The organism is Brevundimonas sediminis (genome assembly GCF_048799765.1).
Taxonomy (GTDB): Bacteria; Pseudomonadota; Alphaproteobacteria; order Caulobacterales; family Caulobacteraceae; genus Brevundimonas.
Map to the genome: position 1 here is coordinate 55828 of NZ_JBLYQK010000003.1, position 54255 is coordinate 110082.

Annotated in this window: 60 protein-coding genes (2 of these 60 cut by a window edge); 33 read left to right on the plus strand and 27 right to left on the minus strand. The window is 67.0% G+C overall.

The features are described from left to right. Positions 1–633: the 3' portion of an SDR family NAD(P)-dependent oxidoreductase gene (locus ACLQ7T_RS02900; RefSeq protein ID WP_420478053.1), read on the plus strand. The gene continues 117 nt to the left of window position 1, outside the view; the window shows 633 of its 750 coding nt (coding positions 118–750); its start codon lies beyond the left edge, outside the window; its stop codon occupies positions 631–633. A gap of 63 nt (positions 634–696) precedes the next feature. On the opposite strand, the gene ACLQ7T_RS02905 is transcribed toward ACLQ7T_RS02900, so the two are convergent. After that, positions 697–1323, minus strand: coding sequence for a 3D domain-containing protein (locus ACLQ7T_RS02905; RefSeq protein ID WP_420478054.1), 627 nt, complete (start codon positions 1321–1323; stop codon positions 697–699). A 219-nt stretch (positions 1324–1542) separates the two neighbouring features. Here ACLQ7T_RS02905 and ACLQ7T_RS02910 point away from each other — a divergent pair, with 219 nt between their 5' ends. After that, the gene (locus ACLQ7T_RS02910; protein WP_420478165.1) at positions 1543–2127 is read left to right on the plus strand and encodes a glutathione S-transferase family protein; all 585 of its coding nucleotides are present in this window, start codon (positions 1543–1545) and stop codon (positions 2125–2127) included. A 6-nt stretch (positions 2128–2133) separates the two neighbouring features. Here ACLQ7T_RS02910 and ACLQ7T_RS02915 read toward each other — a convergent pair whose 3' ends face one another. Continuing rightward, positions 2134–3156, minus strand: a complete 1023-nt coding sequence (locus ACLQ7T_RS02915) for a M28 family metallopeptidase (RefSeq protein WP_420478055.1) — start codon at positions 3154–3156, stop codon at positions 2134–2136. Between the two features lie 134 nt (positions 3157–3290). Between ACLQ7T_RS02915 and ACLQ7T_RS02920 the strand changes: the two genes are divergently transcribed. The 4 genes from ACLQ7T_RS02920 (at position 3291) to ACLQ7T_RS02935 (ending at position 6240) form a co-directional block, all read left to right on the plus strand. Continuing rightward, positions 3291–4319, plus strand: a complete 1029-nt coding sequence (locus ACLQ7T_RS02920; RefSeq protein WP_420478056.1) for a S1/P1 Nuclease — start codon at positions 3291–3293, stop codon at positions 4317–4319. 42 nt (positions 4320–4361) lie between these two features. Further along, positions 4362–5135: an RNA methyltransferase gene (locus ACLQ7T_RS02925; RefSeq protein ID WP_420478057.1), complete on the plus strand. Its 774-nt coding sequence runs from the start codon at positions 4362–4364 to the stop codon at positions 5133–5135. Beyond that, positions 5132–5455 carry a YnfA family protein gene (locus ACLQ7T_RS02930; RefSeq protein WP_420478058.1) on the plus strand — a complete coding sequence of 108 codons (324 nt, stop codon included), beginning with the start codon at positions 5132–5134 and terminating at the stop codon, positions 5453–5455. Before ACLQ7T_RS02925 ends, ACLQ7T_RS02930 begins: the two co-directional genes overlap by 4 nt. A 212-nt stretch (positions 5456–5667) precedes the next feature. Then, positions 5668–6240, plus strand: a complete 573-nt coding sequence (locus ACLQ7T_RS02935) for a manganese efflux pump MntP (protein WP_420478059.1) — start codon at positions 5668–5670, stop codon at positions 6238–6240. Here the strand turns inward: ACLQ7T_RS02935 and ACLQ7T_RS02940 are convergent. Next, positions 6237–6947: an NAD-dependent deacylase gene (locus ACLQ7T_RS02940; RefSeq protein ID WP_420478060.1), complete on the minus strand. Its 711-nt coding sequence runs from the start codon at positions 6945–6947 to the stop codon at positions 6237–6239. The two genes, ACLQ7T_RS02935 and ACLQ7T_RS02940, sit on opposite strands and share 4 nt — an antisense overlap. Further along, on the minus strand, positions 6944–7846 hold the full coding sequence (locus ACLQ7T_RS02945) for a LysR family transcriptional regulator (protein WP_420478061.1): 903 nt from the start codon (positions 7844–7846) through the stop codon (positions 6944–6946). Before ACLQ7T_RS02945 ends, ACLQ7T_RS02940 begins: the two co-directional genes overlap by 4 nt. A gap of 164 nt (positions 7847–8010) precedes the next feature. On the opposite strand from ACLQ7T_RS02945, the gene ACLQ7T_RS02950 reads away from it, so the two are divergent. The 4 genes from ACLQ7T_RS02950 (at position 8011) to ACLQ7T_RS02965 (ending at position 10634) form a co-directional block, all read left to right on the plus strand. Beyond that, entirely contained in the window at positions 8011–9117 is a 1107-nt protein-coding gene (locus ACLQ7T_RS02950) for an S-(hydroxymethyl)glutathione dehydrogenase/class III alcohol dehydrogenase (RefSeq protein WP_420478062.1), read from the plus strand. A 64-nt stretch (positions 9118–9181) separates the two neighbouring features. Then, the gene (locus tag ACLQ7T_RS02955) at positions 9182–9565 is read left to right on the plus strand and encodes a VOC family protein (RefSeq protein WP_420470880.1); all 384 of its coding nucleotides are present in this window, start codon (positions 9182–9184) and stop codon (positions 9563–9565) included. A gap of 8 nt (positions 9566–9573) precedes the next feature. Next, positions 9574–10407: an S-formylglutathione hydrolase gene (fghA, locus tag ACLQ7T_RS02960; protein ID WP_420478063.1), complete on the plus strand. Its 834-nt coding sequence runs from the start codon at positions 9574–9576 to the stop codon at positions 10405–10407. 2 nt (positions 10408–10409) lie between these two features. Continuing rightward, on the plus strand, positions 10410–10634 hold the full coding sequence (locus ACLQ7T_RS02965) for a hypothetical protein (protein ID WP_420470878.1): 225 nt from the start codon (positions 10410–10412) through the stop codon (positions 10632–10634). Here the strand turns inward: ACLQ7T_RS02965 and ACLQ7T_RS02970 are convergent. After that, on the minus strand, positions 10631–10966 hold the full coding sequence (locus ACLQ7T_RS02970; protein ID WP_420478064.1) for a hypothetical protein: 336 nt from the start codon (positions 10964–10966) through the stop codon (positions 10631–10633). The two genes, ACLQ7T_RS02965 and ACLQ7T_RS02970, sit on opposite strands and share 4 nt — an antisense overlap. Positions 10967–11128: 162 nt before the next feature. Here ACLQ7T_RS02970 and ACLQ7T_RS02975 point away from each other — a divergent pair, with 162 nt between their 5' ends. The 8 genes from ACLQ7T_RS02975 (at position 11129) to ACLQ7T_RS03010 (ending at position 19397) form a co-directional block, all read left to right on the plus strand. Then, positions 11129–11740, plus strand: coding sequence for a superoxide dismutase (locus ACLQ7T_RS02975; RefSeq protein WP_141625962.1), 612 nt, complete (start codon positions 11129–11131; stop codon positions 11738–11740). Positions 11741–11857: 117 nt separating this feature from the next. Continuing rightward, the gene (locus tag ACLQ7T_RS02980; RefSeq protein ID WP_420478065.1) at positions 11858–13432 is read left to right on the plus strand and encodes a GH39 family glycosyl hydrolase; all 1575 of its coding nucleotides are present in this window, start codon (positions 11858–11860) and stop codon (positions 13430–13432) included. 1 nt (position 13433) lies between these two features. Continuing rightward, positions 13434–14948 carry an alpha-N-arabinofuranosidase gene (locus tag ACLQ7T_RS02985; protein ID WP_420478066.1) on the plus strand — a complete coding sequence of 505 codons (1515 nt, stop codon included), beginning with the start codon at positions 13434–13436 and terminating at the stop codon, positions 14946–14948. 105 nt (positions 14949–15053) lie between these two features. Further along, entirely contained in the window at positions 15054–17393 is a 2340-nt protein-coding gene (locus ACLQ7T_RS02990) for a bifunctional diguanylate cyclase/phosphodiesterase (protein WP_420478067.1), read from the plus strand. Between the two features lie 174 nt (positions 17394–17567). Further along, entirely contained in the window at positions 17568–18185 is a 618-nt protein-coding gene (gene rpsD, locus ACLQ7T_RS02995) for a 30S ribosomal protein S4 (protein WP_141625964.1), read from the plus strand. 149 nt (positions 18186–18334) lie between these two features. Then, positions 18335–18721, plus strand: a complete 387-nt coding sequence (locus ACLQ7T_RS03000) for a hypothetical protein (RefSeq protein ID WP_420478068.1) — start codon at positions 18335–18337, stop codon at positions 18719–18721. Positions 18722–18879: 158 nt separating this feature from the next. Then, the gene (locus ACLQ7T_RS03005; RefSeq protein WP_420478069.1) at positions 18880–19008 is read left to right on the plus strand and encodes a hypothetical protein; all 129 of its coding nucleotides are present in this window, start codon (positions 18880–18882) and stop codon (positions 19006–19008) included. Further along, a complete protein-coding gene (locus ACLQ7T_RS03010) occupies positions 19005–19397 on the plus strand; it encodes a hypothetical protein (protein WP_420478070.1) in 393 nt (130 codons plus the stop codon). The genes ACLQ7T_RS03005 and ACLQ7T_RS03010 overlap by 4 nt, the downstream gene beginning before the upstream one ends. Before the next feature lie 39 nt (positions 19398–19436). Here the strand turns inward: ACLQ7T_RS03010 and ACLQ7T_RS03015 are convergent, their stop codons facing one another. The 9 genes from ACLQ7T_RS03015 to sfsA all read right to left on the minus strand — a co-directional run bounded on the left by ACLQ7T_RS03015 (position 19437) and on the right by sfsA (position 25422). Then, on the minus strand, positions 19437–19865 hold the full coding sequence (locus ACLQ7T_RS03015; protein WP_420478071.1) for an acyl-CoA thioesterase: 429 nt from the start codon (positions 19863–19865) through the stop codon (positions 19437–19439). After that, positions 19865–20218, minus strand: a complete 354-nt coding sequence (gene grxD / locus ACLQ7T_RS03020) for a Grx4 family monothiol glutaredoxin (protein WP_420478072.1) — start codon at positions 20216–20218, stop codon at positions 19865–19867. Before grxD ends, ACLQ7T_RS03015 begins: the two co-directional genes overlap by 1 nt. Positions 20219–20331: 113 nt before the next feature. Beyond that, on the minus strand, positions 20332–21255 hold the full coding sequence (locus ACLQ7T_RS03025) for an aldo-keto reductase family protein (protein WP_420478073.1): 924 nt from the start codon (positions 21253–21255) through the stop codon (positions 20332–20334). 3 nt (positions 21256–21258) lie between these two features. Next, a complete protein-coding gene (locus tag ACLQ7T_RS03030) occupies positions 21259–21498 on the minus strand; it encodes a BolA family protein (protein WP_420478074.1) in 240 nt (79 codons plus the stop codon). Positions 21499–21555: 57 nt separating this feature from the next. After that, complete coding sequence (locus ACLQ7T_RS03035) at positions 21556–22074, minus strand: GNAT family N-acetyltransferase (RefSeq protein ID WP_420478075.1); 519 nt, start codon at positions 22072–22074, stop codon at positions 21556–21558. Then, on the minus strand, positions 22071–23063 hold the full coding sequence (locus ACLQ7T_RS03040) for a glycosylasparaginase (RefSeq protein WP_420478076.1): 993 nt from the start codon (positions 23061–23063) through the stop codon (positions 22071–22073). Before ACLQ7T_RS03040 ends, ACLQ7T_RS03035 begins: the two co-directional genes overlap by 4 nt. A gap of 28 nt (positions 23064–23091) precedes the next feature. After that, a complete protein-coding gene (gene radC, locus ACLQ7T_RS03045) occupies positions 23092–23820 on the minus strand; it encodes a RadC family protein (protein ID WP_420478077.1) in 729 nt (242 codons plus the stop codon). A gap of 29 nt (positions 23821–23849) precedes the next feature. Continuing rightward, entirely contained in the window at positions 23850–24674 is an 825-nt protein-coding gene (map, locus tag ACLQ7T_RS03050) for a type I methionyl aminopeptidase (RefSeq protein WP_420478078.1), read from the minus strand. A gap of 31 nt (positions 24675–24705) precedes the next feature. Further along, positions 24706–25422 carry a DNA/RNA nuclease SfsA gene (sfsA, locus tag ACLQ7T_RS03055; protein ID WP_420478079.1) on the minus strand — a complete coding sequence of 239 codons (717 nt, stop codon included), beginning with the start codon at positions 25420–25422 and terminating at the stop codon, positions 24706–24708. A gap of 23 nt (positions 25423–25445) precedes the next feature. On the opposite strand from sfsA, the gene ACLQ7T_RS03060 reads away from it, so the two are divergent. Together ACLQ7T_RS03060 and ACLQ7T_RS03065 are read left to right on the plus strand one after the other, a co-directional pair. Continuing rightward, entirely contained in the window at positions 25446–26240 is a 795-nt protein-coding gene (locus ACLQ7T_RS03060; RefSeq protein ID WP_420478080.1) for a competence/damage-inducible protein A, read from the plus strand. A 38-nt stretch (positions 26241–26278) separates the two neighbouring features. After that, positions 26279–26641 carry a hypothetical protein gene (locus tag ACLQ7T_RS03065; RefSeq protein ID WP_420478081.1) on the plus strand — a complete coding sequence of 121 codons (363 nt, stop codon included), beginning with the start codon at positions 26279–26281 and terminating at the stop codon, positions 26639–26641. On the opposite strand, the gene ACLQ7T_RS03070 is transcribed toward ACLQ7T_RS03065, so the two are convergent. The 4 genes from ACLQ7T_RS03070 to ACLQ7T_RS03085 form a co-directional block, all read right to left on the minus strand. Beyond that, a complete protein-coding gene (locus ACLQ7T_RS03070; protein WP_420478082.1) occupies positions 26638–27744 on the minus strand; it encodes an endo-1,4-beta-xylanase in 1107 nt (368 codons plus the stop codon). The genes ACLQ7T_RS03065 and ACLQ7T_RS03070 overlap by 4 nt on opposite strands. Continuing rightward, on the minus strand, positions 27734–28144 hold the full coding sequence (locus tag ACLQ7T_RS03075; RefSeq protein WP_420470860.1) for a flagellar export protein FliJ: 411 nt from the start codon (positions 28142–28144) through the stop codon (positions 27734–27736). The genes ACLQ7T_RS03070 and ACLQ7T_RS03075 overlap by 11 nt, the downstream gene beginning before the upstream one ends. A 13-nt stretch (positions 28145–28157) precedes the next feature. After that, positions 28158–29504 (minus strand): flagellar protein export ATPase FliI, encoded by a 1347-nt coding sequence (gene fliI, locus ACLQ7T_RS03080; RefSeq protein WP_420478083.1) that lies wholly within the window; start codon positions 29502–29504, stop codon positions 28158–28160. Between the two features lie 63 nt (positions 29505–29567). Further along, complete coding sequence (locus ACLQ7T_RS03085; protein WP_420478084.1) at positions 29568–30491, minus strand: EamA family transporter; 924 nt, start codon at positions 30489–30491, stop codon at positions 29568–29570. Between the two features lie 83 nt (positions 30492–30574). Between ACLQ7T_RS03085 and ACLQ7T_RS03090 the strand changes: the two genes are divergently transcribed. Continuing rightward, positions 30575–31081, plus strand: a complete 507-nt coding sequence (locus ACLQ7T_RS03090; RefSeq protein ID WP_420478085.1) for an Lrp/AsnC family transcriptional regulator — start codon at positions 30575–30577, stop codon at positions 31079–31081. Positions 31082–31213: 132 nt separating this feature from the next. Further along, on the plus strand, positions 31214–32725 hold the full coding sequence (locus ACLQ7T_RS03095) for a methyl-accepting chemotaxis protein (protein ID WP_420478086.1): 1512 nt from the start codon (positions 31214–31216) through the stop codon (positions 32723–32725). A gap of 12 nt (positions 32726–32737) precedes the next feature. On the opposite strand, the gene ACLQ7T_RS03100 is transcribed toward ACLQ7T_RS03095, so the two are convergent. Beyond that, a complete protein-coding gene (locus tag ACLQ7T_RS03100; protein WP_420478087.1) occupies positions 32738–35662 on the minus strand; it encodes an ATP-binding protein in 2925 nt (974 codons plus the stop codon). Positions 35663–35877: 215 nt separating this feature from the next. On the opposite strand from ACLQ7T_RS03100, the gene cysK reads away from it, so the two are divergent. From cysK to ACLQ7T_RS03115, 3 genes are all read left to right on the plus strand, one after another. After that, positions 35878–36858, plus strand: coding sequence for a cysteine synthase A (cysK, locus tag ACLQ7T_RS03105; protein WP_420478088.1), 981 nt, complete (start codon positions 35878–35880; stop codon positions 36856–36858). A gap of 45 nt (positions 36859–36903) precedes the next feature. Then, complete coding sequence (locus tag ACLQ7T_RS03110) at positions 36904–38121, plus strand: DUF2336 domain-containing protein (RefSeq protein WP_420478089.1); 1218 nt, start codon at positions 36904–36906, stop codon at positions 38119–38121. Positions 38122–38263: 142 nt separating this feature from the next. Further along, positions 38264–38692 carry a Ros/MucR family transcriptional regulator gene (locus ACLQ7T_RS03115; RefSeq protein WP_420470852.1) on the plus strand — a complete coding sequence of 143 codons (429 nt, stop codon included), beginning with the start codon at positions 38264–38266 and terminating at the stop codon, positions 38690–38692. Between the two features lie 77 nt (positions 38693–38769). On the opposite strand, the gene ACLQ7T_RS03120 is transcribed toward ACLQ7T_RS03115, so the two are convergent. From ACLQ7T_RS03120 to ACLQ7T_RS03150, 7 genes are all read right to left on the minus strand, one after another. After that, entirely contained in the window at positions 38770–39864 is a 1095-nt protein-coding gene (locus tag ACLQ7T_RS03120) for a DUF2336 domain-containing protein (protein ID WP_420478090.1), read from the minus strand. After that, positions 39861–40175: a hypothetical protein gene (locus ACLQ7T_RS03125; protein WP_420478091.1), complete on the minus strand. Its 315-nt coding sequence runs from the start codon at positions 40173–40175 to the stop codon at positions 39861–39863. Before ACLQ7T_RS03125 ends, ACLQ7T_RS03120 begins: the two co-directional genes overlap by 4 nt. A gap of 560 nt (positions 40176–40735) precedes the next feature. Next, on the minus strand, positions 40736–41329 hold the full coding sequence (locus ACLQ7T_RS03130) for an ABC transporter permease (RefSeq protein ID WP_420478092.1): 594 nt from the start codon (positions 41327–41329) through the stop codon (positions 40736–40738). Between the two features lie 155 nt (positions 41330–41484). Next, positions 41485–42240, minus strand: coding sequence for an ABC transporter ATP-binding protein (locus tag ACLQ7T_RS03135; RefSeq protein WP_420478093.1), 756 nt, complete (start codon positions 42238–42240; stop codon positions 41485–41487). Then, a complete protein-coding gene (locus tag ACLQ7T_RS03140) occupies positions 42233–43285 on the minus strand; it encodes an ABC transporter substrate-binding protein (protein ID WP_420478094.1) in 1053 nt (350 codons plus the stop codon). Before ACLQ7T_RS03140 ends, ACLQ7T_RS03135 begins: the two co-directional genes overlap by 8 nt. A 637-nt stretch (positions 43286–43922) precedes the next feature. Continuing rightward, entirely contained in the window at positions 43923–44906 is a 984-nt protein-coding gene (locus ACLQ7T_RS03145) for an alpha/beta hydrolase (RefSeq protein WP_420478095.1), read from the minus strand. A gap of 53 nt (positions 44907–44959) precedes the next feature. Further along, complete coding sequence (locus ACLQ7T_RS03150; RefSeq protein ID WP_420478096.1) at positions 44960–46777, minus strand: ABC-F family ATP-binding cassette domain-containing protein; 1818 nt, start codon at positions 46775–46777, stop codon at positions 44960–44962. A 72-nt stretch (positions 46778–46849) separates the two neighbouring features. Here ACLQ7T_RS03150 and ACLQ7T_RS03155 point away from each other — a divergent pair, with 72 nt between their 5' ends. The 8 genes from ACLQ7T_RS03155 to ACLQ7T_RS03190 all read left to right on the plus strand — a co-directional run bounded on the left by ACLQ7T_RS03155 (position 46850) and on the right by ACLQ7T_RS03190 (position 53510). Next, the gene (locus ACLQ7T_RS03155) at positions 46850–47428 is read left to right on the plus strand and encodes a TetR/AcrR family transcriptional regulator (protein ID WP_420478097.1); all 579 of its coding nucleotides are present in this window, start codon (positions 46850–46852) and stop codon (positions 47426–47428) included. Beyond that, positions 47425–47763 carry a DMT family transporter gene (locus ACLQ7T_RS03160; protein ID WP_420478098.1) on the plus strand — a complete coding sequence of 113 codons (339 nt, stop codon included), beginning with the start codon at positions 47425–47427 and terminating at the stop codon, positions 47761–47763. The genes ACLQ7T_RS03155 and ACLQ7T_RS03160 overlap by 4 nt, the downstream gene beginning before the upstream one ends. Before the next feature lie 38 nt (positions 47764–47801). Beyond that, positions 47802–48257 (plus strand): YcgN family cysteine cluster protein, encoded by a 456-nt coding sequence (locus ACLQ7T_RS03165; RefSeq protein WP_420478099.1) that lies wholly within the window; start codon positions 47802–47804, stop codon positions 48255–48257. A gap of 191 nt (positions 48258–48448) precedes the next feature. After that, positions 48449–49090, plus strand: a complete 642-nt coding sequence (locus tag ACLQ7T_RS03170) for a GTA baseplate fiber-binding domain-containing protein (protein ID WP_420478100.1) — start codon at positions 48449–48451, stop codon at positions 49088–49090. An 89-nt stretch (positions 49091–49179) separates the two neighbouring features. After that, the gene (locus ACLQ7T_RS03175; RefSeq protein ID WP_420478101.1) at positions 49180–50097 is read left to right on the plus strand and encodes a DnaJ C-terminal domain-containing protein; all 918 of its coding nucleotides are present in this window, start codon (positions 49180–49182) and stop codon (positions 50095–50097) included. Positions 50098–50100: 3 nt separating this feature from the next. Then, positions 50101–51264, plus strand: a complete 1164-nt coding sequence (locus ACLQ7T_RS03180) for a phosphoserine transaminase (protein WP_420478102.1) — start codon at positions 50101–50103, stop codon at positions 51262–51264. Positions 51265–51335: 71 nt separating this feature from the next. After that, entirely contained in the window at positions 51336–52631 is a 1296-nt protein-coding gene (locus ACLQ7T_RS03185) for an adenylosuccinate synthase (protein WP_420478103.1), read from the plus strand. 72 nt (positions 52632–52703) lie between these two features. Beyond that, positions 52704–53510: a response regulator gene (locus ACLQ7T_RS03190; protein ID WP_420478104.1), complete on the plus strand. Its 807-nt coding sequence runs from the start codon at positions 52704–52706 to the stop codon at positions 53508–53510. Positions 53511–53552: 42 nt separating this feature from the next. Here ACLQ7T_RS03190 and rpoH read toward each other — a convergent pair whose 3' ends face one another. Then, a protein-coding gene (gene rpoH, locus ACLQ7T_RS03195; RefSeq protein ID WP_420470822.1) for an RNA polymerase sigma factor RpoH crosses the window boundary here: on the minus strand, positions 53553–54255 show its 3' portion. Its footprint extends 185 nt past the window's final position; only the last 703 of its 888 coding nucleotides appear in the window; its start codon lies off the right edge, out of view; its stop codon occupies positions 53553–53555.

Here is a 54255-nt window from a genome sequence, read left to right on the forward strand (position 1 = left end):
GAGGGCGCCGGGGCGGTGGCGACCGAAGTTCAGGCGCTGGGCGTCAAGGCCTTCGCCTACAAGGTCGATGTGTCCAAGGCCGAGCAGATCGAGGCCTTGGTCGATTTCGCGGTCGAGAAGCTGGGCACGCTGAACGGCATGTTCAACAACGCCGGGATCGGGCTGGTGAAGCCGTTCCTGGAGATGGACCCGGCCTCGTATCTGAAGGTCATCGAGGTCGATCAGCACAGCGTCTATTACGGCCTGTACTACGGCGCGAAGAAGATGGTGGAACTGGGCGCCAAGGGTACGTTCGTGAACACAGCCTCGATCTATGGCTCGATCGCCGCGCGGGGCAGCTTCAACTACAACGCCGCCAAGGCGGCCGTGGTGTCCATGAGCCGGTCGGGTGCGCTCGAACTGGCCGAGCACGGCATCCGGGTTGTCGGCGTCGCGCCGGGCTTCATCGACACGCCGATCCTGGGGGAAGATGACAGCGTGAAGGCGCCGCTGGCCGCGCAACACATGCACAACCGTCTGATCCAGCCTGAAAAGGTGGCCAGTGTGGTGGCCTTCCTGTTCACCGACGCCGCCTCCGCCATCAACGGAGCCACGGTGCCGGTGGATGACGGCTTCCTGGCCTTCAAGGTCTGAGCAAAGAAAAACCCCGGCTCCTGAGAGCCGGGGTTTGATGTCTTGTGGGTTGTCGCTCGCGACCTAGTTCGCGACGCCCGTGGCGCGCGGCGCGGCGGCGGCCATCAGCGGCGCATTGCGGCTGGGGGTGTCGTCCCAGTCCGGCGGGCAGCCGTCGAAGCGCCCGGCGTCTGCGATCGTCAGGGTGCGCATGTTCAGGCGCATGGCCTGCCGCATCGAACCGCGGCCGTGGCCGGTGTACAGATCGACCTTCTGTCCCTTGATGGCGCCGCCGGTGTCGGAGGCGTACCAGTAGCCGTCGTGGACGGTGCCATCGGCCAGACGCAGCCCGACCGTCTCGCGGATAAACAGGACGCTGCGGCGGGGGATGTAGCGCGGATCGACCGCGACCGTGCGCATGGCGACCGGACGGCAGCCGAGGCTGTCGTTGCCCGTCGCGCCGCCGCCACCCGCATGATACAGGCGCGCCGAGGCGCTCCAGCGGGCGTCGCCGTCCATCAGGGCCTGTTGTTCAGAGGTCAGTTCGACCACAGCGCCGTCATTGGAACCTTCGTCCGTCAGACCGGTTTGCTCCGAGCCCCACGACTGCGCCGAAGCCGCTTCGTAGGTGACCGGTTCACCGATGACGCCCGCCTGCGCGGGGAAGGTGATCGCCCAGATGAGGGCGACTGCGGCGGTGGCGCCGAACATGAGCAGGCTCGCGGAATCACCGGCCCCGTACGCGTCCGGCGAGCGGCTTTTCGTTTCCAATTGTGTCAAAAGGCGGGCCTGACAAATCTGCTGCGACCACCTGTCCGGATGAGCGGTGGATAAGCAGGGCTTCTGCATGGTCAAGCGGAGCTGCGGTTGGCTGGCGCTGACAAGTCTGTAAGCTGTATTCGCAGATCAACAACTCTTTGCTGGCACGAGATGCTTACTGTCTACGGAGATATTCGTTCGGGCAACTGTTTGAAGGTCAAGTGGTTGCTCGACTGGCTGGGGCGTGATTATCATTGGATCGAAACCGATGTCACATCGGGTGTGACGCGATCTCCACAGTTTTTGGCCCTGAACCCCGCCGGACAGACGCCGACGATTGTATTGGAGGACGGACGGCCGCTGGCGCAGTCCAACGCCATACTTGTCCACATGGGCGAGGGGACGGGCCTGATACCGATGGACGGCTATGACCGGGCCAGGATGTTCGAATGGCTTTTCTGGGAGCAGTACAGCCATGAGCCCTGCATCGCCGTGGTACGTTTCCAGCGCGCCATCGCCGGGCGGGCGGCGGAGGACATCGATCCCCGGCTGATCGAGAAGGGTTATGCGGCGCTGGCGCGTATGGAGGCCGGGCTGGCGGGGCGCGACTGGCTGGCGGGTGAAGCGGTGTCGCTGGCCGATCTGGCGCTGGTGGCCTACACCCGCGTGGCGCATGAGGGCGATTTCGACCTGACCGCCTGTCCGAAGGTCAGGGCCTGGGTGGGGCGGGTCGAACAGGCGTTCGGCATCCGCTAGCCGCTGCTACTGCGGCTGCCGCGGAACAGGTCGGCCGCCCTCAACCCATTCCGGCCTGAAGTCACCCGTCGCCATCCAGCGGATCGGCTCGACCAGCGACTGGATCGCCCGGGTCATGAAGGGGAAGTCCAAGTTTTCGATCGTATCGTCGGCGGTGTGGTAGTTCGGGATCGTGGCCCAGCCGGAGATGGTGTGGGCGACCACGCCCTGCAGGGCCAGTTGGTAGTTGTCCGACCGCTCGAAGAAATGCTGGTCCGGATAGATGTCGGGCGCGATCAGGGCGCCGCGGTCCTTCAGCGTCGGGCCGAAGTTGGAGCGCTCGAAGCCGGTCATCATCATGATACCGTCGGGCATGTTGGGATCCTGCTGGCCGATCATCTCGATCTCGAGATTGGCGACGATGCTGCTGATCGGCACCGGAGGGTTGCGGGCGAACCACAGGGAGCCGAGCAGGCCCATCTCCTCCGCGCCGTAGCAGACGAACAGGATGGAGCGTTTCGGCTGCTCGCCCGCCGCGAGGGTGCGGGCCAGCTCCAGCACGGCGGCGACGCCCGAGGCGTCGTCATTGGCGCCGTGCATGATGACGCCGTCGCGGACGCCCAGATGGTCGAGGTGGGCCGAGATCATCAGCACGCCGGCCTCGGGGTCCGAGCCCTGCAGCCAGCCGATGGCGTTGGTGGTGATCCGGTCGGCGCCTTCGGGCGAGACCACGTCCCAACGCGCGCGGCGGCCCGGGGCGGTCGGTTCGCGACGGACGACGCCGGCGGTCTGGAGATAGCCGGTCATTCCGGGCGCGGGCTTAAGGCCGTATTCGGCGAACCGGGCGGCGACATAGGCGGCGGCGACCGCCTCGTCCGGGGTGGCGCTGCCGCGACCGCGCAGGGCGTCGCCCGCCAGGAAGGCCTCGTGCGCCTCGATGCGGGCCTGCTCGACCGGCAGGTGGCGGGGCGCCGGGGCGGCGGTCTGGGCCTGGACGGAGGAGGCGAGGGCCGTGGCAGCCACGGCGATGAGCAGGGAACGTTTGAACACGGGACACCTCCTGAACGGGACGCGCAGGGTTAGGGGTCTCGCGCCGATCCGGTCAAGCTGTGACGAAGACTCCGCTGGACCTGACGCCGAGGCCCATTTAACCCGCTGAGCCTCCACTGTCCGGATCCTGTCCCATGAAGCGTTTCGCCCTCGCCGCCGCCGCCGTCTGCGTGGTGGCCGCCGTCGCCGTCCCTGCCGCCGTTCAGGCCTGGGGCAATACCGGACACCGGCTGATCGGCGTCGCCGCCGTGCGGGGCCTGCCGGAAGAGATGCCGGCCTTCCTGCGGACGCCCGCCGCCGCCGCCGATGTCGGCGAACTGGCCCGCGAGCCGGATCGCTGGAAGGGCGGCGGTCAGCCCCACGACCGCGAACGGGACACGGCCCACTTCGTCGATCTGGATGACAACGGCTTCGTCTTCAATGCTTCGGGCCCGTCGGTGGACGCCCTGCCGCGCCTGAAGTCGGAGTATGACGCGGCCCTGACCCGCGCGGGTCTGGATGTCGATGATGCGGGCTATCTGCCCTATGCGATCTGGGACGCCTACCAGAACCTGGTGCGGGACTTCGCCTACTGGCGGGTGCTGAACGCCCAGGAAGCGCGTGAAACCGACGAGATGAAGAAAGCCTGGTATCGGGTGGACCGGGAGCGCCGCGAGGCCCTGATCCTGCGCGACATGGGGGTGCTGGGCCACTACATCGGCGACGGCTCGCAACCGCACCACACGACCATCCACTACAACGGCTGGGACCGGAACACGCCGAATCCGGAAGGCTTCACGACCTCGCGTCAGACCCACGGCATGTTCGAGGGCGCCTTCACCGCCCGTGTCGCCCGTCTGGACGCCATCGAGGCGGCCATGGCCGCGCCGCAGCTGGACGGTTTCGACCTGCGCGCCCGCGTGCCGGCGTACCTGCGCCAGACCCTGTCGCAGGTGACGCCTTTCTACCGTCTGGAGAAGGCCGGTGGCTTCGCGGACGGCGACCGTCGCGGCGCTGAGTTCACCATTGCCCGTCTGGCGGCGGGGGCCTCGGAACTGCGGGACTTCTACATCCTGGCCTGGCGCGACTCGGCTGACGACAACATCGGCTGGCCTGCCGTGAAGGTGGCCGAGGTCGAGGCCGGGACGGCCGATCCCTGGCTGGCGATGCACGGCGAGGACTGATCTCGTCTTTCGCTGACTGATCGGGAGGGGTAGGGACGGGCCATGTCCGACCTGACTCCTCCTGTCGTCATCCTCGATCGTTCCCAGCTGGCCGACAATATCGGCGCTGTTGCGCGGGTGATGGCCAATTTCGGCCTGTCCGAGCTGCGCCTCGTCAGCCCGCGCGACGGCTGGCCGCAGGACCGCGCCTGGGCGACGGCGTCGGGCGCCGACTGGGTGCTGGACGGGGTGAAGGTGTTCGACACCGTGGCGGAGGCCATCGCCGACCTGAACACCGTCTTCTCGACCACCGCCCGCCCGCGCGAGACCCGGATGCCGGTGCGCACCCCGCGCGAGTCCGCCCGCATCCTGTACGACGACACCGCCTCGGGTCTGAAGACCGGCCTGCTGTTCGGCGGCGAGCGCGCCGGGCTGGAGACGACCGACATCGCCCTGACCAGCGGCATCACCACCATTCCCATCGACCCCAGGCACCATTCGCTGAACCTGGCGCAGGCGGTGGCGATCAACGCCTATGAGTGGCGGACCCTGATCCTCGACGCCCCGCCGCCGCGCTTCCGCGATCAGGCGCCGCCAGCCTCCAATGATCTGCTGGTCGGGATGTACGAGCATCTGGAGAACGAGCTGGAGGCCGGCGGGTTCTTCTATCCGCCGGAGAAGAAGCGCTCGATGAGCCAGAACCTGCGCGTCATGCTGGGCCGCGCGGCTTTCAGCGAGCAGGAGGTCGCGACCTTCCGGGGCGTGATCCACGCCCTGTCGAAGGGGCGCGGACGCCTGCTGGCCAAGATGGCGGCGAAGACGGACGGCGGCGAGTGAAGCTGCTGCTTGTCTATCCGCTGGCGGCGCTGGCGGAGATCGCGGGCTGTTTCGCCTTCTGGGCCTGGTTGAAGCTGGACCGGTCGCCGTGGTGGCTGGTTCCCGGCGCAGCCTGCCTGATCGCCTTTGCCTGGCTGCTGACCCTGGTGCCGACCGATGCGGCGGGGCGGGCCTTCGCGGCCTATGGCGGGGTCTATATCTGCGCCTCCCTGATCTGGATGGCGCTGGTGGAGAAGAGCCCGCCGGACCGCTGGGATATGATCGGCGGCGCGGTGTGTCTGATCGGCGCAGGCGTGATCCTTTTCGGCCCGCGCGGTTGATCCGCGGGGGCGTCTCCTGTAGACGCCGCCCCGTTGGGGAGTAGCCGCCGGCGCCCATTCAAAGGCCGGGTTCGCGTCAACATACTCGTGGCTTCAGGGCCCGTGGCGCGATCAGCGGACCTCGTGTCCGCCTGGCGAGACCAGCGTGCCTTGCGCGTCCCTGTCGGCGGGAGCGTGAGCGCGCTGTCTCATGCGTCCGGCGGATTCTGTTCATGACCCCTCTCTCTATCGCCGTGCTGTCCGTCAGCATGTCCACCGACGCCTTCGCGGCCGCGGTCGGCCGTGGCGCGGCGCACCGGCCCCCTGTCGCCACCGCCGTGCGCAACGGTCTGGTCTTCGGCGTGATCGAGGCCATCACGCCTCTGATCGGCTGGGGGCTGGGCATGATCGCCGCCGGGCTGGTCGAGCAGGTCGACCACTGGATCGCCTTCGGCCTGCTGGGCGCGGTCGGGGCCAAGATGCTGTGGGAAGCGTTCCAGCCGGTCGATGAGGATGACGACGGTTCGCGCGCCGCCCGCAACGGCGCACTGGCCCTGATCGCCACCGCCATCGGCACCAGCATCGATGCGGCCGCGGTCGGCGTCGGACTGGCCTTCATCGGGGCGAACATCTGGGTGATCGCCCTGTCGATCGGCTTCACCACCTTCGTCTTCACCACCATCGGCATGCTGATCGGCAAGGCCGTCGGCGCCCGCTTCGGCAAGATCGCCGAGTTCCTGGGCGGCGTGGCGCTGATTGTGATCGGCGCCTCGATCTTGGCCGAGCACATGGGGTGGCTGGGCTAACCCTTCAGCAGCCTGTCCACAAAGGCGGGCACGGTCTCGGTGGCCGGGCCGTAGATGACCTCGTCGAACCGGCGCGAGCCCTGCGTCGGTTCGAGATTGATCTCCACGGTCCGGGCCCGGGCGCGGCGGGCGTCCTGCACGAAGCCCGCCGCCGGATAGACCGCGCCCGAGGTGCCGATGGAGACGAACAGGTCGGCGTTGGCGATCGCCGCGTCGATCAAGGGCATGTCCAGCGGCATCTCGCCGAACCAGACGATGTGCGGGCGCAACCAGCCGTCGGGGCTGAACGGGCTGTCGTGGCGCGGGTCCAGATCGCCGTGGCAGTCGATGACCCGGCCCGTAGCGGTGCAGTGCGCCTTCAGCAGTTCGCCGTGCATGTGGATCAACTGGAAGCCCGGCGCGGGCGGGACCAGCGCATGGGCGCGGTCGTGCAGGTCGTCGACGTTCTGGGTGACCAGCAGGAAGTCGCCCTCCCACCGCGCGGCCAGTTCGGCCAAGGCGTGGTGGGCCAGGTTGGGCTCGACCTCGGCCAGCAGGCGGCGGCGGCGGTTGTAGAAGTCCTGCACGAGAGCCGGATCGGCCGCGAAGCCCTCGGGCGTGGCGACCTCCTCGATCCGGTGGCCCTCCCACAGCCCGTCGCTGGCCCGGAAGGTCGGCACGCCGCTCTCGGCCGAAATGCCGGCGCCGGTGAGGATGACGAGGTTCATGGCTGGGCCTCGGGGAGGGTGGTCGATGTCGCCAGACTTTCCCGAAGATGGTCGATCATCAAGCGGACCTTGGGCGGCGCATGGCGGCGGTGAGGATAGACGGCCCAGACGCCTTCGTCGGGCGGGCGGTGGTCGGGGAGCAGGGCGACGAGGGCGCCGGTGCGCAGCGGTTCGGTGACGTAGAAGTCCGGCAACTGGCACAGGCCGAGCCCCTGAAGGGCTGCATCCAGAACCGCCGCGCCGGAGTTGCAGCGCCAGCGGCCTTGCGGACGCAGGGTGGTCTCGCGGCCGCCTTCGGTGAAACGCCAGTGCTCGGATGAACCGGTCAGCAGGTCGTGGGCCGGGAGCTCGGACAGGGCGCGGGGCGCGCCCCGACGGGCGAGGTAGTCCGGGCTGGCGCAGAGGATCAGGCGGCGGGAGGCCAGCTTGCGCGCGATCAGGCGGGAGTCCGTCAGGTGGCCGAAGCGGACGGCCAGATCGTAGCCGTCGCCGACGAGGTCGCGCAGGCGGTTGTCGAGATCCAGCTCGATGGATAGTTCGGGATGGGCGCGGGCGAAGCGGTTGACGGCGGGAGCGACGAAGCGCTCGCCGTAGGACACCGAACAGGTCATCCGCAGCAGGCCGCGCGGGGCGCTGTCGTCCGGCTGGACGGCGGCCAGGGCCTCATCCCGCTCGTCGATCAGGCGGCGGCAGCGGTCAAGGAAGTCGCGTCCCGCGTCGGTCAGTTCGACCCGGCGGGTGGTGCGGTTCAGCAGGCGGGTCTGCAGCCGGTCCTCCAGTTTCGCGATCTCGCGGCTGACGGCGGAGGTGGACAGGCCGAGGCGTTTGGCGGCGGCCGAGAAGCTGGCCTGCTCCGCCACGGCGGTGAATTCGTCGATCCCGTCCCAGCGACTGCTCATGCGGAAGATGCAGCATGATTGTCCCGTATTGGCAATAATGTTTTGCGTTTGTCGCCGTTTCGTCTCTGCGCGCTCAGGCCTAGAAGGGCGGCACAGATCAGTTTCCCCTCAAGCAGCGCGCCGCCGCGCGGCAAGCGATAGGGGCCTCCGGAGGACCTTGGATCATGAAAACCCGCGCCGCCGTCGCCTTCGAGGCCAAACGTCCGCTTGAGATCGTCGAGGTCGATCTGGAAGGCCCGCGCGCCGGCGAAGTGCTGGTCGAGATCAAGGCCACCGGCATCTGCCACACCGACGCCTATACGCTGGACGGTCTGGACTCCGAGGGCATCTTCCCGAGCATCCTGGGCCATGAGGGCGCGGGCGTGGTGGTGGAAGTCGGGCCGGGCGTGACCTCTGTCGAGGTCGGCGATCACGTGATCCCGCTGTACACGCCGGAGTGCCGCCAGTGTAAGTCGTGCCTCAGCCGCAAGACCAACCTGTGCACCTCGATCCGGGGCACGCAGGGGAAGGGGCTGATGCCCGACGGCACCTCGCGCTTCAGCTACAAGGGGCAGGCCATCGCCCACTACATGGGCTGCTCGACCTTCTCGAACTACACCGTCCTGCCCGAGATCGCCCTGGCCAAGATCCGCAAGGACGCGCCCTTCGACAAGGCCTGCTACGTCGGCTGCGGCGTGACCACGGGCGTCGGCGCGGTGGTCAACTCGGCCAAGGTCGAGCCGGGCGCCAATGCGGTGGTCTTCGGTCTGGGCGGCATCGGCCTGAATGTCATCCAGGGCCTGAAGATGGTCGGCGCCGACATGATCATCGGTGTGGACATCAACGGCGACAAGGAAGAGTGGGGCCGTCGCTTCGGCATGACCCACTTCGTCAATCCGAAGAACGTCAGCGATGTGGTCGCCCATCTGGTCGAGCTGACCGGCGGCGGCGCGGACTACACCTTCGACTGCACCGGCAACACCGTGGTCATGCGTCAGGCGCTGGAAGCCTGCCACCGCGGCTGGGGCGAGAGCATCATCATCGGCGTGGCCGAGGCGGGCAAGGAGATCGCCACCCGGCCGTTCCAGCTGGTCACCGGCCGCGTCTGGAAGGGCTCGGCCTTCGGCGGCGCCCGCGGCCGCACCGACACGCCGAAGATCGTCGACTGGTACATGGACGGGAAGATCGAAATCGACCCGATGATCACCCACACCTTCGGTCTGGAAGACATCAACAAGGCCTTCGACCTGATGCACGAGGGCAAGAGCATCCGGTCGGTGGTGGTGTTCTGACCCAAGAGGGTTGCTGAAAGCAACGGACCTGTGCGAGATCAGGTCACCTTGAGGGAGGAAGCACATGTTCACACACATCACCGTCGGCGCGAATGACATCGAGGCGTCGCGGAAATTCTATGATGCGGCGCTCGGCGCCCTGGGCATCGGCCCGGGGCAACCGGACGGCATGGGCCGCTACTGGTGGCGGACCGAGCGGGGCGCGTTCGCGGTCGGCAAGCCCATCGACGGCGACCCGGCCTGCCACGCCAACGGCGGCACCATCGGCTTCGGCGCGCGTGATGCGGAAGCGGTGAAGGCCTTCCACGACGCCGGCGTCGAGGCGGGCGGCACGTCGATCGAGGACCCGCCCGGCGAGCGCAAGGGCCCGTTCGGCGCCTTGTACCTGTCCTATCTGCGCGATCCGTCGGGCAACAAGATCTGCGCCCTGCACCGCCCGAAGACCTGAGAGACCGAATGGAAACGACGAAGACCCACACCGTCCACGGCGGCACGCTGCGCTATCTGAAACACGACAGCGCGGTGACCGGCACGCCGATGACCCTGTCGGTCTTCGTCCCCGGCGGCGAAGGGCCGTTCCCGGTGCTGATCTGGCTGTCGGGCCTGACCTGCACCGAGGACAATTTCACCACCAAGGCCGGAGCCTATGCCGCCGCCGCCGCGCATGGGGTGATCATCGTGGCCCCCGACACCTCGCCGCGGGGCGAGGGCGTCGCCGACGATCCCGCCTATGACCTCGGTCAGGGCGCGGGCTTCTATGTGGATGCGACCCGGACGCCCTGGGCCCCGCACTTCCGCATGGAGAGCTATGTCACGGGTGAGCTGATCGATCTGATCGACCGCGAGTTCCCGACCACCAGGGTCTGCTCCATCTCGGGCCATTCGATGGGCGGGCACGGGGCGCTGACCCTGGCCCTGCGCCATCCGGACCTGTTCCGCTCGGTCTCGGCCTTCGCGCCGATCAGTTCGCCGACCCGCTGCCCGTGGGGCGAGAAGGCGTTCACCGCCTATCTGGGCGAGGACCGGACGGCGTGGGCGAACCACGATGCGGCCCTGCTGCTCGAGGGCGGCGCAGCCAGGGGCGTCTATGACGACATCCTGGTCGATCAGGGCGACGCGGACAGCTTCCTTGTGGAGCAACTCAAGCCGGAACTGCTGATCGCGGCGGGCGAGGCGAGTGGTCAGAAGGTGACGGTGCGGATGCAGCCGGGCTATGATCATTCGTACTTCTTCATGGCCAGCTTTATCGCCGACCATGTCGCCTTCCACGCCGCCCGCCTGAAAGCCTGACCATGAGTGACGACCGGTACGACGCGATGTTCGCGGCCCTGTGCAGCGAGGTCGGTTTCTGCCTGCATGACAAGGGTCAGAAGCGGGTGATCGCGGCCCTGCCGGAAGGGCTGGACGCGGCGACCAAGGTCGCCTTCGCGGCGGCGGGCGTGGACTACCTCAACGCGCTGGGCGACCACCGCCGGGCGGTGCGCGACTGCATGAAGGCGAACCTGCCGAAGGCCTAGCCCTTTGGTCCGCGCCGGTGGTCCCTGTCCCGGCGATCGTCACGATCACGCCGGCCATGATCCCGATCCCTGTGCCGGCCATGGTCGCGGTCGGGGGCGACATAGACCGGTGTGACATAGACCGGCTGGTTGACGGCATAGGCGGGGACACAGTGCTGTCGCACGATGCCGTAGGAGTCGGTGTACCAGGTGCAGACCGGCTCGTTGGCGAGGTCGTAGGCGGCCTGGTCCAGCCCCTGCGCCACCGCGTCCCAGAAGGCAGGGTCGCTGCTGCAGCCGGACAAGCCGAGACCCGTTGCGCCGATCAGGCAAAGCCGTTTGAAGCCCCGCATCGTCCTGTCTCCCTCTCCAAGCTTGACGGGACTTACTGTCATGCAGCCTTTGAGGGGCCGCAACGTTCAAAACCTGACAAAAACCGCCCGCCGAGCCTTTGGCGGAGCGTCCGGAAGCCCTACATCCGGTCCAGAATCAAACCGCCTGACAGGAGTCTCTCCATGGCCTTCACCCTTCCGCCCCTGCCGTACGCCTACGACGCCCTGGAGCCGGCGATCGACAAGGAGACGATGACCTTCCACCACGACAAGCATCACCAGACCTACGTCGACAACCTGAACAAGGCCGTGGACGCCGACGCCTCGCTGCAGGGCAAGTCGCTGGAGGAGCTGTTCGCGACCATGTCGAAGCTGCCGAAGGCTGTCCGCAACAACGGCGGCGGTCACTGGAACCACAGCCTGTTCTGGGAACTGCTCGCGCCGCAGGGCCAGACCGGCGAACCGTCGGCTGAACTGGCCGCCAAGATCGACGCCGAACTGGGCGGTCTGGACAAGTTCAAGGCTGACTTCGACGCCGCCGGCGCCGGTCAATTCGGCTCGGGCTGGGCCTGGTTGATCCTCCAGGACGGCAAGCTGAAGGTCACCTCGACGCCGAACCAGGACAACCCGCTGATGGATGTGGCCGACGAGAAGGGCGCGGTCCTGCTGGCCGCCGACGTGTGGGAGCACGCCTATTACCTGAAGTATCAGAACCGCCGGGTCGACTACCTGAAGGCCTTCTGGTCGGTGGTGAACTGGAACAAGGTCAACGAACTGTACGAAGCCGCCAAGTAAGGCCGGTCCGACAGTCGGAACCCCGGAAAGGCGCCGTAGCGATGCGGCGCCTTTCTTGTGTTTGTGATTGTTAGCGCTAACATCGCTCCCAACGAACAAATCGCCGGGGAGCGAGACATGGGAAGCTGGGCGAAGCACGTGGGGCGTGCGGCGGCGGTGGCCGTTTGCGGACTTCTGCTGACGGGCGGGGCGGCGTCTGCGCAGAGCCGGACCATTCTGGCCGATGCGGGCGCCGAAAGCCGTCCGCGCGACCGGATGGCGGACTTCTCTGTCGGCGCCGACTATCCGGCCGTGACCGGGCGCGAGGATGCGCTGGCCCAGTTGCGGATCGCGCGCGAGGAACTGGGTTTCCGCTACATCCGCTTCCACGCCATCTTCCATGACGACATGGGCGTTTATCGCGAGGTGGACGGTCGGCCGGTCTACGACTTCAGCAAGGTCGACGCCCTGTACGACCGCTTCCTGTCGATGGGGATCAAGCCGTTCGTGGAACTGGGCTTCACTCCGCACGACATGCGGACGTCGGACCAGACGATCTTCTACTGGAAGGGCAATACCTCCCATCCGCAGCCGGAGAAGTGGGACGCCCTGGTCGACGCCTTCGTACGCCACCTGATCGCGCGCTACGGCGTGGAGGAGGTGCGGACCTGGTTCTTCGAGGTCTGGAATGAACCCAACCTGGACGGCTTCTGGGAGCGGGCCGATCAGGCGGCCTATTTCGACCTGTATGTGCGCACGGCGCGGGTGATCAAGGCGATCGATCCGGCCCTGCCCGTCGGCGGTCCGTCCACGGCGGGTGCGGCCTGGGTGCCGGAGTTGCTGGCCTATGCGCGAGTCCATGACGCGCCGGTCGATTTCGTGACCACCCATACCTACGGCGTGGACGGCGGCTTTCTTGATGAAAACGGGGAGGGCGACAACAAGCTGTCGCCGAACCCGGAGGCGGTGATCGGTGACGTCCGGAAGGTCCGAGCGCAGATCGAGGCCTCGGCGACACCGGGACTGCCGCTGTATTTCACCGAGTGGAGCACCAGCTACAACCCGCGTGACCCGGTGCACGACAGCCATCTGAGCGCCTCCTACATCCTGAGCCGGCTCAAGCCGCTGGAAGGCGTGGCGCAGGGGATGAGCTACTGGACCTACTCCGACCTGTTCGAGGAGCCCGGGCCTCAAACCCGGCCTTTCGACGGAGGGTTCGGGCTGATGACCCCGCAGGGCGTCCGCAAGCCATCGTGGTTCGCCTACAAATATCTTGCCCGGCTGGGCGACCGCGAGTTGGCCAACACCGACGCGCAGAGCATTGTGACGCTGGATGACGGCGTGCTGCAGGTTCTGGCCTGGCACTATGAAGCGCCGGATCAGCCGGTGAGCAACCGTCCCTACTTCCGCGCTGTCCAGCCCGCTCGGGAACTGGAGCCGTTGGTCATCGAGGCGCGGGGTCTGGCGGCGGGCGCCTATCGGGTCGAGATCCGTCGCGTCGGTTTCCGCAGCAACGACGCCTACACCGCCTATCTGGAGATGGGGCGGCCCGAAGCCCTGTCCGGGGCGCAACTGGCGCATCTTCAGGCCCTGACCGGCGATACCCCGGAGGTGAGGGCCGTGACCGTCGGGGCGGATGGACTGGCGCGTCTCGAACTGCCCATGAGGGCCTATGATGTCGTGTTGGCCGAGTTCGCGCCGACGGGGCGTTGACATGAGAGTTCGGTCTCTCGCCGCCCTCGTCGTCGCCGTTTCGCTTGTGGGGACGACGGCCGCCGCCGACGTGCGCGGCGTGGTGCGGCTGGATCAGCCCGGCGCGACGGTGAATCCGGACGTGTACGGCCAGTTCATGGAGCAGTTGGGCAGCGGAATCACCGGCGGGGTCTGGGTCGGCGAAAGCTCGGAGATCGCGAACACGCGCGGCTTCCGCAATGATGTGATCGACGCCCTCAAAGCACTGGAGGTTCCGGTCGTGCGCTGGCCGGGCGGTTGTTACGCGGACATCTACCACTGGCGGAACGGGATCGGCGCGCGGTCTGCCCGGCCGGTGACCCTGAACCGGTGGTGGGGCGGCAGTCCCGAGGACAACGCCTTCGGAACCCATGAATTCTTCGATTTCGCAGAACTGATCGGCGCGAAAACCTATCTCAGCCTCAACATGGGAAGCGGGACGCCCGCGGAGGCGGCGGACTGGGTTGAGTACATCACTTCGGACGGTGACTCGACGCTGGCCCAGGAGCGTCGGGCGAATGGTCGGTCCCGGCCGTGGAAGATCGACTACCTGGGGCTGGGCAATGAGCCTTGGGGCTGTGGCGGGCGCATGCGGGCCAGCTACTATACGGACCTGATGCGGCAGTACGCCGGGTTCGTGGCTGCGCCCGGCACAGTAACTGTCGCGGCGGGCCCCAACGCCGAGGACTACGAGTGGACCCGGACCCTGATGCGGGACGGCAGGGACAGTTTCGACCAGTTGTCGCTGCACTATTATACGCTGCCAACCGGCGACTGGGCGCGCAAGGGTGCGGCCGTGGGGTTCAATACGACCGAATGGCGGTCCACTTTCGACCAGGCCTATCGGATCGAGGAAATGATCCGGGCCCATGACGCGATCATGGATGAATACGATCCCGAGGGACGGATCGGGCTGGCGATTGATGAGTGGGGGGCCTGGTATGATCCGACGCCCGGGACGACCGCAGGTCACCTGCAGCAGCAGAACTCGCTGAGGGACGCCCTGCTCGCGGCGGTTCATTTCAATATTTTCCACCGGCACGCTGACCGGGTGAGGATGACCAACGTCGCCCAGATGGTGAACGTGCTGCAGGCGCTCATCCTGACCGACGGGCCGCGCATGACACTGACGCCGACCTATCACGCCTTCATGCTGTACAAGCCGTTTCGCAATGCGACCGTCGTGCCGGTCGAACTCGAGGGGACCGGCGGCGCGCGTCTTGACGTGGCCGCCGCGCGGGGAGGCGACGGGCAGTTGTACATCGCCGTCGTGAACCTCAATCCGGATCACCCCGAGGGCCTTGCGTTGGAGTTGGATGGAGGAGCGCTATCCCGGGTCACCGGGCAGGTGCTGACCGCTTCCAGAACAGACGCGCACAACGCCCCTGAATACCCGGAGGCTGTGACGCCCAACGCTTTCAATGGTGGACGCCTGGCCGGTCGAACGCTGACAGCGCAGGTGCCTGCGAAGGCCCTTGTCGTCCTGACCGTGCGATAGTCGGACCGTCGGATTCACCACCTGCTAACCGTGACCGTGGGGCGATGGTTAAGAGGTGGGCCTCTAGGGCAGGGGGCCGACCCTCCTCCCCCGAGTTCGTTCAGTATGCGCGTCCTGACCTGCCTGACCGAGGATCATAACCTGCTCCTCGTCGCCCTCGCCGCTTTGATCTGCGTGGTCGGCTCCGTTGTCCTGAACCGCTTGTTCGACAAGACCCGCCGAAGCTCGGCGCGGGCGCGGCTGCCATGGCTGTTCCTGGGCGCGATGGCGGGCGGGGCGACGATCTGGTGCACCCATTTCGTCGCCATGCTGGCCTACCAGCCCGGCGTGGAGGTGGCCTATGCGCCGGTCCTGACCGGCTTGTCGCTGCTGGTCGCGATGGTCGCCTGCGGTCTGGCCATCGGCCTCGGTGCGATGCGGTTCCGCCATGCCGCACCGGTCGGCGGCGCCGTGTTCGGCCTGGGCGTGACCGCGATGCATTACATCGGCATGTCGGCGTTCACCGCAGACGCCCTGGTGATCTGGGCGCCGGCCTATGTGATCGCTTCGGTGATTGCGGCCGTGGCCGGCGGCGCGGCGGCCTTCCATATCGCGACGGATGACCGTCCGTGGCGCCGCCCCGTCCTGGCGCCCCTGCTGCTGGTCCTGACGATCGTGGCCCTGCATTTCACGGGCATGGGCGCCCTGACGGTGATGCCCCTCGCGCCGAGCGCGGATGCGACCCTGCTGAGTGATGCGGACGCGCTGCTCGCCGCCAGCGTGGCCGCCATCGGCTTCCTGATCCTGGGCACGGCCGTGGCGAGCTACGCGCTTGAGGAACAGACCGAGCGACTGTCGCGTGACCGGCTGAGCGCGCTCATCGAAGGCAGCGTGGACGGCATGGTGGTCGTTGCGGACGGCAAGGTGCGTCTGGCCAATCACGCCTTCACCGAACTGTGCGGCGTGCAGGAGGGGCGGACGATCGGCTCGCCCATCGAGGACTGGATCGAGGATGTCGTCTCCCTGCAACCCGGCCTGTTGATGCAGAGCCGAGTGCGGGCCCGTGACGGCGCGCCGGTGCCGGTCGAGATCGCCGTTCGCGAGGAAACGACCGGGGCGAAGGGGGCGGCGGTGTACATCTATGCCGTGCGGGATCTGCGGTCGCGCCTGGCGCAGGAGCGGCGTATCGCCCATCTGGCGCGTAACGACAGCCTGACCGGATTGCCGAACCGCACCTCCTTCCTGGAGAAGCTGGAACGACTGGCGACGAACGCCCACGGCTTTGCCTTGCTGGCGATCGACCTGGACCGCTTCAAGGAGGTCAATGACCTGTACGGCCACGCTGTCGGCGACAGGTTGCTGGCGCACGTGGCGGACCATCTGAAAGCGGCGACGCGTGAGGGTGAATTCGTGGCGCGGCTGGGCGGCGATGAGTTCGTGGCGCTGATCCCCATCGTGGAGCGGATGGACGCCCATGCGGCCGCCGAGCGCCTCCGGCAGGCGATCTCGACGCCGCTGGAGGCTGAACATGCCGAGTTGCAATGCGGTTCGTCGATCGGGATCGCGCTGTGGCCGGACGACGCCACGGAGCCGTCGGTCCTGATCAATGACGCCGACCTGGCCATGTACCGGGCCAAGAGTTCGCTCACGACGGACATCTGCTTCTACGAAGGCGCGATGGACGAGGCGGTGCGCCAGCGCCGCCGCATCACCCTGGGCCTTCGCGATGCGCTGGAGAACGACCGTTTCGAGCTGCACTATCAGTTGCAGGCGTCGGTCGAGACCGGCGACGTCACCGGCTTTGAGGCCCTTCTCCGCTGGAGGCAGGAGGATGGAAGTTACATTTCGCCCGCGGACTTCATTCCGCTGGCCGAGGAGACGGGCCTGATCCTGCCGATCGGGGAATGGGTTCTGCGGCGGGCCTGCGCCGAGGCGGCAGGCTGGGACAGGCCGCATCGGATCGCGGTGAACCTCTCGCCGGTCCAGCTGTCGCATGTCGATCTGCCGCGACTGGTGCACCAGATCCTGATCGAGACCGGACTGGCCCCGCACCGGCTGGAGCTGGAGATCACCGAGACGGCGATGATCTCGGACATGGAGCGGACGACCCACATCCTGCGCCAGCTGAAGCTTCTGGGCGTATCAGTCGCGATGGATGATTTCGGCACCGGTTATTCGTCCCTGTCGACGTTGAGGGCCTTCCCCTTCGACAAGATCAAGCTGGATCGCACATTCATGTCGGAGCTGGACGGCGGGCCGCAGTCCAAGGCGATCATCCGGGCCGTGCTGGCTCTGGGGGAGAGCCTCGATATCCCGATCCTCGCCGAGGGCGTCGAAACTCATGAGCAGTTGACCTTCCTGCGGGAGCAGGGCTGCGACGAGGTGCAGGGTTATCTGCTGGGCCGACCCCGAAGGGAGGCTGTCGACCGGACGTCGGTGGCCGACGACACGAGCAAGGTCGCCTGAGTCCGGGGAGCAGGGGCGACGTTGACTCTGCCCCTGTCCATGGGCATAAGCGCCGCCTTCGCGCGCCTGACTCCGTTCAGGGGCGGGATTTATGACGGACGATGCGTGGACCGCCGTTGGGATCGTCTCTCCAGTTGGGGAGGGACCGGGCCGCATCAACATAGAGAGTGACTTATGTCCAAGCGCCACAGCGCCAAGTACAAGATCGACCGCGCCATGGGTGAAAACCTGTGGGGCCGTTCGAAGTCCCCGGTTAACAAGCGCTCGTACGGCCCCGGCCAGCACGGTCAGCGCCGCAAGTCGAAAGTCTCGGACTTCGGCCTGCAGCTGAAGGCCAAGCAGAAGCTGAAGGGCTACTACGGCAACATCACCGAGAAGCAGTTCGCCGCCACCTACGCCGAAGCGACCCGTCGCAAGGGCAACAGCTCGGAGAACCTGATCGGTCTGCTGGAATCGCGCCTGGACGCCATCGTCTACCGCGCCAAATTCGTCCCGACCGTCTGGGCCGCTCGCCAGTTCGTCAGCCACGGCCACGTGACCGTCGACGGCAAGAAGGTCGACATCGGTTCGTACCGCGTGAAGCCGGGCCAGGTGATCGAGGTCAAGGAAAAGTCGCGCAACATGGCTCTGGTGCTCGAAGCCCAGCAGTCGTCGGAGCGTGACATCCCGGACTACCTGGAAATCGGTGATCGCGGCTTCTCGGTCCGCTACGTCCGCGTGCCGGAACTGGCCGATGTGCCGTATCCGGTGAAGATGGAGCCGAACCTGGTCGTCGAATACTACTCGTCGTAATCGCGCAAGCGTCTGACGACATCGAAGTTGAGGGGCTTCGGAGCAATCCGGGGCCCCTTTTCTTTTGGATCAGGCCCTGTGGCGGTTCACTTTCGGGCCGAATAACGGCACACTGCGTGCGGGCTCGGGATCCGGCCGGGGAGAGCGACATGAAATCGATGATGACGCTCGCGTTCGTGCTGGCGGGCGCGGTCATGGTCACGGGGTGCGGGACTGTGCAGGGCTGGTTCGGCGACGAGCGGGCCTCTGTCGATCTGCCGGGACAGATCGAACCGATCCATGCGGTCGCCATCGCGCAGGACCAGGCCGTCTTCTGGGTCAGCTCCAACGGTTGCACCAGCAAGGCCGACCTGACGCCGGTGGTGCGTCGGGCCCGTAGCGAGTCGGTCATCACCCTGCGACGCATCCGGGAAGATCGCTGCGCCCAGGTGCAGCCGCAGGGCGTGGAAATGCGCTGGTCGTTCGAGGAGCTGGGCATCGCCCCGGGCGCCCGGGTCTCGGTCGAAAACCCCTACCAGATCACGCCCTCGGCCTGAACCGGGGCGCGGCCGCCTGTCGCCGCGGGCGCGCGGGTGAGCGCCGCCGGCCAAAGCTCCGCCTTGCCGATTGTTCACGTGTTTTCCGGAACGCCGGGCGGCAGACTGGCGGCAGCTTCACCATAGAAGCGCTCCCATGAACCGGAAGGGGATTTCCCATGCGCCGCCTCGCGCTTGTTCTCGCTCTCGCCATCGCCGCCCCGTCTCTGGGCGGCTGCATCATCATCGCCACCGACAAGCCGACCACCCGCGTCGTGCACCAGCCGCCTGCGGACGCCGGCGAATGATCCGCGCCCTGGTTGCGGCGGTCCTTTGCGCGCCGCTGCTCTCCGGCTGCGTGATCTACGCCAACGAGGGCGGTGAGGAGGACGTGGTGGTCCGCTGGTCGGCAGACCGCGCCGTGCCGTCGCTCGAGACTGTGCGGTCGGCCCGTGTCGAGGACAGTCGACTGATTGTCCGGGTCGAGTCCAACGGGTGCACGGACGCCAGTCACTTCGCCGTCGACCTGACGCCGGTGGATGATGGCGCGACCAACATCGTCCTGCGTCGTACGCATGAGGATCACTGCAAGGCCCTGGTCCCGGACGGGGTAGACGTCAGTTGGACCCTGGGCGAGTTGGGCGTGGAGCCCGGAACGCCGATGCGTTTGCTGAATCCGACGAGGCTCCAGGATTGAGCGAGGGCCGGACCGCGATGCGATCCGGCCCGCACGCCCTCAACGGGCCTGAAAGGCCGGCAGCATCTCGGCGGGAATGCGGTGGGGACGCATGCTCTTCGCGTCGACCAGCACCCATTCGGTGACGCCCTGGGCGCACAGGCGACCTTCGCCGTCCTCGATACGGACATATCGATTGAACCGGGGGCCCTGCGGGTCGCCGACCCAGGTCCGGGCGCGTACACCGACGGCGTCAGGCATCAGGGGGCGGAAATAGTCGATCTCGTGCCGGACGCCGACCCAGGACCACTTCGTCCGGGTCGCCTCGTCGAAGCTGGCGTTCCAGTGGGCCGTGCCCGCGTCCTGCAGCCAGCCGACGTAGACCACATTGTTCACGTGGCCGTTCTCGTCGATGTGCTCGGGACGAACCTCCAGCGGGAGGACGAAGATTTCGCGATCCTCGCGCGGCTCCAGCTGGGGGCGGGCCATCAGTCGTCCTGACCGAGGGCGACGCCCTTGTCGGCCATCAGAGATTGGAGCTCGCCGCTGTTGAACATCTCGCGCACGATGTCCGAACCTCCGACGAACTCGCCCTTCACATAGAGCTGGGGAATGGTCGGCCAGTCCGTGAAGGCCTTGATGCCTTCACGCAGGGCCTCATCCTGAAGGACGTCGACGCCGACGAACGACGCGCCGATGTGATCGAGGATCTGCACCGCCAGCGAGGAGAAGCCGCAACGGGGCGCATCCGGCGTCCCCTTCATGAACAGAACGACGTCGTGCTGGGCCACGGTATCGGCGATGAAGGCGTGGACGGGGTCGGCGACAGCTTGATCGGTCACGGGGAGGCCTTTCGATGAAGGCCGTCAGCTAGGGTCGGACGCGCCGGGGGTCAAGGGCGCGCGCCTCCCGGATGTGTCCGTGAACCGCTGCGCCATCCCCTCAAACGGGGTGGCTAGGCCGCCTTTGCGCCCGCCACGCGCGCCATCTCGATCTGCGCGGCGAGACCGGGCGGCAGGTCCCGGTCGGGAACCATGGCCAGGGTGTTCAGCCGCTCGACGTCCGGCGCGTCGATCAGGACGCTGGAGATCGCCGGATCGGTCAGGGCGTAGGCCAGGCAGATCGCCTCGGCCGTCCACGCGTTCGTCTGATGCAGGAAGGCGAAGGTCCCGACGCCGGCAAGAGGATCGTGCGGCTTTCGACCCTGCGACTTTCCGAACCCGAAGAAGCCGCGCTTCTCTTCATGGACTTCGGTGGCCTTCTTCATCGTGTCGAGGGCGTCCGGGAAATAGTCGTAGACGAAAATTCCCATGTCCCGCTCCCGGGCGTCACGCAGGCGCGACCGGATCTGCCACGGCGAGTTGACGTGATAGGGGGTGAAAAGGGCGTCGAAGGCTCCGGTGGAGACATAGGTGTCCATCACCTCGCTGTCGCCGGCGATACCCAGCAGGCGGATGCGCTGGGTCGCCCGGAGGGCCTTGAGTGCGTTCAGGGACGACTGGGGCAGCTCGTGGTCTTCTGGCTGGTCCAGAACCGCGAGATCGAACCAGCCCAGATTCGAGGCGTGCAGGGCGCGGTCGATGGCGCCGGTCATGCCTTCTGCGGAGAAGTCCCGGTTCGAACCGCGTCGCCCGTCCCCGGCGCCCAGCATGAGGGAGACCTGAACCAGCTTGCGGTCCACGTGGCGCAGGGCTTCGCCCAGGACCTCGGCCAGGACGGGATCGGCCGTGGTCAGGCGATAGCTGTTGATGCCCGCTTCCAGCGCCGAATAGATCAACTCGCGGCCCGCGTCCGGGCCGGCGGCGATATCCCGCGCCCCGAGGCTGAGGGTGACGACCGAGACAGCCTGTCCGGCGTGACCGAAGGGACGATAGCGCATCGGTCAGCCCTCCGCAGGAACCGAGGTTTCAAGGGCGAGGGCGTGCAGTTCCCCGCCCATCTTGCCCTTCAGGGCGGCGTAGACGAGCTGGTGCTGTTTCACCCGCGGCAGGCCCGCGAAGGCGGACGAGACAATACGGGCGCGGTAGTGGTCACCGTCGCCCGCCAGATCGTCGATGGCGATCTCGGCGTCGGGGAAGGCTTCGGTCAGATAGGCGCGAAGCGTTTCGACGGGCATGGGCATGGACGGACGCACTCCGGAGTTCGGTCCGGAGGATGCCGCGTAAACCTTAATGGCAGGCTACGCCGCGTGGCGCTCAAGCAGGATCACAGCCTCATTCCGGTAGAGGGTCTCGGCGTAAGGGGTGTAGCCGGCGCGCTTCGCCAGCGAATGGGAGGAGGCGTTGTCCGGGGCGATCATGCAGACCGTGCGCGGCGCGTTGAGCGTGTCGTCGGCCCAGGCGAGCGCGGCGGACAGCGCCTCGAAGGCCATGCCCTTGCCCTGGTGGCGGGGGGCGACGCCCCAGCCGAGCGCTGGCGCATCGAAAGGCGGGTCCATCAGGCGGCGCGCGTCGAAGATACCGACGCCGCCGACATAATCGCCGGTGGCGGTCTCGCGGATCGCCCAGTTGCCATGACCCAGCGCTTCCCAGTGGCCGATGTCGCGCAGCAGGCGGAACCAGACGTCCTCACTGGACATGGCCGTCGGGAAAATGGCGGTGGCGAAGGCGGGGTCGCCCCACAGGACCGTCAGGTCGGCATAGTCCGAGATCTGCACAGGCGTCAGGGTCAGCCGCTCGGTGATCAGGGTGGTGGTCATGCGGTGAACAGGGCCCCGGCGCGCTCGATCCGGGTCTGTCCCGCCGCGTCGGTCACGGCGTAGGTGAAGCCGGGTTGCAGGGCGAAGGCCCCGGCGCGGCCCTGTTTATCCAGCGCGAGGAGGGCGACCTGCGATGCCGCGACCCTCGTTCCGCGCAGGCGGGCCAGGCGTTCGATGACGGTGCGGCAGGCGGCGGTCGGGTCAAGGCCGTGGCGCAGGGCCTCGACGACCGAATGGGCGCCGGACACGCGGACGACATCCTCGCCCACGCCGGTCGCCGTGGCGCCGCCGACTTCATCATCGACATAGAGGCCCGCCCCGATCAGGGGGCTGTCGCCGACCCGACCCCGCATCTTGAAAGCCATGCCGGAGGTGGTGCAGGCGCCCGCTATCCGGTCATCGGCTCCAACGGCGACGAGACCGATGGTGTCGTGATTGCCGGGACCGCCGGGTATGGAGCGCCAGTCGGTGTTCTCGCTATTGATGCGCGGGGCGTATTCAGCGGTCTTCAGCCACTCGCGCCAGGCCGCCTCGGCGCGGGGCGTCAGCAGGTTCCGGGTCGGGAAACCCTGATCCACGGCGAAGGTCCGCGCGCCGGGTCCCACCAGCATGGTGTGGGGCGTCTTCTCCATGACCGCGCGCGCGACGGAGACGGCATGGACCACATCCTCCAGCGCGCAGACGGCGCCGATGTCGCCGGCCCATGTCATGACGCAGGCGTCCAGCGTCACATGGCCGTCGCGGTCGGGCAGGCCGCCGAGGCCGACGGACGAGTTGTCCTCATCCAGCTCCGCCACCTTGCCGCCGGCCTCGACCATGTCGAGGGCCGAGCCGCCAGCTTGACGCGCCGCCCAGCCGGCGGCGTTGGCGGCGGCGCCGAAGTCCCAGGTCGAGACCATGACGGCGGGGGCGGCGCCTTGCGCGACGGCGGAGGTGGCCAACGCGGCGACGGGGGCGGCGGCGAGAAGGGTGCGGCGTGTGGTGGTCATGACTTCCCCGGAACTCAGGGAGCGGAAGCTACATCAACCCCAGCTGTTTGAAACTGGCCACGCCATCCCGACCGACGACCAGATGGTCGTGGACCGACAGGCCCAGAGCCCGCGCGGCCTCGACCACCTGGCGCGTCATGTCGATGTCGGCGCGGGACGGGGTGGGGTCGCCGGACGGATGGTTGTGGACGATGATCATCGACTTGGCCGACAGCTCCAGCGCCCGGCGAACGACTTCCCGCGGATAGACGGGGGCGTGATCGACCGTGCCGCGGTTCTGGATCTCGTCGAGGATCAGCTGGTTGCGGTTGTCGAGATAGAGGACCCGAAACTGCTCGCGCGGCTCGTGCTGGAGCGAAAGGCGGACGTAGGCCAGCAGGGCGGTCCAGGAGGAGATGACCGTGCGCTTGTTGGCCTCTTCCTTGGTGACGCGGCGGGCGACCTCGTGCAGGGCGGCGAGGTCCAGGGCGGTTTCGGCGCCGATGCCCTTGGAGCGGCCGCGCGAGTCCTCGGCCTTGACCGTCATCAGGTCCTCGACCGAGGCGGCGAGGACGGCCGCCAGCGAACCGAACCTGGCCAGCAGGGCCTTGGCGATGGGCTTGACGTCGCCCTGCGGCTGGCTGCGGAAAAGGAATAGCTCAAGCAACTCATAGTCGGGCAGGTGGTGGATGCCCGCGCCGCGCGCCCGATCGCGCAGCCGTTCGCGATGGCCTGCGTGATGGGGCCGCTTCGAGTTTTCTGACGGCGGATCGAGCATGCGTCCTCCGGGGACGCGCGCAGCCTATCCTAGAATTCAGGACGGAACAGCCCGGCGGGGCTGGCGCTGAACAGCTCGCAGCCGTCGTCCGTCACGCCAATAGTGTGTTCGCACTGCGAGGACAGGGACTTGTCGCGGGTGACGGCGGTCCAGCCGTCGGACAGGACCTTCACGTGCGGCTTGCCCAGGTTCACCATCGGCTCGACGGTGAAGAACATGCCCTTCTTGAGGGTCGCGCCCTCACCGCGGCGGCCGTAGTGCAGGACGTTCGGGCTGTCGTGGAACAGGCGGCCGATGCCGTGGCCGCAGAAGTCGCGGACGACCGACATGCGCTGGGCCTCGACCACCTGCTGGATGGCGTAGCCGATGTCGCCGAAGGTGGCGCCCGGCTTCACGACCGCCAGACCGGCCTCCAGCGAGTCATAGGTGACGTCGATCAGCTTGCGGGCGCGGGCGTTGATGGTCCCGACCGGGAACATGCGGCTGGAATCGCCGTGCCAGCCGTCGACGATGATGGTGTGGTCGATGTTCACGATATCGCCGTCCTTGAGCACCTTGTCGCCCGGGATGCCGTGGCAGACGACGTGGTTGATCGAGGTGCAGACGGTTTTCTCGTAGCCCTTGTAGCCGAGGCAGGCGGGCAGGCCACCATTGTCGAGGGTGAACTCGCGGATCAGGTCGTCGATGCGGCCGGTGGTGACGCCGGGCTGGACGTGCTCGGTGATCATATCGAGGGCGCGGGCGACAAGATTGCCGGCGGCGCGCATGCCCTCCCAGGCTTCCTCGTCCTGATGGACGCGGATCTCGTGGGTGCGGACGAAGTGATCGGTGTCCAGTTCTGGGGTCTCGTACATGCGTCGTCTTTCGGCGCGACCCTTGTCGAAATCAGGGCCGCCAGGGCAGGGCGCGATCCAGCCGGATCGCTTCAGGCGTCAGGTGGCAACTGTAGCACAGAACCTCAACCCCGTGGGAGGCGGCCTCACGCAGGGCGGGGCCATAGGCCCTGTCGATGTCGTCGGCGGTGGTGAAGGCCGTGCAGTCCATGCGCTGGACAATGAACAGCATGACGGCCCGGTCGTCCGCGTCGATGACCCGTTCGAGCGCCTTCAGATGTTTGACGGCCCGTTCGGTGCGGCAGTCCGGGAATTCGGCAAGGCCGGGTTCGCGGTTGAAGTGGACGTTCTTGATCTCGACCCAGGCGGACGGTCGATGGAGGGCGTCAGGGTCCGACTGAAGCAGGATGTCGATCCGGCTGTTCCCGTCGTAGCGGACCTCGCGCCGCAGGAGGGGGTAGCCGGTCAGTTCCGCGATCCGCCCCTCGGCGATGGCGGTCTCTCCGATGCGGTTGGGATTCATGGTGTTGACCCCGACCAGCCCGGCATCCGGCAGTTCGACCATCTCCAGCGTCAGAGGCAGCTTGCGCTTCGGATCGGGCGAGCGGGACATCCAGACCGGCACGCCCGGCGCGGTCAGACCCAGCATCGCGCCGGGGTTGGGGACGTGGATGGTGGTCTCGGTCCCGTCCGCGAGGGTCACGTCGGCGAGGAAGCGCTTGTAGCGGCGGATCAGGGTTCCGCGTTCGAGAGGTGTCTTGAAGCGCATGGCGCAGTCTCTAGCTTGAGCGGATGACCGAAGCATCCCCCACCGCCGCCGTCCTCATTATCGGGGACGAGGTTCTGTCCGGCCGGACGCAGGACACCAATCTGAACACCATCGCGCGGTTCCTGACGGCGCTGGGGATCGACCTGCTGGAGGCGCGGACGGTCGGGGACCGGACGGAGCAGATCGTGGAGAATCTGAACGCCCTGCGGTCGGCACACGACTATGTCTTCACCACCGGTGGGATCGGTCCCACCCATGACGACATCACCGCCGATGCGGTGGCCAGGGCGTTCGGCGTGGCCTTGCCGGAGCATCCGGACGCGGTGGCGATCCTCGAGAAACGCTATGGGCCGGGCGAGTTCAACGCGGCGCGGCGGCGGATGGCGCGCATCCCCGAGGGCGGGACGCTGATCGCCAATCCGGTGACGGACGCGCCGGGCTTTCAGATCGGCAATGTCTTTGTGATGGCGGGCGTGCCGAAGATCATGACCGCCATGCTGGAGGATGTGGCCCCACGCCTGAAGACCGGGGCGGTGGTGCTGTCGCGTACGGTGCGGGTCAGCGGCGTGGGCGAGGGGGCGGTGGCGGATATCCTGACCGCCGCGTCGAAGGCCGAGCGCGAGGTCAGCTTCGGCAGCTATCCCTTCGGCCACGGCTCGGCCGGCGAGATCGGGACCCATCTGGTTTTGCGGGGCCGGGATGCTGAGAAGGTGGAGGCGGCGGTGAGAGGATTGATCGCCGATTTGATAGCGGCGGGGATCGCGGCGGAGCGCGCCGAAGACCCGAAGTCATCTGCGGAATCTGGACTGCGAGGCTGACCCCGCTAAAGTGCCGCAAAGCTTTGGGGGAGCGAGCTGTGAACGACGCTGATTTCGAGGCGACCGTGCGCTATCGGCGCGGAATGGACATTCAACCGATCATCGATGGAATGGTGGCTGACGGCATTGAGGCCGAAGCGGCGAAGGCGGCCGTGCGGAAGGTGCAGGCCCGGCTGACCGCCGCGGATCGTAAGCGTGGCATGGCGAACCTGACGTTCGGCCTGCTGATCCTGGCGATCGGAGGCGGCGTAACCTTTTGGACCTACACCAACTGGGGAGACGTCTTCGTCGTGGCTTACGGCGCTTTGATCGTGGGCCCGGCGCTGTGTTTCATCGGCCTGCGCCAGATCATCAAGGCCGGCAAGGACAGCAAGGTCGCGCGGATGGGCCTGGGGTACTAGCCGCCGGCGCGGCTCCCGAACGCTTCCGCCAAAGCCCCGTACGCCGGATTGCCTCGGCCCTCGCGGTCAAGCAGCAGCGGGCTGTCGTCGGGGCGGTTGCGGCCCTCCTCGCGGGTCAGCCAGCTGTCGTTGTCCCGAAGGCCCCAGGTGGTGAAGGCGTAGCGCTGGCGTTCGGGCAAGGCGTGGAAGGCCTCGGCCAATTCGCCGACGCGGGCGACCTGCTGGTCGCGCTTCTCCTTCAGCGAGCGCAGGTCGGGCATGCGGCCGCCGTCGCGGTACAGGGAGAAGTCCAGCTCGGATACATGGATGGGGAGGCCCAACGAGGCGGCGTCACGGAAGAAGTTCCGGATATTGCCTTCGGGAATCTCGATGCCGAGGTGGGACTGGGTCCCGATGCCGCCGATGGGCGCCCCCAGTTTCAGCAGGCGTTCAACCAGCTTGAGGAAGGTCGTTCCCTTCTGCGGAATGTTTTCCAGGTTGTACTCATTGAGGAAAAGGATGGCATCGGGATCGGCCTCCTTCGCGATCTGGAAGGCGCGGACCATGTAGCCGTCCATGCCGAGGGCGCGGCTCCAGTGACATTCGCGCAAGCTGGTTCCGTCCTCGGAGACGGGTTCGTTGACGACGTCCCAGCCCGCCATCTGGCCGCGATAGCGGCCGGCGAAGGCGCGGATATAGCGCTCGTACTCGGCGGCGAAGCGATCGCGGGGGACGACGGTGTCGTTGAAGACCTCTGCCCCTTGGGAATACCAGATCAGGGTGTGGCCATGGACCCGCAGGCCGTTGTCACGGGCAAAGGCGACGACCCGGTCCGAGGCGCCGAAGTCGTAGACGAAGCCGGGGCCAAGGGTCCGCTCCATCTTCTGCTCCCACTCGGGAGTCATCTGGGAACAGTGACGACGGATTTGCTCGATCCAGTCGGGCTGATCGAGCTGCCAGGTCATTCCCGTGGCGCCGAAGGGCGCGGGAACGATGTCCTTGAGCGGGGCGGCCAGAGGACCGGGCGAGGGCTGGGCTGTGGCGAAGCGGTCGCAGGCGCCCAGGGCGACCGCAGAGCCGAGCGAGGCGCCCAGCACCGTCCGGCGGGCCAGCTTATCCGGCACGCCGGCGCAGGCCCATTTCGTCGAAGGCGGCGGTCTCGCGCTTGCCGGCGGCGATCATGGCGTTCAGGCGGGTGGTCTCGGCCACATGCTCGAACTTCTTGAGTTCCTCGAAGGCGCCGGTAAGGGCGTCGCGGGCGCCGACTTCCTCGGCGTCGATTTCGGCGACATCGGTCTCGGCGGCGGCCTTGCGCAGCTTCCAGCCGTTCAGATAGGCCTGCAGCATCATGCCCGCCTCGACGTCCTGACGCGCGCGTTCCTGTTCGACCTCGGCCTCGGCATCGAGGACGGCGAGGCGCATTTCGGCCGAGGCGCGACGGGCGGTGATCTCCGCGAGGCGTTTCTGGAGGGTCTCGACCTCGTAGTTCGAGATCCGGATCAGCGATTGAGCCCAGGCGGTCATTTGTTCACTCCGGTCACTGGCTGATCATGCCCTGGTTCAGAATTGCCTCCAGTCGGGTAAATGAATCGGAAAGAGACGTGTGATCGTCCTTGTCCTGACCCAGAAATCCTTCGAGGGCGGGGTTGAGCGCGATGGCGCGGTCAACGATGGGGTCGGCGCCCGAACGGTAGGCTCCGATCTTGATCAGCTCCTCCATATTCGCATAGGCGCTGAGGCACTGGCGTGCGCGCTTGTTCAGTTCACGCTCGGGCGGCGTCTGACAGCCCGGAAGCGTCCGGCTGACCGACTTCAGCACGTCAATGGCGGGGAAGCGGCCGCGCTCGGCGATCTTGCGATCCATCACAATGTGGCCGTCCAGAATACCGCGCACGGCGTCGGCGATGGGCTCGTCATGATCGCCGCCGTCCACCAGCACGGTGAAGAGGGCGGTGATGGGAGCGGCCGTCGTGCCGTCCGGGCGGACCGGTCCGGGGCCGGCGCGTTCCAGCAGCTTGGGCAATTCGGTGAAGACGGTGGGCGTATAGCCCTTGGTCGTTGGCGGTTCTCCCGCCGCCAGGCCGATCTCCCGCTGTGCCATGGCGAAGCGGGTGACCGAGTCCATCAGGCACAGGACTTCCAGGTCCTGATCCCGGAAATATTCCGAGATGGCCATGGTCATATAGGCGGACTGGCGACGCTTGAGCGCAGGCTCGTCGGAGGTGGCGACCACGACGACGGCGCGGCGCAGGCCTTCCTCGCCCAAGGTCTCCTCGACGAACTCGCGCACTTCCCGACCCCGTTCGCCGATCAGGCCGACGACGACAACGTCGCAGGTGGCCTGTTTGGCGAGCATGGACAGCAGCACCGACTTGCCGACGCCCGAGCCGGCGAAGATGCCGAGCCGTTGACCCCGGCAGGTGGTGGTGAAGACGTCCATTGAGCGGACGCCCAGGTCCAGCCGTTCGCCGACGCGACCGCGCGAGTGGGCAGGGGGCGGGGGCGCGCGCAGGGGATAGGCCGCGGGGCCCTGGGGCAGGGGACCCTTGCCGTCGATGGGGTTGCCGAAGGCGTCGATGATCCGACCCAGCCACGCGGTGGTCGGGCGAACGCTGGCGGCGGTGTCGATGATGCGAATGTCGGCCCCGGGCGCCACGCCCTCGACGGGGCCGAATGGCATGAGCAGGGCCTTGGCGTCGCGGAAGCCGACGACCTCGGCGGGCAGGGGGTTGAGGCCGCGTCCGCGCTCAATCTCGGCGCGGGCGCCGACGGCGAGACGGCTGAGACCGCCGCGGGACTCGATCAGCAGGCCGCTGACGCCCGCGACCTTGCCGGTCACGACCAGCGGGTCGATCGCTTCGACGGCGGCGGCGAGATTGCGCAAACGGAGCCCCTGAACAGGCCTCCACGGATGCGGGAACGTGGTTAATCGAAGATGAAGACGGCCCTAGTTCGCTGTGGGCACAGGGGCGTCCGCCGGTTGTGTGGATGCCTCACGGCCGGTGGTCAGAATCGCCCCGACCGAGGCGACGACGATGCAGCCGATGGCCAGCCACTGCAGTCCGCTCAGGCGTTCGTGCAGGATAGCGAGGCCGGCGAGGGCGCCGACGGCCGGCTCACATGACAGCAGGACGCCAAAGGTGCGCTTGGGAATGTGGCTCAGCGCGATCATCTCAAGCGAATAGGGCAGGGCGCTGGAGGCGAGGGCGACACAGACGCCGACAATCAGGACGGACGGCAGCAACAGGTTTGCGCCGGCCGAGGCGACGCCGAACGGCAGGATGACCATGGCGGCAGTGCTCATGCCGAGGGCGACCGACTGGCCCGCGTGCATGTGGGAGAGACGCTTTCCAAAGATGATGTACAGGGCCCAGCAGAGGCCCGCGAAGGCGGCGAAGGCCACGCCGGCGGGGTCCAGGGCATGCGCGCCGCTCCAGAGGGGCAGCAGCATCGCCAGACCGGCGACGGCGCAGGCGATCCAGATGAAATGGATCAGGCGACGGGCGTGAACAAGCGCGAGGACGAGCGGGCCGGAAAACTCGATCGCAATGGCCACACCCAACGGGATGGTCCGCAGTGACATGTAGAAGCTGAGGTTCATCAGGCCCAGAACGAGGCCGTACAGTATGACGCGCCCCGTGTCGGCGCGGCTGAGCCTGAAGCGCCACGGCCGCCAGACGGCGATCAGGATCAGGGCGGACAGGCCGACGCGAAGAGCCGAGGTGCCCTCGGCGCCGACAACGGGAAAGAGCTGCTTGGCGAAGGATGTGCCGACCGCCAGGGACACCATGCCCGCGAGGAGGGCTGCGTAGGGCAGGGCTGCCGCGACTGCGGGGGTAGACAGGGAGCGGCGGGCCATGGCGATCGACATGCCTGAGGGTAGCCGGGATATGGTTGCGCTTCCCGGCGATTTCAGGCTCGATTGTGCCTGAAATCATCACGAAAGCCTACCTGATGACGGAATTCGTCACTCTCGACCCGTTCGACCACAAATTGCTGGGGCGGGTCCGTCGGAATAATCTGGAGCCCGCGCGCGTGACGGCGGAGGCGGTGGGGCTTTCGGAGTCCGCAGTGTTGCGCCGCCTGCGGCGTCTCAGAGCTGAGCGCGTCATCGTTTCGGATGTCGCCATGATCGATCCGGCCCGGGTGGAACCCCGGATCGTCCTGCATGTCATGGTGGAGATGAACACCCAGGACCGGACCATGATGAACGCCTTCCAGGCCTCCATGCGCGCCAGTCCCGAGGTCCAGGGCTGCTGGGACGTTACCGGACCGACCGATTATCTGCTGACGGTCTCGGTCCGCGCCATGTCGGAATATGAAGCGTTCGGCATCCGTGAACTGACGCCCGAGAAGGGCGTGCGATCCTACCAGAGCATGATCGTCATCCGGGAGGTTGTCGGTTTCGACCCTGCGCGGTCCGTCCTTTCAGGGGCGCTGGAACGCCCGAAAAGATCCTGAGTGTTAATCATTTATGACTCGCTAACTACGTATTTTCCCGTGCAGAAAAACAATCATTACTAAAGTTTCGAGGCGCTTGCTTGCAACTATAGCTAGCAGCCTGAGGGCTTGCTGACCTTGGGGGAGGTTGCGATGTTTGCTTCGCGTCGTCGGCAGGAAGACGGGACCCGGTCCAGGGTGGACGAGCTTGAAGCGCGGATGGCGGCGATCGGCCGATCCCAGGCTGTGATCGAGTTCAACCTCGACGGCACGATCATCGATGCGAACGAGAATTTCCTGCTGACCATGGGCTATGGTCTCGACGAAATCCGGGGAACACACCATCGCAACTTCATGGAGCCCTCGGAGGCGGCGTCACCCGACTATGCCGCGTTCTGGCGCACCCTGAACGAAGGCCAGTTCGCCGCCGGCAAGTTCCGGCGTCTGGCGAAGGGCGGTCGGGAGGTCTGGCTGCAGGCGTCCTACAATCCCATCTTCGGCTCCGACGGCCGCCCACTGCGTGTGATCAAGCTGGCGGTCGATATCACACGGGAAGAGCAGGAAAATCGCCGCAGCGAGCGCGCGCGGATCGAGGCCGAGCAGGCCCAGTCCACCCTGGTCGAAGCGCTGGCCTCCAGTCTGTCGAAGCTCTCGGGCGGCGATCTGACCACCCGCGTCGACGGCGAGATGAGCGGGGCTCACCAGCGGATCTGCGATGACTACAACTCGGCGGTCGGCAGTCTCCGGGACGCCCTGGCCCAGGTCACGGACGCCGTCGGTGGTCTGCGCGGCGGGTCGGATGAAATCTCGACCGCGTCCGATGACCTTTCGCGGCGGACGGAGCAGCAGGCGGCCAGTCTGGAGGAGACGGCGGCCGCCCTGGATGAAATTACCGCGACCGTGAAGCGGAGCGCCGAGGGGGCCGGCAAGGCGTCGACCGCCGCGGCGGGCGCCCGGGCCGAAGCGGAGCGATCAGGCGAGGTTGTGCGCAATGCGATCGCAGCGATGGGCGAAATCCAGAAGAGCTCCGTCCAGATCGGCGACATCATCGGGGTGATCGACGAAATCGCCTTCCAGACCAACCTGTTGGCCCTGAATGCGGGGGTTGAAGCGGCGCGCGCCGGCGATTCCGGCCGGGGCTTCGCCGTGGTCGCGTCCGAGGTTCGGTCGCTGGCCCAGCGCTCCGCGGAGGCGGCCAAGGAGATCAAGACCCTGATCCACACCTCGACCAGCCAGGTCGCGGCGGGGGTCAAGCTGGTGGATGAAGCCGGCTCGGCCCTGTCCGCCATCGTGGTGAGGGTGGCCGAGATGGATGCGCTGGTGTCCGAGATTTCCGCCTCGGCCCAGGAGCAGGCCACGGGCCTGCAGCAGGTCAACACGGCGGTGAACCAGATGGATCAGGTCACCCAGCAGAACGCCGCCATGGTCGAGGAAACGACCGCTGCGGCGGCGAACCTGAAAACGGAGGCGGCGCAACTCGCTGCACTGGTGAAGAAGTTCGACACCGGCCAGGCTGCGGCGACCGGTCCCGTTGTGCACATGCTGAGAGGCCGCCCGGAACCGGCTTCCGTCCCGGCAGAGCCGCGCGAAAGGGCCAGACTGGTCGTGGGCGGCGGGGCTGTGATGGAAAGCCAGCCCAGCGAGAACGGCTGGGAAGAGTTCTGACCCTCCGGCACGTCAGCTGTCGATCAGCTCCCCGACCTTGTTGACCAGTTCGGTCATGACAAAGGGCTTGGTGAGCACCGCCATCCCCGGATCGAGCAGCCCGTTGCCCACGGCCGCATTCTCCGCGTAGCCGGTGATGAACAGCACCTTCAGCTCCGGCCGCTCGACCCTCGCTGCGTCGGCGACCTGTCGGCCGTTCAGCCCGCCGGGCAGACCCACATCAGTGACCAACAGGTCAATCTTCGCGCCGCCGCCCAGCACTTGCAGGCCGGAGGGGCCGTCGACGGCTTCGATCACCGTATAGCCGGCGTCGCCCAAAACCTCGGCGGCCAACATCCGCACCGTGGGCTCGTCGTCGATCAGCAGGACGGTCTCTCCATGACCAGGGTGACCCGAGATGACCGGATCCAGTGGGTCCAGGGTCTCCAGGTCGCCCGTGTAGCGGGGGAGATAGAGGCACATCGTCGTGCCCTTGCCCGGCTCGGAATACACCCGGACCTGACCACCGGACTGACGGAGGAAGCCGTGGATCATCGACAGGCCGAGGCCTGTGCCCTGACCGAGGGGCTTGGTGGTGAAGAAGGGATCAAAGATGCGATCGACGATGTCGGCCGGGATGCCGGAGCCGGTGTCCGTCACGCAAAGCGAGATGTACTGGCCAGGCTTCAGGTCCCGTTCCTTCGCCGCCCGGTCGTCCAGCCATTTGTTGGCGGTTTCGATGGTCAGTCGGCCTGTGTTCGGCGCCATTGCGTCGCGGGCGTTGATGCAAAGGTTCAGCAGGGCGTTCTCGAGCTGCGACGGGTCAACGCGCGTGGTCCAGAGCCCGGCGGCGCCCACGACCTCGACCTCGATATCCGGCCCCATGGTGCGTCGGATCAGCTCCTCCATGCCGCTGATCAGGCGATTGGCGGAGACGGGCTTTGGATCAAGGGTCTGGCGGCGTGAGAAGGCCAGCAGCCGCTGGGTCAGGGCCGCCGCGCGCTGCGCCGCGCCCTGGGCGGCGTCAATGTAGCGCTCCACCCCCGCCAGGCGGCCCTCATGCAAGCGTTTCTGGAGCAGTTCCAGGCTGCCGGAAATGCCGGCAAGCAGATTGTTGAAGTCGTGCGCGATGCCGCCCGTCAGTTGGCCCACCGCCTCCATCTTCTGCGACTGTCGAAGGGCCTCCTCGATTTGCATCAGCTCCGCTGACCGTTCCTCTACCCTTTGCTCAAGGGTTTCGTTCAGGGATCGCAGCGCCTGCTCGGCCTGTTTGCGGGCGGTGAGGTCCTGGAAAAGGACGGCGACCTGGTTGCGCGACGCCGGCTCGATGCGGAAGGCGGCCAGCTCAAGCCAGCGGCCGGTCTTTTCCAGCTCCTTCTCGAAGCGGATGGGGGCGCCGGAGGTCAGCACCCCGCGATAGAGGCGGACCCATTCTTCGGCCTCGTCGCCAACCATTTCCCGGACCTTCTGGCCGACGACGTCGGGAATCCCCGCATTGACGGTGTAGGCGGCGTTGGCCTCGACGTGGATGTAGTCGCTGAGCGGGCCGTGCGGACCATCGAAAAACTCGATGATGCAGAACCCTTCGTCGATTGCGTTGAAGAGCGCCTCATACCGGGTCTCGCTTTCCCGCCGGTCGGCCTCGGAACGCACCCGCTCGACGTGGGCCCAGGACCGCTCGACCACCTGCCGGATGGTGGCCAGTTCATCCTCGGTCCAGATGTGCGGCGTCTTGTGGTGGATCGCCATCAGGGCGGTCAGGACACCATCCTTCACCAGCGGCATGCAGATGGTCGCCGCGATGCCGATGGACCGGAAAGTCGCCGCCTCGTTCGGGGCCAATTGGTCAATATCGTTGACGATCAGCGGCCGCCCCGCCGCCAGTTCCTGGACCGCGAGCCGGCCGAAGTCGGCAAGGCTGTAGTGACCGATGATGGTCGCGGAGCCGGGCGCCGCCCAATCTCCCCGGATGGTGAAACCATTCTCGTCGGCGTCCATGTCGGCATAGGCGCAAATGGAGGCGCCGAGGAACTCGCCGGTCCGGCGGGTCGTCGTCGAGAGGATCTGTTCCGGGAGCGTCAGGCGCGCCACCTCGACCTGAAGGGCGTCCAGAAAGCGCAGGCGGGCTTCAACTGTCTTGCGGTCGCTGACATCGAAGCTCACGCCAGGAAAACGCGACGGCTTTCCGTCGGGGTCGTACTCGACCCGACCTTCGGCCTGCACCCAGCGGGTGCTTCCGTCGGGTTGGACGATGCGATACTCGCCCGTGAAGACTTCGCCGGAAGACAGGGCCCGGGCGATGTCCGTCCGCAGCTTCGGAAGGTCTTCGGGATGGACGCTGCCGAAGAACTCGGCGAGGGGTGCTCCCTCGACTGCCTTGTGGACATCGACGCCGTACAGACGTGCAAAGCGTTCATCGGCGCGGACGAGGTCTTTCGCCAGGTCCCAGTCCCAGGCGCCGATGCCGCGTCCCGCCGACAGGGCAAGCTGCAGTCTGGCATCGGCGTCGTCCCGACGTCTTTCGGCGAGAATGCGGTCCGTCGTTTCGGTGACGAAGACCATGACGCCAGCCGGCTGGCCGGTCTCGTCCGGGACAGGGACGTAATCAAGATCCATCCAGCCCGGCTCCGGGACGCCGGCGCGATCCAGCACCAGCTCCTGGTCCCGAAGAGACCAGGACTCGCCGGCCAGACCTCTCCGGATATTGCCGTCGTTGAAGTCGGCGATCTCGGGCCAGCCCTCGCGGGCGCCCATGCCGAGGAGCTCCGGGTGTCGCCGACCGGCAAAGCGGGCGTAGCCGTCGTTGTAGATCAGGATCCCCGTGGGCCCCCAGAGGAGGACCATGGGGTTCGGGGCCGCGACCAGCATCCCGACGGCGGTCAGAAGGCTTTGCGGCCAGCTGTCGATGTCGCCGATCGGCGTGCGTGACCAGTCGAACGCACGGATGCGTCCGGCCATTTCGCCCTCCCGCTTGAGAAAGGCGATATCAGGCGCGCTGTTGGACAGTGGAACTCTCCCCCGAGGGTGACTCTACGCTGATCGCCCAACGCCCGACGTTCGTAAAGGCTTCCAAGGGGATTGCGGTCGGAGGGGCTTTCCCTAGATCGAAGGGGATTATGCCCTGAAGATCGTGCTTTAATGTCACGCTCAACGCCGCTCCGGAGACTCCCCCAATGTCCGACGCCTCGTACGACGCCAGCCGCCACCGCAAGTCCGGTCGGGGTAAAATCTATGGGTCGATCATCGACACGATCGGCGACACCCCGCTCGTGGCGCTGCCGCGGTTGTCGGCGGAGTTCCAGCCGAAGGGCCGGGTTCTGGCCAAGCTGGAGTTCTTCAACCCGATCGCTTCGGTGAAGGATCGGATCGGCGTGGCTATGGTCGAGGCGCTCGAACAGGCCGGCAAGATCGGTCCCGGCAGCGTGCTGATCGAACCGACCAGCGGAAACACCGGCATCGCCCTGGCCTTTGTGGCTGCGGCGAAGGGCTACAAGCTGATCCTCGTGATGCCCGAAAGCATGTCGATGGAACGGCGCAAGATGCTGGCCCTGCTGGGCGCCGAACTGGTGCTGACGCCGGCTGAAAAGGGCATGAAGGGCGCTATCGCCATGGCGCAGGACCTGCTCGATCGCACTCCGGGGGCGGTCAGCCCCGCACAGTTCGACAATCCGGCCAATCCGGCCATCCACCGGGAGACCACGGCCGAGGAAATCTGGGCCGACACCGAGGGGGCTGTTGATATCGTGATCGCAGGGGTCGGCACCGGCGGAACGATCACCGGTGTCGGGCAGGCCCTGAAGGCGAAGAAGCCGTCCGTCCGGATGATCGCGGTCGAGCCGACCGCTTCACCTGTCCTGTCCGGTGGCGATCCGGGCCCGCACAAAATTCAAGGTATCGGCGCCGGCTTTGTCCCGAGTATCGTGGACCGGTCGATCATCGACGCCGTGGAACAGGTATCGAACGAGGACGCCTTCGACATGGCCCGCAAGGCGGCGCGTGTGGAAGGGATTCCCGTCGGCATCTCGTCCGGGGCCGCGCTGACGGCGGCGTTCCGGGTTGCCGAAAGGGAAGAGAACGCCGGGAAGACGATCGTGGCGATCATTCCGAGTTTCGCCGAGCGCTACCTGTCGACCGCCTTGTTCGAAGGCCTGTAGGGCCGTCACAGCCGGTTAACCGCGTCGGTCGTACGATGCCTGGTCATGTCCGACCCTGCCGCCATGCCTGAAGAGGTCGCGCCCACTGCGGGTCCGCGCGCGCGCCACGCCCTGTTGAGGCGGCTGGCCGATGTGGTTTCGCTGCCCGCCAGCCGGATCAACGCGTTCGAACGCGCCGTGACCGGGGACCTGCTGGTCGAAATGCTCCGGCTGGCCTCGCATGAGGACCGCAAGCGCGTCGCCGCCCGTCTGGCGCCGTTGACGGAACTGCCGAACGCGCTGGCGCGAATGCTGTTGCGTGACGAGCCCGACGTCGCGGGACTCCTGATCGAGCACTGCGCATCCCTGTCCGATGCCGATCTGGTGGCCTGCGCCAGGGACACGACGGAGGAGCACCGGCTTCTCATCGCCAACCGTCGCGGCCTGTCCGAGGTGATAGGGGAGATTCTGCTGGAGTTCGGCGAGACGGCGGTGATCGACGCCCTGCTGAGAAACAGCAGCGCCCGGCTTGGCCAGGTGGCCGTCGAGGGTGTGGTGAGCCTGAGCCGCACGGAACGCCAGCTTTGCGCGCCCTTGCTGAAGCGGCCGGAACTGCGGCCATCCGGGGCTTACGTGATGTTCTGGTGGGCGGGAGCGGAGGATCGCCGGACCATCCTGCAGCGGTTCGCCGTGTCGCGGGAAGTCATGCAGGAGGTGGCGGAGGACGTCTTTGCGATGGCTGCCGAGGAAGGGTGGCAAGACCCGGTGTCGCGCAAGGCGCTTCAGTTCATCGAGCGTCGCCAGCGCAACCGCGCGGCGATCGCCCGCAGTCCTTATGGCGGGCTGGAGGAGGCCGTCGCCGCGGCCGGCCTGAAGGGCATGTCGCGGGAACTGGCGACCGAAATCTCGCATCTGTCCGGGGTCAAGCCGATCACCGGCGCCAAGATACTTGGCGACACCGGCGGAGAGCCTCTCGCGATCCTGTGCAAGGCGACGGGACTCGGGCGGGGAGAGCTCCAGGCCCTCTGGCGGTCCCTGCGCCGGCCGGAAGCGATGGCGGACGGCACGGTCGACCCCCTTTGGGAGCGGGTGCAGATCACTTATGAAATGCTCGCGGTGGACAGGGCGCAGACTGTCCTGCGTTACTGGAACTGGTCGCTGTCTTCCGCTTTGACGCCCGCTCTACTGAAGGTGATCCGCGAGGGCGAGGAAGAGGGGCTGGACGACTATTCAGCGCCTGAGCGCGCCGCGATGCTGGCGCTGGCAGAGAACTTCGGTCGCTAGATCGGGGCGGAGCCTTCTTTCGCTTTGCCGAGCTTTTCAGGCGAACTATTGGACGTTGCCTTCAATAGCGAACGTCTTTATTTGATCGATCATCAAGGATTGATCCCGATTCAGTCGATCCGCGCAACTTGGCTGGGACTCCATGGAAGAAAACGCACAACTGCTCGAAATGACTGCCGACATTGTGTCGGCCTATGTCGGCAACAATAATGTTCAGGCGTCTGAAGTGCCGGGGCTGATCTCGAGCATTCATGCGGCCCTGTCGCAAGTCTCGACCGGCGTCGTCGAGCCGGAGCCCGAGCCCCGTGAGCCCGCGGTTCCGGTCCGCAAGTCGATCACGCCGGACTACCTGATCTGTCTCGAGGACGGTCGCAAGTTCAAGTCGCTGAAGCGCCACCTGCGCACCAAGTACAATATGAGCCCCGAGGAATACCGCGCGAAGTGGAACCTCCCGAAGGACTATCCGATGGTCGCGCCGAACTACGCCAAAGCGCGGTCGGATCTGGCCAAGCAGATGGGACTGGGGCAGGGCGGGCGGAAGCCGGCGCGTGCCGGACGCGCCAAGAAGTAGACGTTCGCCAGCTTGCTGAAAGACAGCGCCCGCCGGATGTTCCGGCGGGCGTTTTCCGTTTTACGATCCGCGATCCGTCAGGCGGCCTGCGCGCCGCGTCGCATACGCCAGAAGCGGAGCGTGCGAAGCGCGGCCTCGCGGGTCAACTCGGCGTACATGCGGGCGTAGGCGTGGGCCTTGGCCATGGCGTCACCGTCGTCGTTCAGCAGGACGACGGCGTAGGTCAGGAACAGGGCGCGATCGAGATCCGCCGCCTTGCAGACGACGGCGAGGGCATCGAGCTCACGCCTGTCGATGATCTGGCGAGCGGTGTGGAAGTCGATGTCCGCGAGCTGGGCCAGGGCGATCAGGAAGGAGGTGCGGCTGCCTGACCGCAGGAAGCGGGCGAGCATTCGGGGGGTGAGTTGCCCGGCGGCCTTCAACTCCTCGACGTAGGCGAGGCATTCGGAATAGTCGGCGGGCAGGGCGCCGTCATCGGTGGCGACCCGGGCGCGCCCCGCCGCGAGCGCTGCGTCGAGCAGGGCGGGGTCCATCCTCGCGTTCTGCTCGAGGATTTGGCTGCGCAGGCGGGCCTCGACCACAAAATACATCTCGTTGAGAAGGTCTGCCGGCAGGTCGGCGCGTGACACCGTGGTCTCGTGCAGGGCCGGATTGGCCTTGGCCCGTTCGACGGCCGCTTCCGAGGCCTTGCGTGACAATCGGGCGCCGTCGTTGCGGAGCAGGGCTCCAAGAGTTTCGTCGTCGCCTCGTTCGACGATCACGTCCGACACCGCCTCGGAAACCGAGCTTCGGTTCGAAACCGCGCGCAGGTGGTCCTGGCCGTGCTGGCGAACCACGCCGAGCAAATCCTCGTCCGTCAGGACCGGTGAATGGGCCAGGACGGCGCCGGCGACGGCGGCCTCGTCATTGGCGAGGCGACGGATCAGGGCGTGGGGCGCGTCAGGCGCCGAGGCGAACCGGCTGGCGAGCTCCTTGCGGACCGCCGTCTCCATGTCATCGGCCAGCTTGGCCAGAACGGCCCCGTAGTGATCATCCTCGGTGGCGGTCCGGTTGGCGGCGCCGAAGAAGTGCTCGGTCAATTCCCGCAGCAGGGCGCGGCGCTTCTCGCTGGACCCTTCTTCGGCCAGGGCGATCAGGTCGGGGAGGCGCGACACGGCGGCGGCCTCCGTCACTGGAAGTCTCCTTCCGGCGCGGCAGGCTGGACGCGCGTGCGCCCCTGGGCGTCACGGATGAGGGTCGGGCCGGCCTGGGGCTCAGCGAGGTCTCGCGAGGCGATGGTGACAGGAGTCGTGACCGCCAGAGCGTCGACATAGCCGGGTTCAGGGATGGCGACCGGATCCGGAGTACGGCCGCTCAGTCTGTGGACCGAATAGTACCGTGCACCCTGCTCGGTCGGCCCGGTCCGGCCCTCGTCAGCCTGCACCGGGGTGCCGCCCGCCGACGCCTGCATGCGGAAGACGGGCGCATCAGCGCGTGGGGCCATGGGGTCGGCGGGGCCGGCAACAGCGGCCGCGGTCGGGCCTGATGGCGAGGAACCGGCCGCCAGTGCGACGTCCGCCGGAACGGCCTGACCCCGTCCCCCCTGCTCGGAGAGGTAGGTCGGCGTCGGGCTTGTCGCGGGCGTGGGCGTGATGGCTGGGCCGGGGGGCGGCGCCGGCGCCGGCGCGGGCGGAGACCGCAGCCAGGCATTGGCGGGGGTCAGGGTTCGCAGCTGCGACGGCGCGGGCGCCGCCGACCCGGCCGCGACGCCTCCATGCGGGATCACCCGGTTCGAGCGGCGGGGCGTCGGAGCGCCTGCGGCGTCTGCCGCGGCTGCCGGCATCGAGATCGCATCGGGACGTCCGGCCCAGCGCAGATACTGCGGGGGGGGAGTTTGCGCCCCGGCGACGTTCGCGAACCCGAGCATCCCGAAGGCGACGGTGGCGAGGCCGAGAGTCGTGGAAGGGACGCGGCGCAAGAGGAGCTCCGAACGCGGAAGGTCAGGCGACCAAGGGTATTGGCGGCTGGCTTAATCCGTCGCTAACGCGGGCGCAGAATCTTTGGTCAGGACAGCCGGGCGCGGACGTGGCGTTCGATCAGGCCCGCGGCGCCGCTGAAGGCCAGCCCAAGCAACATCAGGCAGATGAGCGCCGCCAGCATGTCGGCGGTGCGCAGGCGGTTGCCGGCTTCGAGCAACCGCCAGGCCAGGCCCTGTGTCGCTCCGGAGCCTGAGACAAACTCCGCGACCACGGCGCCGATGACGGCGAGACCGGACGCCACGCGCAGACCTTCGAGAGCGAACGGAAGGGCCGAGGGGAGGCGCAGACGGAGCAATCTCTGGACCGGCGTGGCTCCGTAGAGGTCAAACAAGCGCTCGAGGTCTCGATCGGCGGACTGAAGTCCGGTCAGCACGCCTGAGAAAATGGGGAAGAAGGCTACGGCTGCTGCCAGGGCGACGACTGCCCGATCGGCATGGTCCAGCCCGGTCCAGATCAACACCAGAGGGGCGATGGCGACGACGGGCGTGACCTGAAGGGCGACCGCGAGAGGACGGACAGCCTCTTCGGCGCGCCGGTTCATGGATACGAGAAGGGCGAGGCCGCCGCCGAGTATGGCCGCGACCAGCAGCGCCTGGAGCGCCATGCTGAAGGTCTGCATGGCGGAGCCGGCCAGTACGGGGGCACGCCGAACGAGAGATACCAGTATCCCGCTGGGAGGGGGCAGTACGTAGACCGGCAGGTTTGCGAGCCTGCAGCTGAGCTCCCAGAGAACAAGAAGGAGCGCGATCAGGGCCAGCGGCGGGAGAATCCGGGTCATGTAATCCGCTCCGGCATGGCGTGGGCGAGAGCGTCGGCAAGGGCCTCCACGGCGTCGCGGTAGGCCGGTCGGGCGCGCCAGCCGGCAGGGCGGGGGATGTCGCCCGGTGTCGGGCGCGCCATGGCGACCTGACCGCTGACGGCGTCCAGGACCACGGTGCGGCCGGCCAGATAGACCGCTTCCTCAATGTCGTGGGTGACGAAGACGATCGCCGGACGCGGGGCTCGCGCGGACCACAGATGATGCAGGTCCTCGATGAGATGGCGCCGGGTGACGCTGTCCAGGGCCGCGAAGGGCTCGTCCAGAAGAAGAAGGTCGGGTCGTGTGACGAGGGCGCGGGCGAGGGACGCACGCATGGCCATGCCGCCGGAAAGCTGTCTCGGACGGGCGCTGAGGCGCTCACCCAGTCCTACCGAGGCCAGGGCGACGGCGGCGCGGGCGCGAGCGTCCTCGCGAGGCGTCCCGGCGAGTTCGAGGGGCAGGGCGACATTGGTCTGGGCGTCAGCCCAAGGCATCAGGGTCGGCGATTGAAAAACAAAGGCTGTGCGACCGGGGGAGGTCGTGAGGGCCTCCCCCTCTGTCGGTCGTTCCAGACCCGCGAGCAGGCGCAGGAGCGTGGACTTGCCCGCGCCGGACGCGCCGACGACCGCGACGATCTCGCCGGCTGAGATGGAGAGATGCAGCGGACCGATCGGCGGGCGGTCGGGGTAACGGACGACAACGCCCTCAAGCGTCGCGACCGTGTCAGCCACGGCCGCGGCCGGGCAGGTACTGGGTGGTGAAGGCCTGCCGCCAGTCCAGGTTCGTTGGATACACCCCGGCCTGGCTGGTGACCTCGAAGAAGGCCTGCCACCGCTCCTCGGTCATTGTGCCCAGTCCGTAGAGAGCGGCGTCGCCTCCATCGACGATTCCGTTGCTGCGCAGCTTTTCCCGGGCCTGATCCAGTATGTCCTGGGTCATCTCGGGGTTATCCCGCCGGATCAGCGCGTCCGCCGCCTTGCCGTCGCCCTGGATATAGTCGCGCCAGCCCTCTGCGGAGGCCGCGATGAAGCTGCGAAGGGCGGCGCCGTTGTCCCGGGCAAAGGCCGTCGGCGCGAGCACCATGGTGGCGTAGGAGGGATAGCCCTCGTCGGCGAGAAGGAACACCCGGGGTTCGAAGCCCGCTTCCTTCTGGATGGTGTAGGGCTCCGAGGTCAGATAGCCCTGCTGTACCGCGCGTCGGTCAGCCAGGAAGGGTGCGGGATTGAAGGTGTATTTGCGGACCTGGGCGTCCGTGAAGCCGTACTCGGCCTTCAGCCAGACCCAGAAAGCGTTGATCGAGGCGTCGGCCAGCAGGAAAGGCCGCCCGGTCAGGTCGGCGATGCTGCGGAGCGCCGGGTCGGGATGGGCCAGGAGCACCTGGGGGTCTTTCTGGAAGAAGGCGGCCACCGCCTTCACCGGCGCGCCCTCCGCGACGAGGTTCATGGGTATGAAGCTGTTGGAGCCCATGCCGAGCTCTACAGCCCCCGACGCGAGCAGCTGGGGTACGTTGACCCCGGGACCGCCCTGGATGATCTCGACATTCAGGCCGCGCTTCTCGTAGATGCCGGTCGCGAGCGCCTGATAGAAACCGCCATGCTCGGCCTGGGCGCGCCAGTCGGTGGCGAAGCGGAGCCGGATCCGGCCGTCGGCGTCCGGCTCGACCTGGGTGGTGTTGTCGAAACAGGCCGCGACCGATGCACTGACGACGACGGCGCCGGCGCCCGCCAGAAGGGCGCGACGGTTCGGCGGAAGACTGCGATTCCCACGCGAGGTCATGGCCTTATGTACGGCCAAGGCGCTGGCGGGAAAAGGGCGAAGACGGGGGGCGGACGCCGGAATTGAGCGAGGGGACGAAGGGCCTCGGCGAACCGCTGCTCCTCGTCCCCTCGCCAAGTCCGGGTTGGACTTGGCCGTTGAGGTTTCGGACCCTGGCTTCGGCATCGGCGGGCGAACCCGGCGGTGGTCAGCTGTATCCTGTCGCGCTCAGGGTCTCCGGCGTTCCGCAGGTCTGGCCTGCGCCGTCCTTTGATCCCGATCCGGTTCCCGTCCGGTTCAGTCTCGGGCCGAAGCCATCGACGTCCCCCTGGGGCCTGATCCTGCCTCCCGCCCGTTACGATCCGAAGACCGCCCGAAGCGTCGGGTCAGAGAGCCGGGCCGGTTCGCCTTGAGCCCCGGGTCTCCCCGGTTTTCCGCGCCGCCGTGTCCCTCGGCCTGATCAAGCTCGCTCCAAACCCCGGATCCAGCAAGCGCCCCGAATGCTCCGCTTGTGGATCAATTCAGGGATAAAACTTGTCCAATCCGTGTATCGATAATTCCGGATCGGCAATTTTCTTCGATTTGTGAAGATATTGCGACGTTATGCACAGTGTCGGCCGGACAGGGTGAATTCCCGGTCGAGATCCCGTCCTGACGTTCAGTTTTCCACCCGTTGGGTCAGCCATGTCCGGATCTCTGCAAGGCTTCGGGCCGCCAACGGGCCGCCGAAATGCACGAAACCGTGGGGGGCGAGGGGGACCCGCAGCAGAACGCTGGGGGCGGCCGCTGACCAAGAGTCAGCCATCAGACGGCTGTCGTCCCGCAGCGGGTCCAGTTCGCCGGAAATAAAGAGGGCCGGAGGCAGGCCCTCCATGTCCGCGTAAAGCGGAGAGACGTCAGGGTGACGACGCTCGGCTTCATTCCGATCAGGCAGGAGACGCGCGAGATCGGCGGCCATAGTCGGCCCGTTCAGCAGCAGGGTGTCCGGACCGGCCGCGCGAACGGAGGGTGTGCCCGAAAGATCGAAGACCCCGTACACAAAGACACAGGCCCTGAAGGCCTGAAGGCGTTGGGCGTCACGCAGCGCCAGGGCCGTCAACGCCGCCAGATGTGCGCCAGCGGATTCTCCCACGAGGAACAGGGTCGTCGTGCCGAACTGCGCGGCGGCGTTTTCCGCGAGCCAGAGCCCGGCGGCTGTGCAGTCGGAGATGGCGTGCTCGAGCAGAACGCCGCGGCGTTCATTCAGCAATCGGTAGTCCACCGACACCACGGCGAAGCCGGCCTCGGCGGCCAGGTCGGCATTGATGCGGTCGTTCAATCCGGCGCTGCCGACGACCCAGCCGCCGCCGTGCATGTCGAGAACGACACCACGGGGTGGATGTGGCGGCCTGAGCACTCTCAGATGGACGGCCCCGTTCGGGGCGGAGACCCGGACTGTCTCAACCCGAACGCCCTTGCGTTTGAGCCACGCGGCAGTGACCCGCTGTGCTGCGCCGCCGAACATGGTGCTGGCCCATTGGCCGGCCTCCAGTCTCCAGTTGTCAGTTTTCAGGCGCGGTGCGAGGGCGAGCGCGGCATTGATGCGCTCCGCCGCGCGACGCTCGGAGGGACTGAGCTCAAGGTGTCTGACGGTTGCGGGCATGGCGCGACGTTAGGCGGCTTCAGGGTGCGGAACGATGCGGCGTGCGGCCGCCGCTAAGCGGTGAGCGCGGCCTTCTTCTCCTCAAGCTCCAGCCATTCCAGTTCGGCGTTCTCAAGGTCGGTGCGGGCCTTCCCGGCGGCTTTCATGGCGCGGTCGAAGGCGGCGGGATCGCGGCTGTAGAGAGTCGGATCGGCGAGAATGGCCTCCTGCTTCTCGATCTGGACGGGCAGGGCTTCCAGCAGACCCTCGAGTTCCTTCAGACGGTGCACGTCCTTGAAGGACAGCTTGCCGGGCTTCTTCGTCTGGGCGGGCGGAGTGGGTGTGGCGGCCTCTGTCGAACCGGTCCGCTTCACCTCCGTCGGGGGCGGGGCGAGGAAGCCCGGGTTCTGGCGGACGAAGTCGGACCAGCCGCCGGGGGTTTCGACGATGTCGCCGCGCCCGTTCATGGCGATGGTCGAGGTCGCGAGCCGATCCACGAAGTCGCGGTCGTGGCTGACGAGGATCAGGGTGCCGTCATAGCTTTCAAGCAGTTCCTCGAGTTTCTCGAGGGTATCCATGTCGAGGTCGTTGGTGGGCTCGTCGAGGATCAGCATGTTGGCCGGCTTGGCCAGGGCGCGGGCCAGCAGCAAGCGGTTCCGCTCACCGCCCGACAGGGTCGAGATCGGCTGGCGCAGCTGGCCTTCCTGGAACAGGAATTCCTTGGCGTAGGCGGCGACGTGTTTGGAGTGGCCGCGCACGAGGATGGAGTCGCCTCCGCCCGGGGTCAGCGCGTCCCAAAGGGTCATGTCCGACTTCAGCCCCTCACGCGACTGATCGAGATAGACCGGCTCCAGATTGGCGCCCATGCGGACCGTACCCTCATCGGGCGCGAGCTCGCCGAGAAGAACCTTCACCAGCGTCGTCTTGCCCGCACCGTTGGGGCCGACGATGGCGAGCCGGTCGCCGCGAATGACGCGGGTGGTCAGCCCCTTGAAGATGGTCCGGTCGCCGAAACGCTTGGTGACACCCTTCAGATCGGCCACGAGCTTGCCCGAGACGGCGCCGCTGTCGACGCCGAGCTGGAGCTCGCGCGGGAGGTCGCGGACGCGCTCGGCGCGGTCGGCGCGCATCGCCTGCAGGGCGCGTGCGCGGCCTTCGTTGCGGGTGCGCTGGGCCGTGATCGAGCGGTAGAAGGTATAGGTCTCGGCCTCGATCCGCTTGGTCAGGCGACGAAGGGACTCGGCTTCCTCCTCCATCACCTTGGCGGCCCATTCGTCGAAAGCGATGAAGCCCTTGTCGAGGGTGCGGACCTTGCGGCCCTCCAGCCAGTGCACCGACTGGGTGACCCGGTTCAGGAAGGCGCGGTCGTGGCTGACGACCAGAACGGCGAAACGGGCCGAGAGCAGTTCGTTCTCGAGAAGTTCAATGGCCAGGATGTCGAGGTGGTTGGTCGGTTCGTCGAGCAGGAGCAGGTCCGGCTCCTCGGCGAAGGCCTTGGCGAGAGCCGCGCGTCGAGTCTCGCCGCCCGAGAGATTGACGGTCGACTTGTTGGGGTCGAGCCCGAAGGTGGTCAGCCAGCTCTCGGCGGTCCAGCGCTCGGCTTCGCCGGAGGCGGCGTAGTCCAGCAGGGTATCGCCCCTGATGTCCGGCTCCTGCGGGACATAGGCGAAGCGGGTGCCGGCCTGGACGGAACGGTCGCCGGCGTCGGGCTCGATCAGGCCCATGACGAGCTTCATCAGGGTGGATTTCCCCGCACCGTTACGGCCCACGAGGGCGGCGCGCGTGCGCGGCTCGATGGCCATGTCGACACCGTCGAACAGGGGGCGGGGACCGTCCTGGAGACGGACATCCTTGAGGGCGATCAACGGGGGACGGGCAGCCATGGCGGCCATATAGAGGAGGGCGCGGCGGCTCGCCACCGGTCATGACTTGACCCATACCGTCCGGACGGTATGTAGCGGACTATGGATACGCTGACCCGTCGACGCGCCCCGGATACGACTCGCGCGGAAGTTCTCGAAAAGGCCCTTGAGGTGATCGCAGAGGTCGGTCCCAAGGGGTTCACCCTCGACGCCGTGGCGGCGCGAACCACGGTCAGCAAGGGCGCGCTTCTGCACCATTTCCCGAGCAAGATGGCGTTGCTGGAAGGTGTCGTGGATCACCTGGGCGCGATGTTCAGCGACGCCATCATAGCGGAGGCGGCGCGGGACCCGCAGCCCTATGGCCGGTTGGCGCGGGCCTACCTGCGGGTCACGATCAATGACGCCGTGACGCCGGATGACATGAGCATCGGGCGGGCGATTCTCGCCGCTTGCGCCCTCGAGCCTTCGCTGCGCGATCGCTGGACCGCAGCCACCGCGGCGGCGCGGGCGGACGACCCGACTGACCCCGTTGGCGCAGACGACGCCTTGTTGCTGCGACTGGTGGCCGACGGATTGTGGATGTCGGACATTTTCGGGGTCTATCCGGTCTCATCGGAACAACGACAGGCGCTTCTCTCGCTGCTGACGCCGGGGCACGTGCTGATGGAGGCCGGGACGTGAGCCCGCTGACCTGGTGCGCACTGGCGGCGGCGATCGGCCTTGAGGTCGCGGGTACAACGCTCCTGCAGTTGTCGCAGCAATTCACCCGCCCCTGGCCGACGATCGGGATGGCGCTCTGCTACACGCTGGCCTTCTACCTGCTTTCCATAGCTCTGAGACAGATCCCGGTGGGGCTGGCCTACGCCATCTGGAGTGGACTGGGCGTCGTCATGATCGCGACGATCGGCGTGGTTCTGTTCAAGCAGAGGCTGGATCCTCCGGCGATCGCCGGTCTGACGATGATTGTCGGCGGGGTCGCGGTGATCAATCTGTTCTCCAAGTCCGTCAGTCACTGACCGCGACATGCGGCGTCGATCGGCGTAAGGAGCCGCGCATGAGCGCCTTCTGGGAAACCAAGACCCTTGAACAGATGACCCGCGAGGAGTGGGAAAGCCTGTGCGACGGGTGCGGCCTTTGCTGTCTGGTGCGTTTCGAGGACGAGGATACGGGCGAGGTCATCCCGACCCGGGTGCATTGCAAGCTGTTCGATCCGGTTCGTTGCACCTGTTCCGACTATGCGAACCGCAAGGCCACGGTGCCCGACTGCATCAAGTTGACGCCGCAGAATATCGAGGCCCTGGAATGGATGCCGAAGTCGTGCGCTTACCGCCGCTTGCACGAGGGCCGACCTTTGGCGGCCTGGCATCCTCTGGTCTCGGGCAGCCGCGAGACCGTGCATGAGGCCGGAGTGTCGGTACGAGGGCAGACCGTATCCGAACTCGCGCTGAAGGAGGCCGAGGACGCGCTGGACTTCGAGGCGCCTGAATGGCGGGAGGAGCGGGGCGTCTGAGGTCGGTGACGCCTGACGGGATTTGTCAGACAAACCCGAGATAACTCAAAGGCTAATAAAAAGCAGTCGGCCATATTCCGGCGGCTGGTCGCTGGCGCCGCATACTTTGGGCATCACCGGAAGGACCGATCCGGAGCGGCGGTCCCGCTCCCGCTCCAAGGAGATCATGATGCTGAGCTGGCGACGATCCGTTGCGGATCGACGACGGGCCGTCGCGCCCGAAACGAAGGACAAGGGGCTGGGAAATCGTTCAGTTTCACCGTGCTGACATGGTCGGCGACGGCGTGTGGCGTCTTTCAAACCTGCTGCGAGGACAGTTCGGTTCGGAGGACGCGATGCGGGCAGGGGCGTCAACTGGCGGCCTTGTCGTCTTTCTGGGGGCGGAGACCCGACGGGCGTCAATCGCCGCCGGCGAGCAGCGCCTTCCCCTCGTCTGGAGGGCGGGGCCGGTCGGGACCCCGGGGGGAGCGACGGTCGCTGATACCGTCTTCGAGTTCACCGGCCGGCATATGCGCCCCTGGAGCCCGGCTCACCTTCAGTGCCTTCGCCTTGGTGACGGTGGCGTTGAGGTTCGCTGGATTCCCCGCTCGCGGCTCTGGGGCGACAGCTGGGACGGCGCGGACCGGCAGAGCGATCCGCTGCGGTTTCGCGTCCGCCTTGCCGAGGGCAATACCGTTCGGCGTGAAATCGAAACCACCGATCTGCAGGCTTTCTCTTCGGCGGAGCAGGTTGCGTCGGACTTTCCGGACGGTGTCTACGGACATGCGACTGTATCGGTCGCCCAGTGGGGCGACGGGTACGGTTGGGGAGAGGAGGCCGTCCTGGCGTTGTAATCCGCCGATGTCGGCAGGATGAGGTTTGCGGAATCCCGCGGATGGCCTAACTGAAATGCTCCACCGCGAAGACAGGAGCGAACTCGAACGTGGCCGGCGATCCCTACAAGGAATTGGGCGTAGCCCGGGGCGCGAGCCAGGACGAGGTCAAGAAGGCGTTCCGCAAACTCGCCAAGGATTTGCACCCGGACAAGAACCCTGGCGACAAGGCTGCCGAAGACCGCTTCAAGCGGGTGACCGCCGCCTTCGATATCCTTGGCGACAAGGACAAGCGCGCGAAATTTGATCGCGGCGAGATCGATGTCGACGGCCGTGAACAGTTCCGGGGATTCGGCGGCGGCGGAGACCGTGGGCCGGGCGGCTTTGGTCAGGGCCCCTTCGGGCAGGGCGGCGCGCGGGGCGGTTTCGAGAATATCGACCTAGACGAGATTTTCGGCGGCATGTTTGGCGGCGGCGCCCGGCCGGGCGGCGCGCGGGGCGGGTTTTCCCCGAAGGGCCAGGACGTCCGCGCAACGCTCGAGATCAGCCTTGAGGACTCGATCTCAGGCGCGACCCGCCGGATCCAGTTTTCCGACGGCCGGACCCTGGACGTGGCCATTCCCAAGGGGGCGGGCGACGGACAGACGATCCGGCTGAAGGGGCAGGGCATGCCCGGCCGCGGCGGGGAAAACGGCGACGCCCTGATCGAGTTGAAGCTGGCGCCGCATCCGGTCTTCACCCGGGAGGGCGCCGACCTGACCATGGAGCAGCCGGTCCCGTTATATGACGCCGTGCTCGGCGGGAAGGTGCCCGTGCGAACGCCCGAAGGGACGGTCAGCCTGACCATTCCCAAGGGATCCAACTCGGGCAAGATCCTGCGGCTCAAGGGGCGGGGCGCCTTCGCCAACGGCAAGCGCGGTGATTTGCTGGCGAAGTTGATGATCGTCCTGCCGGAGGCCGATGAGGCGCTGGACAGGCTGGCGCAGAAGGTTCGCGACGCGGGACCGATCCGGCCTTTCCGGGACTGACCCATGACCCGCAAGCCCAGCATCAAACCCGAACGCCCCTGGTTCTCGTCCGGTCCGACGGCAAAGCGCCCCGGATGGTCCTCGCAGGCTATTCCTCACGGCCTTCTTGGCCGCGGCATTCGCGCACCTGAGGTGGTCCAACGTTTTGCCTACGGACTGCAGATGACCCGGGCTCTGCTGCAGGTGCCCGATGACTGGGTGATGGTCTATGTGCCGGGCTCGGATACCGGGGCGGTCGAGGCGGCCATGTGGTCGATGCTCGGGGAACGGCCTGTGCAGGTCATGGCCTTCGAGAATTTCGGCAAGGTCTGGGCGACGGACGCCAAATCCCATCTGAACCTTGAGCCTGAAATCCTTTCGGCGCCGTGGGGCCGGTTTCCGGACACCTCACGGGTCGATCCGGCGAAGGACCTGGTGTTTCCGTGGAACGGCACGACGTCCGGCGTGAAGGCACCGGGTAGTGACTGGTTGTCCACCGAGCGCGAAGGGATCGTGATCTGCGACGCGACGTCGGCGGCTTTCGCCATGCCGCTGCCGTTCGGGAAACTGGACGTGGTGACCTTCAGCTTCCAGAAGGCCCTGGGCGGGGAGGCCGGGCTGGGCGTCGCGGCGCTCTCGCCTCGTGCGGTCGAACGGCTGGACCGGTTCGAGCCGCCGCGTCCGGTTCCGAAGGTCCTGCGACTGCGGGGAGAGAACGGCTTCGAGCGGACGCTTGCGACGGGGTCGATGTTGAACACCTTCTCGGTCTGGACCCTTGAGGACTGGATCGATGGCGTCGAGTGGGGACTGTCCATCGGCGGCCTGGAAGCCCTGATCGCCCGCACGGACGCGAACGCCGCCGCCCTTGATCGCTGGGTATCCGCGACGCCGTGGATCGCCTACCTGGCCGAGGACGCCGATATCCGGTCGACCACCTCGGTTTGTCTGAAGATCGTCGATCCCCGGGTCGAGGCCCTGGATGACGATGCGCGGCGAGCGCTCGTGACCCGCATGAAGGCCTTGGTGGAAGACGAGGGGGCCGCCTTTGACATTGAGGGGCATAGAAACGCCCCTGCCGGCCTCCGCATCTGGTGCGGTTGCACGGTCGAGGCGGCGGACATCGAGGCCGTGACCCCCTGGCTGGACTGGGCGTTCGAAACGGCGATCGCGGAATATTCCGCCGACTGACGGGACACCCGACGATTCCCCCGCTATAGGCTGCGCCCGCATTCCGGAAACCGGATCAGCGGAGAAGTGTCTTGGCGAACGTTGCAGTGGTCGGCGCCCAGTGGGGCGACGAAGGCAAGGGCAAGATCGTCGACTGGTTGTCGAACCGGGCCGACATGGTCGTGCGGTTCCAGGGCGGTCACAACGCGGGCCATACGCTGGTCGTGGACGGCAAGGTCTACAAGCTGGCGCTGCTGCCGTCGGGGGTGGTGCAGGGCAAGCCCTCGATCATCGGCAACGGCGTGGTCGTCGATCCCTGGCACCTGGTCGGCGAGATCGAGAAGATCCAGGCCCAGGGCGTGGCCATCACCCCGGACATCCTGACCATCGCGGACAACGCCTGCCTGATCCTGCCGATCCATCCGGCGCTGGACGTGGCGCGCGAGGCGGCCGCCAGCGCGCCCGGCGCCAGGATCGGCACTACGGGCCGGGGCATCGGTCCCGCCTACGAGGACAAGGTCGGTCGTCGGGCGATCCGCGTCTGCGATCTCGCCGATGCCGAGGACCTGAAGGTCAAGATCGACCGTCTGCGCTCGCACCATGACCCGCTGCGCGCCGGTCTGGGGCTGGAGCCGATCGATCCTGCGGCCCTGCTGAACCAATTGCTCGAGATCGCGCCGAAGATACTGCCCTATGTAAAGCCGGCCTGGCGCGTGCTGGATCAGGCGCAGAAGTCCGGCAAGCGCGTGCTGTTCGAGGGCGCGCAGGGCGCTTTCCTCGACGTCGATCACGGCACCTATCCCTATGTCACCAGCTCCAACACCGTCGCCGGTCAGGCCGCTGCCGGGGCGGGCATCGGCCCGCGCGGCGTCGGCTACGTGCTGGGCATCGTGAAGGCCTACACCACCCGCGTCGGCGAGGGGCCGTTCGCCTGCGAACTCAACGATGCTGTGGGTGAGCATCTGGCCACCGTCGGTCGCGAGGTGGGCGTCAACACCGGCCGCGCCCGCCGCTGCGGCTGGTTCGACGCCGTGCTGGTCCGTCAATCTGTGGCGATCAACGGCATCGACGGCATCGCCCTGACCAAGCTGGATGTGCTGGACGGTCTGGAGACGCTGAAAATTTGCGTCGGCTATCGGGTGAACGGCGAAGTGCTGGACTATCTGCCTTCGAGCCTGAAGGACCAGGCGGCGGCCGAACCCGTTTTCGAGGAGCTGGAAGGCTGGAGCCAAAGCACCGCCGGGGTCCGGAGCTTCAAGGACATCAACGCCAATGCGATCAAGTATGTGCGGCGGATTGAGGAGCTGATCGGCGCGCCGGTCGCCCTGCTGTCCACCAGCCCCGAGCGGGACGATACGATCCTGATGCGTGATCCCTTCCTCGGGTAGGGACAACTCCTTAGCGTTCAACGCAATTTAACCCTGTGACGGCATAAGGAGCGGGCCTGAGGAGGTTCGCCCTTGTTTTCTGTTGATCGTCGCATCCTCGCCCGGATCGAGCCGGTGACGAAGCGGGTCCTGATCGTGGACCCGAACCCGCACGCCGCGCGGCTGCTGACCGATATCGTGAAGGCGCTGGGCTCGCGGGATGTGGTCGTTGAGGCGGATGAATCGCGCGCGCTGAAAGCGGCCGCCGCCCTGGAGCCCGGTCTCATTTTCACGGAACGGACGGGGCCCGGGCTGGACGGCGAGAGTCTGTCCCGTCGCATCCGCCGCTCCGACATGGACTGCCGTCGGGCGCCGATCATCATGGTCACCAGCGAGGCCACCGCGACGACCATTCTCGGCGCCCGGGACGCCGGCGTGCACGAGTTCCTGCGCAAACCCTTCACCAGCGGCGATCTCTGGAAACGGGTGGAGAATGTCGCCCTCAAGCCGCGCGACTGGATCGAGGCCGTCGGCTATGTCGGCCCGGACCGTCGGCGGTTCAACTCGGGCGAATACACCGGCCCGGCGAAGCGGAAGGGCGATCGGAATGCGGCGGGCGCCAATGCGCTCGACGCCGCAAAGGATCAGGCGATGCGCATCCTCGCCGCCGCCCTGGATCAGTTTGATCGGGATCCGATGCAGGCCGTCCGCGCCATCCGCGAGCAGGCGGGAGCCCTGAAGACGATTGCCCTGAAGGCGGCCGATACGCGGCTCGTCGTCGCGGTCGGCGCGCTTGAGGTCAGCCTCGCGGCGGGGCAGGGCTCGAAGGAGACGCTGTCGGCCCCGATCGGCGGCCTTCTGGCCATGCATTCCGCCGCAGGCATGAAAAAGGCGGGCTGAACCAGCCCGCCCTGATCACTGTGGCTCCGTCGACCCGCGCTGTCAGGCGTCGACGAGGTTCCGCTCTTCGGCAGCGGCGCGCATCGCCTTCTGCAGCTTCTCGAAGGCGCGCACCTCGATCTGGCGCACCCGTTCACGGCTGACGCCGTATTCGCCGGCCAGTTCTTCCAGCGTCACCGGATCATCCTTCAGGCGACGTTCGGTCAGGATGTGCTTCTCGCGGTCGGTCAGCTCTTCCATGGCCTCCTGCAGCAGGCTCATGCGGATCGACTTCTCCTCGTCTTCCGCCAGCTGGGTCTCCTGCGAGACGGCCGTGTCGTCCGCCAGCCAGTCCTGCCACTCGCTCTCACCGTCCGCGCGCAGCGGGGCGTTCAGCGAGGCGTCGCCGCCGAGACGGCGGTTCATGTCGATCACGTCCTGATTGGTCACACCCAGCTTGGTCGCGATCTGGTCGACGTGATCGGGGTGCAGGTCGCCTTCCTCGAAGGCCGAGATCTGGCTCTTGGCCTTGCGCAGGTTGAAGAACAGCTTCTTCTGCGCGGCGGTCGTGCCCATCTTCACGAGCGACCAGCTGCGCAGGATGTATTCCTGGATCGAGGCGCGGATCCACCACATGGCGTAGGTCGCCAGGCGGAAGCCCTTGTCCGGGTCGAATTTCTTGACCGCCTGCATCAGGCCGACGTTGCCCTCGGAGATCACTTCGCCGATCGGCAGGCCGTAGCCGCGATACCCCATGGCGATCTTG

Coding starts and splice junctions, on each gene's coding strand:
- ACLQ7T_RS02905 (WP_420478054.1), bottom strand. CDS start 1,323: ATGTTCGGCGCCACCGCCGCAGTCGCCCTCATCTGGGCGATCACCTTC.
- ACLQ7T_RS02910 (WP_420478165.1), top strand. CDS start 1,543: ATGCTTACTGTCTACGGAGATATTCGTTCGGGCAACTGTTTGAAGGTC.
- ACLQ7T_RS02920 (WP_420478056.1), top strand. CDS start 3,291: ATGAAGCGTTTCGCCCTCGCCGCCGCCGCCGTCTGCGTGGTGGCCGCC.
- ACLQ7T_RS02925 (WP_420478057.1), top strand. CDS start 4,362: ATGTCCGACCTGACTCCTCCTGTCGTCATCCTCGATCGTTCCCAGCTG.
- ACLQ7T_RS02935 (WP_420478059.1), top strand. CDS start 5,668: ATGACCCCTCTCTCTATCGCCGTGCTGTCCGTCAGCATGTCCACCGAC.
- ACLQ7T_RS02940 (WP_420478060.1), bottom strand. CDS start 6,947: ATGAACCTCGTCATCCTCACCGGCGCCGGCATTTCGGCCGAGAGCGGC.
- ACLQ7T_RS02945 (WP_420478061.1), bottom strand. CDS start 7,846: ATGAGCAGTCGCTGGGACGGGATCGACGAATTCACCGCCGTGGCGGAG.
- ACLQ7T_RS02950 (WP_420478062.1), top strand. CDS start 8,011: ATGAAAACCCGCGCCGCCGTCGCCTTCGAGGCCAAACGTCCGCTTGAG.
- ACLQ7T_RS02955 (WP_420470880.1), top strand. CDS start 9,182: ATGTTCACACACATCACCGTCGGCGCGAATGACATCGAGGCGTCGCGG.
- fghA (WP_420478063.1), top strand. CDS start 9,574: ATGGAAACGACGAAGACCCACACCGTCCACGGCGGCACGCTGCGCTAT.
- ACLQ7T_RS02965 (WP_420470878.1), top strand. CDS start 10,410: ATGAGTGACGACCGGTACGACGCGATGTTCGCGGCCCTGTGCAGCGAG.
- ACLQ7T_RS02970 (WP_420478064.1), bottom strand. CDS start 10,966: ATGCGGGGCTTCAAACGGCTTTGCCTGATCGGCGCAACGGGTCTCGGC.
- ACLQ7T_RS02975 (WP_141625962.1), top strand. CDS start 11,129: ATGGCCTTCACCCTTCCGCCCCTGCCGTACGCCTACGACGCCCTGGAG.
- ACLQ7T_RS02980 (WP_420478065.1), top strand. CDS start 11,858: ATGGGAAGCTGGGCGAAGCACGTGGGGCGTGCGGCGGCGGTGGCCGTT.
- ACLQ7T_RS02985 (WP_420478066.1), top strand. CDS start 13,434: ATGAGAGTTCGGTCTCTCGCCGCCCTCGTCGTCGCCGTTTCGCTTGTG.
- ACLQ7T_RS02990 (WP_420478067.1), top strand. CDS start 15,054: ATGCGCGTCCTGACCTGCCTGACCGAGGATCATAACCTGCTCCTCGTC.
- rpsD (WP_141625964.1), top strand. CDS start 17,568: ATGTCCAAGCGCCACAGCGCCAAGTACAAGATCGACCGCGCCATGGGT.
- ACLQ7T_RS03000 (WP_420478068.1), top strand. CDS start 18,335: ATGAAATCGATGATGACGCTCGCGTTCGTGCTGGCGGGCGCGGTCATG.
- ACLQ7T_RS03005 (WP_420478069.1), top strand. CDS start 18,880: ATGCGCCGCCTCGCGCTTGTTCTCGCTCTCGCCATCGCCGCCCCGTCT.
- ACLQ7T_RS03010 (WP_420478070.1), top strand. CDS start 19,005: ATGATCCGCGCCCTGGTTGCGGCGGTCCTTTGCGCGCCGCTGCTCTCC.
- ACLQ7T_RS03015 (WP_420478071.1), bottom strand. CDS start 19,865: ATGGCCCGCCCCCAGCTGGAGCCGCGCGAGGATCGCGAAATCTTCGTC.
- ACLQ7T_RS03025 (WP_420478073.1), bottom strand. CDS start 21,255: ATGCGCTATCGTCCCTTCGGTCACGCCGGACAGGCTGTCTCGGTCGTC.
- ACLQ7T_RS03030 (WP_420478074.1), bottom strand. CDS start 21,498: ATGCCCATGCCCGTCGAAACGCTTCGCGCCTATCTGACCGAAGCCTTC.
- ACLQ7T_RS03035 (WP_420478075.1), bottom strand. CDS start 22,074: ATGACCACCACCCTGATCACCGAGCGGCTGACCCTGACGCCTGTGCAG.
- ACLQ7T_RS03040 (WP_420478076.1), bottom strand. CDS start 23,063: ATGACCACCACACGCCGCACCCTTCTCGCCGCCGCCCCCGTCGCCGCG.
- radC (WP_420478077.1), bottom strand. CDS start 23,820: ATGCTCGATCCGCCGTCAGAAAACTCGAAGCGGCCCCATCACGCAGGC.
- map (WP_420478078.1), bottom strand. CDS start 24,674: ATGTACGAGACCCCAGAACTGGACACCGATCACTTCGTCCGCACCCAC.
- sfsA (WP_420478079.1), bottom strand. CDS start 25,422: ATGCGCTTCAAGACACCTCTCGAACGCGGAACCCTGATCCGCCGCTAC.
- ACLQ7T_RS03060 (WP_420478080.1), top strand. CDS start 25,446: ATGACCGAAGCATCCCCCACCGCCGCCGTCCTCATTATCGGGGACGAG.
- ACLQ7T_RS03075 (WP_420470860.1), bottom strand. CDS start 28,144: ATGACCGCCTGGGCTCAATCGCTGATCCGGATCTCGAACTACGAGGTC.
- ACLQ7T_RS03085 (WP_420478084.1), bottom strand. CDS start 30,491: ATGTCGATCGCCATGGCCCGCCGCTCCCTGTCTACCCCCGCAGTCGCG.
- ACLQ7T_RS03090 (WP_420478085.1), top strand. CDS start 30,575: ATGACGGAATTCGTCACTCTCGACCCGTTCGACCACAAATTGCTGGGG.
- ACLQ7T_RS03095 (WP_420478086.1), top strand. CDS start 31,214: ATGTTTGCTTCGCGTCGTCGGCAGGAAGACGGGACCCGGTCCAGGGTG.
- ACLQ7T_RS03100 (WP_420478087.1), bottom strand. CDS start 35,662: ATGGCCGGACGCATCCGTGCGTTCGACTGGTCACGCACGCCGATCGGC.
- cysK (WP_420478088.1), top strand. CDS start 35,878: ATGTCCGACGCCTCGTACGACGCCAGCCGCCACCGCAAGTCCGGTCGG.
- ACLQ7T_RS03110 (WP_420478089.1), top strand. CDS start 36,904: ATGTCCGACCCTGCCGCCATGCCTGAAGAGGTCGCGCCCACTGCGGGT.
- ACLQ7T_RS03115 (WP_420470852.1), top strand. CDS start 38,264: ATGGAAGAAAACGCACAACTGCTCGAAATGACTGCCGACATTGTGTCG.
- ACLQ7T_RS03125 (WP_420478091.1), bottom strand. CDS start 40,175: ATGGCCCCACGCGCTGATGCGCCCGTCTTCCGCATGCAGGCGTCGGCG.
- ACLQ7T_RS03130 (WP_420478092.1), bottom strand. CDS start 41,329: ATGCAGACCTTCAGCATGGCGCTCCAGGCGCTGCTGGTCGCGGCCATA.
- ACLQ7T_RS03140 (WP_420478094.1), bottom strand. CDS start 43,285: ATGACCTCGCGTGGGAATCGCAGTCTTCCGCCGAACCGTCGCGCCCTT.
- ACLQ7T_RS03145 (WP_420478095.1), bottom strand. CDS start 44,906: ATGCCCGCAACCGTCAGACACCTTGAGCTCAGTCCCTCCGAGCGTCGC.
- ACLQ7T_RS03150 (WP_420478096.1), bottom strand. CDS start 46,777: ATGGCCGCCATGGCTGCCCGTCCCCCGTTGATCGCCCTCAAGGATGTC.
- ACLQ7T_RS03155 (WP_420478097.1), top strand. CDS start 46,850: ATGGATACGCTGACCCGTCGACGCGCCCCGGATACGACTCGCGCGGAA.
- ACLQ7T_RS03165 (WP_420478099.1), top strand. CDS start 47,802: ATGAGCGCCTTCTGGGAAACCAAGACCCTTGAACAGATGACCCGCGAG.
- ACLQ7T_RS03180 (WP_420478102.1), top strand. CDS start 50,101: ATGACCCGCAAGCCCAGCATCAAACCCGAACGCCCCTGGTTCTCGTCC.